Genomic DNA, 56,539 nt, shown 5'->3' with positions numbered 1-56,539 from the left:
AGGCCGGGCAGCTGGTGTTCGTCAGCCTTTCCATCGATGCCAGCGCGGCGGCCTGGCGCCGGGCCGTGGCCGCCGACCACCTCACCGACGCGCCCAACCAGGTGCAGGCCCTGGGCCAGATGGCCGACCCCGCCCTGCGCCGGCTCTGGGAAGAGCGGGGCGTGCCCCAATACTGGCTGCTGGGCCCCGATGGCCGCATCCTCGACGGCAACGCCCCGCGGCCCAGCGACCCGGCGGCGGCCACCACGCTCGAAACCGCTCTGCGGGCCGCGGCGGGGTCGCTGGGCCGTAAGCCGTAAACTTTGTTCATTTCACCCTCCGCCCATGCTGCCCTTCGACACCGCCCGCCTGCACCTGCGCCCGCTCACCGAGGCCGACACCGCCGGCATGTTTGCGCTGGATTCCGACCCGGCCGTGCACCGCTACCTCGGCGGCATCGGCGGGCGGCTGCTGACGGAGCCGGCCGAAAGCCTGGACATGATACGCTTCATTCGGGCGCAGTACGTGGCCAACGGCATCGGGCGCTGGGCCGTGCTGCTGCGCGAAACCGGCGAGTTTATGGGCTGGGCGGGGCTGAAGCGGGTGGCGGGCCCCCTCAACGGCCGGCAAGATTTCTACGACCTCGGCTACCGGTTTCGGCCGCCGTTCTGGCGGCAGGGCTACGGGTACGAAGCGGCCCAGGCCTGGCTCGACTACGGGTTTCAAACCATGAATTTGCCCCAAATCTGCGCGTACGCCGACGTGGAAAACGTGGGCTCGCGTCGGATTCTGACCAAAATCGGTTTGCGCGAAGGCAATGAATTCGTGGAAGACGGCGTGCGCTGCGTGTGGTTCGAGGCCAACAACCCCGCCTCACTCAACGGGTAGGAATTTCGCCGGGCCGCTGCGGCCGCGCCAGCGCGTACACTCCTACCACCCAGCCCACCGCGCTGGCCCAGCCCGCCAGCACATCGGACGGGTAATGCACGCCCAGGTACATGCGCGCCCAGCCCACGCCCAGCGCAAACAGCGGCGCCACCGCCCGGGCCGGCCAGGGCGCCCGCTGCCGCCACAGCAGCAGGCCCACAGCCGTGGCCAATGCCGCCGTGTCCATGGCGTGCCCGCTGGGGAAGCTGAGCGTGGTTTCGGGCCGGATGCTGGGCCACAGCTCCGGCCGGGCCCGCGCCACCAGAGCCTTGATTACTTGCGTCAGCAGCATCGAGCCGCCCACGGCCAGGGCAAATACCCCCGCGTCGAAGCGCCGGCCGCGCCACCAGAGCCCGCCGGCCAGCGCCAGCCCCGTGCCCACCATGGGCCAGGTATTGCCGATGATGGTGAGCACGATGGCCAGCTTGTCGAGCAGCGGGGTGGCCTGCTGGTGCAACAACAACAACAGCGGCTCGTCGAACCAGAGCCGGCCGGTGGTGAGCACCTTCAGGGCCAGCCCGCCAAACACCAGCCAGGGCAGCGCGCATCCCCACACAATTAAGGCCTTATGCCCTCGCACAAACTGGCCCAGTCTCATCCAGTACGAAGCAAGGGGCATGGCAAAAGCGAAACTAAAAAATGGCGCCGGGCGGCGTAGTGCCTACGTATGGCAGCGCGCGGCGTTACCGCAGGGCCCGGCGCTACGGCCGCGCCACCATGTCGAACGCCACCTGGAAGTCGTTGCGAATGGCGTAGCTGCCCAGGTTTTGGAAGAAGGACGCGGAGTTGTAGTTGATGCCGAACCGGGTGCGGTCGAGGGTGGCGGTGCCGCGCAGGCGCAGGCCGCCCGCCACCGGCTCCACGGCCACCGGCATGTCGACCGGCTTGGTTACGCCTTTGATGGTGAGCGTGCCGTAAGCCCGCCCCGCTTTGAATTCGGTGAGCTGGAACGTGGCGGTGGGATAGGTGGCGGCGTCAAAAAAGTCGGCGCCGCGCAGGTGCTCGGCCAGTTGGGCCTGCTCGTGGGCGATGGTGGCCATGTCGACAACCACGCGGGCGGCGCGCACGGTGGAGCCCTCGGCCGTAAGGCTGCCTTCGCGCAGCCGGACGGTGCCCTGCGGCGCCCAGGTGCCTGCTTCGGCGTGGCCGGTCCAGGTGAGGGTGCTGGCGGCGGGGTCGAGGCGGTAGGTAGTGGCGGCGGGCCGGGCGGCGACCAAAGTCAGGAGCGAAACGAGGAAAAGCAGGGCAGTTTTCATGGAATGAGGCAATAAAAAGTGGGAAGAAATTAGTTGCGGGTTTGCGGCTCCGCTTCGGTTTCAATCAGGCCGTAGCCTTTGTAGAGGCGGCCTTGCGCGTCGCGGGCGATGATGAACCAGAGGGCGTCGCCGCCATACAGGCTTTTGGCGCTGGCGGCGTAGCGGTAGTTTTTGGCGAACGTGTAGGTGACGCCCTGCCGGAGCTTGCCGCCGGGGCAGTTGAACAGCTCGGCGAATTCGGCGGGCGTTTCGTGCAGGTTGGCTTGCCAGCCGGCGGCGCTGTACCAGATGTAGCTGCCGCAGCTCACGATTTCGAGGTCGGCGGCTTCGGCGCGCACGCTGGTGCTGTGTTTCCAGACGTAGCCGCCGGGCACGGCTGGGTTGGGCTCGGGGTAAATGGGGTTGGGCGAGTGCCAGAGGGTGAGGCCCACGGGCAGGCGGCGCAGCTCGTCGGGCAGGGCGCGGGTGCGGTCGGTCCAGGCCGGGGCGGGGGTGGTTTGGGCCTGGCTCAGGGCCGGGCACAGGGCCAGCGCGCCGAGGGTCAGCAGCAGGAAACGGGTCATGGTTGGGGGCGTTTGAAGTACGACCCAAAGGTGGCCCCCTACCCCACCGCTCCTCGCCCCAAAACCGGATGTGGGACGTGCCACTACCGGATGTGGGGCCTCTTTGTCATTGCGAAGCCGCAGGCCGTGGCAATCATTCCTTTCAAAATCAGACACCTACTCCCACCAGCAAGCCCCATCTCTGCTCAGAGCGTGGCTTGCTGGAGAGGGCATAAAGGCATTGTCACAACTCAAGGCTTGTCACGCCGGGCAGGACGGATTGCCACGGCCTGCGGCCTCGCAATGACAGGCAGGCCGCCCTGCCCGACCTCAGCCCTGATAATCCCGCGGGGCCACGCCGGTCACTTGCTTGAAAATCCGGTTGAACGTCGTCTTCGAGTTGAAGCCGCTTTCGAAGGCGATGCCCAGCAGGGTGAGGCGCCGGGCGTCGGGCGCGGCGAGGCGGCGCTGCACTTCGGCCACGCGGTAGCCGTTCACCAGGTCGTTGAAGGAGCGGCCGAAGCCGGCGTTCACGGTGAAGGAAATGAGGCGCGGCGGCAGGCCGGTGTGGGCCGAAAGCTCGGCCAGCGTCAGGGTGGGGTTTTGGTACAGCCGGTCGTCAACCAGCGCCCGGCGGATGCGCTCCATGATGAGCGGGTCGGGAGCCGGCGGCGCAGTTTGGGCGGCTGCTTCGGGGTTCGGGGCGGGCGGGGGCGGCGGGGTTTCTTCCGTGGCGGCAACTTCTGCGGCGGCAATTTCGGCTGCTTCGGGAAGCGACCCAGGGGCTGGCGCGGCTGCCAACTCAGCGGCCGGCTCCTCGTCGGGGGCGAAACGCACGGCCCGCATGTCGGCCTGCCGCAGGCCCACGATGCCGATGACGAACACCACCACGCCCAGCAGCTCGGTGGAATAGTCGTAGCGGTAGTACAGGTCGAAAAACTCGCGCAGCACCAGCTCCACCAGCCACTGCCCGCTCACCAGGGCCAGCAGCACCAGCAGCCAGCGCAGCCACCGCAGCCGCAGGCGCGACACCTCCGAAAAATTGTCTTCCAGCCAGCGGCCGTACTGCCGCAACAGGCGCAGGCTGAGAAACAAGTACGCCATCAGCGACACCCAGGTGCCGATGAACTCCAGCCGGTAGGTGACGGGCCGGTGCACGTGCTGCCAGAAATCGTTGCGCACCGCGTAGGGCTGGAAACGCAGCCACCAGTACAGCGCCGCCTGCCCCAGCACCGGCCCGAAATGCCACCAGTACCCGGCCCGCCACCGAAACCCGTGGTTCACGAGGCTGCGCACGTAGAAATACAGCAGCGGCCCAAACCCCAGCGAGTAGTAGATGGGCGAGAAATACAGCCCGGCATTCTGCCCGTACAGCCCCGAAACGCGGAAAAACCCGTCGAGTACCCACAGCGCAATGGCCACCATCAGCAGGGCCAGAAAGCGGTTCGACACCCGGTTGAAGACCGAGGCGGCCAGCAGCCCGGCCGCAAACAAGGCTTGCGCGATGACGGCAAACAGCGCCACCGTCATAAAGGAAATCGTGACTTGCATAGGGCTCAGTGCCAACCGGCGGCCGCAAAGATGCTTCCCGCTGCCCTACTGAATACTTCCCGCTGGCCGGCCCGCACGGCCAGTTGCAAGCCCAACCGCCGCCCCCACCCCGGCCCGTTGCCCATAAGCTCGGCAACCAATCAATCAAAACCAAGTAAATACCTGTACTACTATCCGCTGCTCCCGCCCATGCCCCTGCTTGCCGAAACCATCACGCCCTTCGACTGGCAGCGGCTGCTGTGGTCGGCCGACGCGCCGCCGGCTTTTCTGTTTGAAGTCGCCTTTCGCTGCGTGGTCACCTACCTGCTCACGCTGGCCGCCCTGCGCATCACCGGGCGGCGCGGGGTGCGGCAGCTGTCGCTGTTCGAGCTGAGCATCATCCTGGCCCTGGGCTCGGCGGCAGGCGACGCCATGTTTTACCACGACGTCGCCCTCTCGCACATTGCGGTGGTGTTTGGGGTGGTGATGCTGATGTACCTCGCCTTCAACCGCCTCACCGAACACTACCCGCGCTTCAGCGACTGGCTCGAAGGCAAGCCCGTCCGGCTCATCGCCGACGGCGCCATCGTGGACCGCGCCCTGCGCAACCAGAACCTGACGCACAAGGAGTTATTCGGGGAGCTGCGGCAGCTGCAGGTGGAGCACCTGGGTCAGGTGCGGCTGGCCTACATCGAAGCCACGGGCCAGGTTAGCGCCTACTTCTACCCCGATGAGGAAGTGCGCCCCGGCCTGCCCATCACGCCCGAGCTGCTGGCCGAGCCGCTCACCGTCATTGCCGAAGCCGGCGACTACGCCTGCATTGAATGCGGCCAGGTGGCCAAGCTGACGCCCGCGCCCTGCCACGCCTGCGCGGTGTGCCGCTGCACCGAGTGGCTGCCCACCAGCACGGCCCGGCGCGTGGCCTAAGGGCGGCGCCCAATCAAATAAAACGGTCCTGAATTCGTCTGCCGGGTGCATTCCCGACCGTTTTTTATTCGATTCATGCCCATTTCTTTCGATACCGAACAAGTCAACGCGCTCATGCGCACGCGGCGCAGCACGTTCATCCCGCAGTTTGTGCCCGGCCGCGTCATCCCCGACGACCTCATCTGGCAGCTGCTCGAAAACGCCAACTGGGCCCCCAGCCACAAGCAAACCGAGCCCTGGCGCTTCACCGTGTTCACGGGCGCGGGCCTGGTTCGGCTGGCCGAGTTTCAGGCCGATTTGTACCAGCAAACCGCCGGCCCGGCCTTCAAAGCCGCCAAGCACGCCAGCCTGCGCCAGAACCCGCCGCGCTGCTCGCACGTCATCGCCATTGCCATGAAGCGCACCGAACCGCACCTGCCCGAAATTGAGGAAATCGAAGCCGTGGCCTGCGCCGTCCAAAACCTGCACCTCACGGCCCACGCCTACGGCCTGGGCGGCTACTGGAGCAGCGGCGGCATCACCTACACGCCCGAAGCCAAGGCCTTTTTCGGCCTCGGAGCCGACGACCGGCTGCTGGGCTTTTTCCAGCTGGGCTACGTGGAGGTGCCCTCCGCGCCGGGCCAGCGCGGGCCGGTGCAGGACAAAACGCGCTGGGTGCGTGAGTAGTGGCCGTGGCAGCGCCCGCGCCGCTATCTTTAGAACCCGAAATCGGGTGTGTTCGGTGGCTTGCGGCCGTGCAACTACCACCGGCTTTCCGGCATCTTGTTGCTAACTCATCTTCTGCGTCTTATGAAAAAACTTGTTTGCGGCGCGCTGGCGCTGCTGCCCGCCCTGACCCAGGCGCAGGCCCCCACTGAAAACTTTGTGGTGAAAGGCACCGTGGGCGCCAAAGCCAACGTCACCAAAGCCTACCTGCGCTACGTGCAGGCGCAAAAATGGCTGGTCGACTCGGCGGCCGTGAAGAATGGCCGTTTCGAGTTCAAAGGCGCGGTGTCTGAGCCGGGCCGTGCCACGCTGGTCCTTAGCCACAACGGTACCTCGCTGGCCAACTCGAAGGACGCGACCAAGGACTTTTTCTTCGTGGAGCAGGGCACCATTGCCATCAGCATGCCCGATTCGGCCACCAAAGCCGTGGTGCGCGGCACGCCGCTCAACGACGAGAAAACCAAACTAGGGGCCGCGCTGAAATCCTTGGACGACCGCTACGAGGCCTTCGTCAAAGAATACCGCGCCCAGCCCGAGGCCACCCGCAAAGACCCGGCATACATCAAGCAGCTCGAAGCCAAGCTCGACCCCATCGAGGCCGAGCAGAAAGCCATTCGGACCGCCTACGTGAAGGCCCACCCCGACACCCGCTATAGCTTGTTTGTGCTACAGGACGTGGGCGGGTCGGTGCCCGAAGTGACGTCGTATGCGGCACTCTACCAGGGCCTGAGCGCTAACCTGCGCAACACGCCGCGGGGCCAGCGCATCGATGAACAGATTAGGCGCCTGCAGAAGGTGGCCATCGGCTCGATGGCCCCCGATTTCACCCAGAACACCCCCGACAATGTGCCCGTGAAGCTGAGCAGCCTGCGCGGCAAATACGTGCTGATTGACTTCTGGGCGAGCTGGTGCGGCCCCTGCCGCCAGGAAAACCCCAACGTGGTGCAGGCCTTCAACACCTACAAAGACAAGGGATTCACCGTGCTGGGCGTGTCCTTGGACCGCGAAGGCGCCCACGACGCCTGGGTGAAAGCCATCCAGAAAGACAACCTGACCTGGACGCACGTCTCGGACCTGAAATATTGGAACAACGCCGCCGCGCAGGAATACGGCGTGCAGGCCATTCCGCAAAACTTTCTGCTCGACCCGCAGGGCAAAATCGTGGCCACCAACCTGCGCGGCGAGGAGCTGCAAAGCACCCTCGGCAAGCTGCTGAACAAGGTGAACTAGCGCTTTTTAGCAACGCATATTTACGCCGCAAATCAGGGCCGCTTTCTAAACAAAGCGGCCCTGATTTGCGGCTTTTTTGGCCGTCATGTCGAGCTTGTCGAGACATCTCGCGTGCCACCACTAATCAACAAGGATTACTGCCCCACGCGAGATGTGTCGACAAGCTCGACATGACGTTCTGTTTTTTTGTTTAACGCTTACCTCATTCATGGAAGCTGCTTTTTCGCAACAATACGAGTTGGTTCGCAGCGCCCGCGCGGCGTTGCTGGATTATTGCGCCACGCTCAGCCCCGCGCACTTTGTGGCGCCCGTGGCGGCCTTCAACCACAGCAGCATCCGCGACTTGCTGGTGCACATGGCGGCCTGCTACGATTTCTGGCTGGGCCAATCGGCGCTGCAGCGCCCTGCGCGGCCCCGGCCGGCCCCCGAAACCGTGCCCGACGTGGCGGCCCTGCGGCGGCTTTTTGGGGAAGCCGATGCGTTGGTGGCGGATTTCGGGCAGCACTTTGCCGGCCGGTGGCTGGAGCCCGTGCCGGTGGCGGTGCCGCGCCAGCGGGTGCCCCAGCCGTTTTCGCCGCTGCACTTGTTCACCCACGTCATTACCCACGAGTTTCACCACAAAGGCCAGGTGCTGAGCATGAGCCGGCAGCTGGGCTACACGCCGGTGGATACCGACGCCATCCGGACCTAGCCCGTACCGTGGCGTGGACTCTGCAAGTCCGCGCACTAAGGGGTATTCGTCTAAGCGCGGACTCGCAGAGTCCACGCTACGGAACGGCCGTCAGCCCAACCTTCGGCCCCTTTTTCCGGTTAGTGCAGCTCATTCCTACACTGCTTTTTTCGCTATGCAAACCCGTGAACTCGGCCGCTCCGGCCTCTCTATCTCGCCGCTCATGCTGGGCGGCAACGTCTTTGGCTGGACCATCGACGAGGCTACTTCCTTCGCCGTACTCGACGCCTTCGTGGCGGGCGGCGGCAACGCCATCGACACGGCCGACGGCTACTCGGTGTGGGTGCCCGGCCACGTGGGCGGCGAGTCCGAAACCATCATCGGCAAGTGGCTGCAGCGGCGCGGGCGCCGCGACGACGTCGTCATCGCCACCAAAGTGGGCTGGGAGGTAAACGCCGATAACAAAGGCCTGAAGAAAGACTACATCCTGCGCGCCGTGGAAGGCTCGCTCCGGCGCCTGCAAACCGACTACCTCGACCTCTACCAGTCGCATAAAGACGACCCCACCACGCCCGTGGAGGAAACCCTGGAAGCCTACGCCCAACTGGTGAAGGAAGGCAAGGTGCGCGCCATCGGCGCCTCCAACTTTACCAAAGAGCGCCTGCAAGAGTCCTTGGCTGCCAGCCAGCAGCACGGTTTCCCACGCTACGAGACGCTGCAAAACCTCTACAACCTCTACGACCGAGAGGATTTCGAGAAGAACCTGGCGGCCATTTTATTGGAAGAAAACATCAGCGCCATTCCGTACTACGGCCTCGCCGCCGGCTTCCTCACCGGCAAGTACCGCTCCGAAGCCGACTTGCAAAAGAGCCCGCGCGGCGGCGGCGTGGGCCAGAAGTATTTGAATGAAAAAGGCTTAGCCATCCTCACGGCCCTCGATGCGGTGGCTGACCGGCACTCGGCCACGCCGGCCCAGGTGGCGCTGGCCTGGCTGATGCAGGCACCCGCCGTGACGGCGCCCATTGCCAGCGCCACCAGCGTGGGCCAGGTCACGGAACTGCTCGAAGCCACCGAGCTGCGCCTGACCGCCGACGACTTGCAGACGCTGGAGCAGGCGCAGCCGGCGAAGGCCGAGTAAAAGCCATTATACAAGAACGGTCATGCTGAGCTTGTCGAAGCATCTCGCGTGTGGTAGTAATCCAATCGCAAGAAAAGAATTACTACCACACGCGAGATGCTTCGACAAGCTCAGCATGACCGTTCTTGTATCCTCTATTTCCAGCCTTACTGCTTGTATTCAACGCGAATAAAGCGGTCGGCTACCTCGCCCATATTTTCCACGGCATGCCCGCAGCGGCGGGGCCGGTTGTTGAAAGCGGAGAACCATGCGGGCACAGAAAGCTGCTGGCCACTGGCTTGCAAAAACAGATAGCCGACCCGGCCTTGATTCCCCTGCTGGCTTGCAACCCGCCGCCACGCGCAACGCCCCCGAGCCGGTGCGCAGCCGGTGCTAAGCGGATGCGCGCCGATTCGGGGGCGTAAAAAAGATTCCGGCCTGCTACCCGGCAACTACCGCAATTCCAGCAAGTAGGGGTTTTTGGCCAGCAAGGCCTCGCGCTGGGGCGCGTTGTGGCCGCGGGTGATGAGCTCAACCGTGAAGTCGTCCTCGGTCAGGCCCTCCGGATTTACGGCCATGAGCGGAAAAGCCGCCTTCACCTCCAAATGCGTTTGGCAATTAAGGCAGTAGCCCGAATCCCAGCGGCTCAGCACCGATTTATACCCCACCAACCGCTTTTTTCCGCCCACGTTGGCATACGCCACCACGATGAACGACCCCTTGATGGGCGCTTTGTTGATGCGGGAAACGTGCAGGGTTTTCAGCTTAACCGCCGCCTGCGGGGCTGCTGCCGGGGCTGCCGGCGAGGCCACCAACGGGGCTGCCTGCGTGGCCGCTACCGGCGGCAGGTCTTCCAGCGAGCCCGGGCTGTAGGTGTAGCCCAGCTGGGTTTCGATGTTGATGCAGTCGCGGGAGGTGTAGATTTGCCCGCCTTCCAGCTTCTGAAACGGGTTCAAAGGCGAGTCGAGGTTCAGCGGGGTATCGGGGGCGAAACCGGGGGTTGGGCCCTGGCTGTCGGAGGAACTCGTGCCGTGGTAGCCGTCGATGATTTCGAGTTGGTCGACGGCGTTGTGCCGCTTCTGCCACAGCCAAAACACCCGGTCCACGTTGCAGTGGTGGAAGTAGAAAATGGGGTCCAGCGCGGCGGTGTCGTTTTCACCCATGTCGCCGTTGGCATCGGGGATGGGAGAAAAATCCCCCTGCGACGGCACGTCGAACCCCCCGGTAGCCAGGTGGATATCGTTGTGGGGCTGCTCGAGGGGCATCACTTGGTTGTTCTGGTTTTCGGGCTGCGTGTTCCACTCCTGCGCCGAAGTGGTGTTGGAAAACACGGTGTAGTTGGGCGCCTGCAAGCATTGCTCAAACTCCTTGAGTATCCCGATGGGTTGAGCCGGCTGAATGGGCTCATCGGGCGTTACCTCGAAATCGTGCTGCAGCCACCGGACAATGTTGCCGTTGAGCAGCTTGACGTTCTGGTCGTAGTCGGCGTACTGGGCGTTGTGTGTCGTGGTCTGCTGCTGGTCGGCGGGCGTGCCCACGAGGCCCGACAGCGGGTAGCGCACGGTTTCGTAGCCCGCCGGCTTGCTGTATTCGGAATTATCGCCCCCCACCTGGTCGACGATGGCCACCGGGAAAGTGAAGGACAGGAGGGGGTTGGGGATTTTTTCGCCGGTCGCAAACGTGTAGGTCGCATCGGTCAGGGCCGTCGGAATTCCCTGCGCCAGCGCTTCGGCCGTGGTCTGGTCCCAGTACGGCAGCATCACGTCCTCGCAGCCGGGAATGCTCTGCAAAGCCTCTTCTACCTTGAGGCAATACACGCGGTGCCAGGTGGGAAACAGCACGTTGCCGTGGTTGCAGTAGCCGCCCCAGTACGCCCCGTTGGTTTCGCCCTCGCCCCGGAAAGGCTCGCCGTGGTAGCCGCCCAGGTTAAAAAAAGACCGGGGGTCGTCGGGGTTCAGCTCTTTGATGCCTTTCCAGGCGCGCATCAGGTCGTCCAGGGGCTTGGGGTTGCCGGCGGCGTGGTCTTGTTGTAGCTCCACGATGGAGCGCCGGGTGCGAAGGGAAGCGGTGGGGTTCATGCGGGTAAATCGGTTTTGGTTAGCGATGAGGAAGTGAGCGAGAAGTTTTGAAGGAGTGAGCCCGTTACCAGCGCGCCGATTCCGGCCAGGGCCAGCCAGGACTGCAGCGGAAACACGTTGCGGGCCAGCAGGATGCAGGCCGCCCCCACCACGCTGCACGCAAACGGCCAGTACCGCCGGGCAGCCAGCTGCCGAAACAGCAGGTACAAATGCACCAGCAGCAAGCCCATCAACGCCGGCAGCATCCAGGGCTGGTAAGCCGGCAGCCGCGCGATGCCAATGCTGCCGAGCACGCTCATGTAAGCGGCCCAGCAGAGCGGGCATTTGGGAAAAAATGCAATGCCGATGCTGACCAGCGCCGCGGGCACGGACTTGGCCAGGCGCCCTGCCCGGCCCCGGGCCCGCGAGGGCTGAAGGCGTGGTGCCGGCTGGGAGCAGCCGCACCCGCAGGCAGCCGTGTTGGCGATAGCATCCATGTCTATCAAGTAGCTGGTTAAGTGGTAGAAGCCTGGCAAAAGTAGGCCACGGCCAATGCCTTCCTCCACGTAGAAACACCCGATTTGGTCGCCCCGTATTTCTACCTGCATCCGTTGCCCGCGCCGCCTTTTCCGCTGCCCAACCAGTCACTTACTCAAACGCTTATGCGTGACCCGTCCGGCTTTTGCCGGGCAGTTTCGGGACATCAAGGCAAAAAAGCCGCCCACCGGGGACGCGAATGTTTCGGTCCCCGGTGGGCGGCTTTTGCGGTTGGTGGCTGGCCCGGCCGGCAGTTGGGTTGCGGCCACCCGATGCCCGGGCCCTACTGCGCCGCCACGTCGGCAAACTCGTAGGTGCGGGCCACTTCCAGCGGCCGGCCGTCGGCTTCGGCGTAGGGGTACACGAAGTAGTTGAGCGGCGGGCCGGCTTGCCTGGGCGCCAGCTCCACGTCGCGGCCGCGGGTGAACTCGACGCGGTTTTCGTCGTGGGCGCCGAAGAAGTAGTTGCGCCTGGCGGGGTTCTTGGCCGCTTCGGAGGCGTCGACGGGCACCCAGCCGGTTTGCGGGGTGTAGAACTCGGCCCAGCAGTGGTAGCCTTTCACTTCGCCCTTGCCGCGCTCGGGCGGCAGCGGCAGGCCAATGCTGAAGCGCGCCGGAATGCCCAGGCTGCGGCAGTAGCCGATGACGATGGCGTGGAAATCGGTGCAGTTGCCGCGGCGGGCGTCGCAGGCGTAGTAGATGTCGCCGCGGCCCCAGCCCTGGCCGCTTTTGTCGTAGGTCACGGTGCTCACCACGTGCTCGTAGATGGCGCGGGCTTTTTCGAGGTCGGTTTTGGCGCCGGCTTTGGCCACTACTTCTTCGGCTTGCTGCTTGATTTTGGCATCGAGCGGCACCAGGCGGTCGGGGCCGAGCCATCGGGCCATGTTGGGGTCGGCTTTTTCCTTGGCAGGCTTGGCCGTGGGGGCGTTGGCGCGCAGGTTGAGGTGCTCGCGGCGCGTGATGTGGGCCGTGAGCTTCACCACCAGCGGCGCGGTGGGCACGGCGGCGGGCTGCAAATGCAGCATCTGGTTGCCGTAAGCCCCCTTTTCAATTTTGTAGGGCACCGGCGACTCTATTTTGAGGTCGCGCACGTCCTGGCTGGCGTCGGCGTGCGGCACGGGCAGCCACAGGTCCAGGTTTTTGGTGCCGGCCGGCGGCACGGGCACGGTGGCGGTGCTGGTGAGCACGAACGTGCGGCTGCGCGGGGCGGCGGGCGTGGGCGCGGGTTTGGCGCCGCGGTAGCCGGGCAGCAGCACGCACGCGCCCAGCAGCCCGGCCCACACGGCCGGGCGGTTCAACAAGGAAAGGTTCACGGAAACGGGGCAACAAGTCGCTGCTGGCGGGCGTCAATCGAGCTGGATGAAAACCCAACGGCTTCCATTAGACGACCAACGCAACGTGCAATGCCCGCCCACGCGACGCCGCGCGGGCGCCCGCCAGTCAGGGCCAACCAGACCCCAGCAGTGCGCCAAAGGTACGGCCGGCGCCCCCGCCGCAAGCCGCGAACGGCCCTCCGAAGGCGTTGAAGCTCCCTCCGAAGCTTGCAAACTCACCTCCGACGCCTCTGAAACTCTCTCCGAAGTTTCGGAAAGCCCCTCCGACGCTTGTGTACCGACCTCCGGAGAGCTGCGCAAACCGGCGTGAGAGGGCAGCCACTACTTTTGGGGCATGAAACCCACTGGCCTGCCGGTACTGGCCCTCGCCTCGTTTCCCCAGGCACACCCGCCCGCGCCCTACTACGCCGAGCGGCTGGAAACGCACGTCGTCCGGTTTCCGCACGTCAACGTGGCCCACGCCCACGATTTTTACCTATTGCTCTACATCACCGCAGGCACGGGCACGCACACCGTTGATTTGGTAACGTATGACCTAAGGCCGGGCAGCGTGTTTTTTCTGGCGCCGGGGCAGGTGCACCAGTGGCGGCTGGGGCCGGAGACGCGCGGCTTCGTAGTGTTTTTCTCGGCCGATTTCTACCTGTTTCGCTACCCCGGCAACGGGCTCTACGCCTATCCCTTCTTCGGCAGCGCGCACCCGCCCGTGCTCTACCTGCCGCCCACCGAAACCGAAATCCGGCCCCTGTTCGAGTGCCTGCTGGATGAGTACACCGCGCCCTACACCAATCAGGCTGAGGTGTTTCGCAGCTACCTGCACCTGGCCCTGGAGCTCAGCGCCCGCCACTGCCCCGCCCCGCCCGCCGAGGCCGAAACCGGCCCCGCGCTCCAGCAAATCCGCCAGTTCGGCGCGCTGCTCAACGAGCACTACCGAACCAAGCGCAGCGTGCGCGACTACGCCGAGCTGCTGCACCTTTCGGCCAACCACCTCAACGCCCTGTGCCGCCGCGTGCTCAACAAAACGGCCAGCGCCCTCATCCACGAGCGGGTTATCACGGAGGCGCAGCGGCTGCTGAGCCACTCCGGGCTGGGCGTGGCCCAGGTGGCGTATGAGCTGGGCTTTGAGGACGCTTCGTACTTCGTGCGCTACTTCCGCAAGTACGCCGGCACCACGCCGGAGGCCTTCCGGCAGCAGCGTTGATTTGTCCTGTAAGAAGCCGGAAGCGGGCTGCGAGCCCGGGCCGGGCGCCCGGTAATTTTGGGACATCAATGCGGCAGCTGCCGCGCCGGCCTCTCGCGCATGGGCGCGGGCCGCATTCTCCCGTATAAATTGTACCGCCTCATGCATCCCTCTTCCGCCCCGGTTATGGCCGACCCCACCGATACGTCCGAATTCGTCGATTCCACCGCGCTGGCGCTGCTGCAGCTGCGCTGCCCGCGCTGCCACCAGGGCAAGCTCTTCAGCACCTCGGCCCTGAACGTGACTCGCTTTGCCCAGATGCCCGAGCAGTGCCCCGTGTGCGGCCAAAGCTTCGAACCCGAGCCGGGCTTCTACTTTGGCTCCATGTTCATCACCTTCGCCTTCAACGTGGCCACCTTCCTGGGGCTGGGCGTGCTGATTTACTACCTCCTGGACAACCCCGATACGTGGGTGTACGTGAGCATCATCACCGGCGTCACGGTCCTGTTCACGCCGCTCATCCTGCGCTACTCGCGCGCCCTGATGCTGTACTTGTTCGGCGGTGTGCAGTACCGGAAGGGAGTTAAGAGCTAAGGGTTAGAAGTTAAGGCTGTCATCCTGAGCGCAGCGAAGGACCTTCTCACGCTGAACGACTGGCAGTAATCAAGACGATGCAAACGTGAAAAGGTCCTTCGCTCCGCTCAGGATGACAGCCCCAACTCTTAACTTTTAACTCCTCCTTCCTACCGCAGCGTCTGCGCCCGCCACACGTTATTGTAAGGGTTGGCGTCGGGCAGCAGCTTGGTGGCGTTGAGGCGCACCAGCGTGAGCGGCGTGGTGGAATTGTAGCGGAAGGTCCAGGTGCCGCCGCGCTGCCAGATTTCGACGGGCAGCTTCACGCGCGACTTTTTGCCGTTGGTTTCCGTCACGTCGGCCGTCACGGGCATGGCAGCCTGGCCCTTGTTTTCAATGGTGATGAGGGCGCCCTGGGCGGGGTCCTGGTTCACGTAGGTGACGGTGGTCACGGCCTGGTCCAGCGTCCAGTTGTTGTACACCCACTCCTGCCAGAACCAGCTCAAATCCTCGCCGCTGGCCTCGTTCATAGTCCGGAAAAAGTCCTTCGGCTGCGGGTGCTTGAAGGCCCAGCGCCGAATGTAGGTGCGGAAAGCGTAGTCGAACCGCTCCGGCCCAAGGATTTCTGAGCGCAGCAGAAACAGGCCGTAGCCCATCTTGCTGTAGGCCGCGTAGCCGAGGTAATTGGAGGGCGTCACGTCGGGCACGGTGTAGGGCGGCACGGTGGCCGGGTCCGTCATGTAGCGAATGTTGCCCTGCACCAGCCGGGCGGTGTCGTTCAGCTGCTTGGCGTACTCGCCGTTGTTGAAATTATTAGAGGAAAGAATGTTGATGAAGGTGTTGAAGCCCTCGTCCATCCACGGGTACTTGCGCTCGTTCGAGCCCACTATCATCGGAAACCAGTTGTGGCCGAACTCGTGGTCCGTCACGCTGTACAGGCTGGCCTTGCGGGCCTTGGCGCCGCAAAACACGATGCCCGGGTACTCCATGCCGCCCACCACGCCGGCCACGTTGGTGGCCACCGGGTAGGTGTATTCGTACCACTGCTTCGAGTTGTATTCGATGCTCTTCTTCACGTACTCCGTGCTCCGGTTCCAGGCCGTGTCCTGGGCCACCTCCGTTGGGTAGAGCGACATGGCCAAGGACTTGCGCCCGCTGGGCAGGTTCATCTTGGCCGCGTCCCACACAAAAGCCGCCGAAGCGGCCCAGGCCACATCCCGCGCCCGCTGGCACTTGAAGTGCCAGGTCAGGCGGCCATTTTTGCCGCTGGGGCGCGAGCCCGCCTGCGTCACCTCGTCCGCCGAGCGCACCGTCACGGTCTGGTCGGAGCCGGCGGCCTTGGCCAGGCGGCTTTGCTGGGCGCTGGTGAGCACCTCGCCGGGGTTCACCAGCTCGCCCGAGCCGCCCACCAGGAAGTTCGCGGGCACGTTCACCGCGTAGTCGAAGTTGCCGTATTCGAGGTAAAACTCGGCCGTGAGGTAGGGCAGCGTGTTCCAGCCTTCCACGTCGTCGTACACGGCCATACGCGGGTACCACTGCGCAATTTCAAAGATTTCGCCGTTTTTGGTTTTCAGACGGCCCAGGCGGTCGGAGCCGTACTCGGGCACGTTGAAGCCGTAGTCGACGTGGATGGCCAGCTTGTCGCCTTTGGGCTTCAGCGCCTCGGGCAGTATGATTTGCATCCGGGTGTCCTGCACACGGTAGTTGGCCTTCATTTTCTTGCCGTGCAGCTCAATGGTCACGCTCTGCAATGAGTCGCCACCCTGGAAGCCGCGCGCCCCGTTGCCGAAGCGCCCGCCGCCCACCGGCGTCACGGCCGCCCCGCGCGAGGTTTCCTTGTACAGGTTCTGCTCAAGGTAGAGCCACACGAAGGGCAAGGCGTCGGGGCTGTTGTTGGTGTAGGTGATGTCGACGGAGGCCGTCACGCGGGCGGCTTGGTCGTCGAGGCGGGCGTTGATTTTGTAGTCGGCCGCGTTTTGCCAGTACTGGGCGCCGGGCTGGCCGCCGGCCGTGCGCGTGGGCGTGGCCAGTTGCTCAATAAACGAGGGGTAGAACAGCGCGCGGGCATCGTAGGCCGGGCCAGTACCGGCCGGCGGCCCCTGAAACTGGGCCACCGCCGGGCCCGCCAGCAGCAGCGCCGCGCTCAGCAAAAATGTAGATTTCATGAAGGAAAGGGGAAGAATAGTGACAAAAAAGAACGGAAATCGTCTGTTTTTTGCCAAAGGTAATGGCGCGGCCCCGCCCCTACGCCAGCTTTTGGCGCACCAGCTGCATCAGGTCGTTCAGGTCGGCGTCCGCCATTTCCTTGGCGTCAATAAATGGCGTCAGCGCGCCGGTTTCGGCCACAGCGAAAGCGGCCGGCAGCCGGTGCCCGCGCCACTGCGGATGCTCGCGCTCAAACTCGTCGCGGTGCCGAAACTCCACCGGCACGGGCAGGCTTTTGATGAAATCCCGCCACTGCGGCCGCATGCGGGTGGCGCCGTAGGTCACGGCGCACAGCGCGCACGGGTAAGTGCCTGGCGAAAGGATTTTGTGGAACGTGTCTTTCAGGCCCGCCAGCAGGCCGGTGTCGGCGTTGTACACGAAAAGCAGGCGCTGGGGCATGGCGAAACGAACAAGTGAACGGAGCGCAAGTACGCGCCAGGCCGCTCAACCGAGCCACGTGGCGCCGCCTGCAGCCCCGGGAGCCGTTGCTACGGCTCGTGCTTAGCTTTGCCCACTCCCTAATTTTTGTCATGGACGTATGAAGCTGTTTTACTGTTTTTTCCTGCTGGTATTCGGCGCCGCGCTGCGCACAAGCGGCCAAAACATCTATCCGGAGAAATTCGACGGGTGCCATCTCTCTCACTTCTGCCTCGATTGCGGCGAGCCCAAGGCGGCCTATCCAGCCGATTTGACGGCGTATTTCCGGGAAAAACTGCCCGCCGAAGCCACCAAACGCCTCAAGGGCCTGGCCCTGGTGCAGGTGCTGGTCGATTCGGCGGGGCACCCCTGCGTCCTCAGCCAGGTGAGCAACCTGGGGCCGCAAGCCCTGGCCCAGCTCAACTTGCGCGGGCTCATCAACGGGATGGGGCCCTGGGCGCCGGCCCAGGAGAAGGGCAAGCCCGTGAATGCGTCGTCCAGCCTGCGGTTTGCGTTTGAGGGCGGCCAGGCGGCCGTGACGTACCAGCGCTTTGACTTTTCGAAGCAAACCAACCTGAAGTCGGTGGGCACCGTCGAAATCCTGAACAAACGCCAGCAATACCCCGCGCATCCCAAGGGCGCGAAGCTGGAAGTGTTTACCCAGCAGAACTCCATCGTGCCGTGGGACATGATGCGCGTGGCTTGCCCCGACCAGAACAACACCGTGTGGGTGGGCACCGACAACGGCCTAGTCAAAATCGAGCACGGCCGCATGACCCTGCTGAACGCCTCCAACTCGGGCCTGCGCACGAAAGGCGACAACAAAGTAGGCCTGCTGGACGGCGCCGTGGACGCCCACAACAACAAGTGGTTTTCGGAGGGCTACGCAGCCTACCGCTACGACGGCACCACCTGGACGCGCTTCGACTCCACTTCCGCCCCGTTGCGCTGGATTACGGGCATCCACGCCGACGCCAACGGCAACGTGTATTTCAGCGGCAGCCACGGCCTGGCGCGCTACGACGGCACGAAATGGAGTGCCCTCACCGCCCAAAACAGCCAACTGCCGGCCGGCATGACCATTGGCACTTTTGTGGACCGCAAAAACCGCCTGTGGGTCAGTTCCTACAAAGGCACGGTGCGGCTGCACGAGGACGCGCGGGAGGTATTCACCAACGGCCCCACGCCGTTGGGCAGCGCCACGTTCACCTGCGCCGCCGAAGACGCCGACGGCGCCATTTGGTTTGGGTTGTACGACGCGGACAAGAGCAAGCAGCACAGCGGCCTGGCCAAATACACCCCCGACGGCAAGTGGGAAGTCTTCACGGCCGCCAACTCCGGCTACCCCGGCAACGACGTGCTGGACGTGGCCATCGACCAGCAGCGGCGCGTGGTGTGGGCCAGCGTCAACCGCGTGGGCCTGTGCCGGTTCGATGGCAAGGAGTGGACGCTTTTCACGCCCGAAAACTCGGCCGTGCCCAGCACCGTCATCACCGATATTTCGCTCGATGCCGAGGGCACGCTGTGGGGCGCCACCCACGCCGGCCTGCTGAAGCTGCAGCCGCGCTAAGGCGTTGCCGGGCGGCGGGCGAGGCGGCAGAAGCGGACGGCCACAGGACAGGGTTTGCCGGGCAACGTTGCAACGCCGCGCCCCGGCCCGAAAAGCCCCGGCCTTCGGGCCGGGGCTTTTCGGGTAACCAACGGACGATAAAGCGCGGTAACTGCTGACAGCGGCATTGCCGCGAAAAGCAGAGGAGCGACGTAAACCGAAACCTGCTGGGCTCAAATTCTGACCATGGACTTGCTTGGCACTCTGTTCTTTCTGTACATCCTGTTCGCGTTCGGGTCGGGGGCAATTGGGCTGCTGATGCTCCTGCTAAATCGCAACGGCAGCCGCTCCAGGCCCGCCGCTGTTCACCGGAGCCACTTTTTTCTACTGCCTCTCTACTTGCTTCTGCTGGCGGCGGCAGGGTCCGGGCTTTGGGGCTGGTACACCGACGCCACGTACTTCACGCCTGCCCGCGCCGACTTGGTTGGCCAGTATGTGGTTGACAAAGAGCATAGCGACGCCAACCTGGAATCAACGGTTTCGCTCACTCTCAACGCCGACTCTACTTACGTCCTTACCAGCAGCCTGATGCACCCGTCCCGCGGCACCTGGGCCATGCCAAACTGGGAATCGCCGCCCTTCGAGCCGGCCCTTGTGCTGTCCCGCCCCGACGACTTTTATCAAGTCGTGGTTATTCGGCAAGCACAGACGTTTCGACTGGGTATTCAGGGCCGCGACCCGGACGACACGTCGGTGTTGGCATTGAAAAAAAGGGAATAGGAAGGTTATAATTCTCCCCGAAGTCTCCAACTGGCAGCCGCCGCGCCCATCTTTGTGGGCATGTCCGCTCCCGCTGCCCCCCTGCCCTACCTCGTTTTCGATTTTGACAGCACCTTCACCCAGGTTGAAGGGCTCGATGAGCTGGCCGACATTGCCCTGCAAGGCCAGCCCAACCAGGCCGACGTGGTGGCCCAAATCAAGGCCCTCACCGACCAGGGCATGGCCGGCGAAATCGGCTTCCAGGAGTCGCTGAGCCGGCGGCTGGCGCTGCTGGGCGCCAACGAGAAGCACCTGGCCCCGCTCGTGGCCCGCCTCCAAACCAAGGTGAGCGAAAGCATCCGGCGCAACGGCGCCTTCTTCCGGCAGTTTGCCGACCGGATTTACGTGGTGAGCAGCGGCTTCCGCGAGTTCATCGAGCCGGTGGTGGCCGAATTCGGCATCGCGCCCGAGCACGTGCTGGCCAACACCTTCACTTTTGATGACGCCGGCAACATCACCGGCTGCGACCCGGCCAACGTGTTGAGCCGCGACGGCGGCAAGATTCGCCAGCTGGTGCTGCTCGATTTGGACGGGCCGGTGTACGTGCTGGGCGACGGGTATACCGACTACCAAATCCGCGAAGCGGGCCTGGCCCACCGCTTCTACGCTTACACTGAGAATGTTACCCGTCCCAGCGTGGTGGCCCACGCCGACGAAGTGCTGCCAACCTTCGACGAGTTTTTGTACCAACTAAAACTTCCCATGACTCTTTCGTACCCCAAGAACCGCATCAAAGTCCTGCTTCTCGAAAACCCTGATGCCCGCGCCCAGGAGCTGTTCACCCAGGAAGGCTACCAAGTGGACACCGTGCCCGGCGGCTTGGACGAGGACGAGCTAATTGCGCGCATCGAGGGCATGAGCATTCTGGGCATCCGGAGCAAGACGCAGGTGACCCCGCGCGTGCTGGAGGCGGCTAACCGGCTGATTGCCATTGGCGCGTTCTGCATCGGCACGAATCAAATTGACCTCACCGGCGCCATGAAAAAGGGCGTAGCCGTGTTCAATGCCCCTTTCTCCAACACCCGCTCGGTGGTGGAGCTGGCGCTGGGCGAAATCATCGTGCTGGCTCGCCGCATCCCGGAAAAGAACCCCAAAATGCACGCCGGCGAGTGGGATAAGTCGGCCAAGGGCTCGTTCGAGATTCGCGGCAAGACGCTGGGCATCGTGGGCTATGGCAACATCGGCTCGCAGCTGAGCGTGGTGGCCGAGGCCGTGGGCATGAAGGTGGTGTACTACGACGTGGCCGAAAAGCTGCAGCTCGGCAACGCCGTGAAGTGCCGCACCCTGGACGAGCTGCTGGCCCAGGCCGACGTGGTGACGCTGCACATCGACGGCCGGGAGGAGAACACCAACTACATCGGCGCCCGCGAGTTTGGCCTGATGAAGCCCGGCGCGCTGTTCCTCAACAACGCCCGCGGCCACGTGGTGGACGTGCCCGCCCTGGCCGACGCCCTGCGCCGCGGCCACCTCGGCGGCGCGGCCGTGGACGTATTCCCGTACGAGCCCAAAACCAACCACGAAACCTTCGAGAACGAGCTGCGCGGCCTGCCCAACGTGCTGCTAACGCCGCACATCGGCGGCAGCACGGCCGAGGCCCAACGCAACATTGCCGAGTTTGTGCCTGAGCGCATCATGCAGTACATCAACACCGGCAACACCCAGCAGTCGGTCAATTTCCCCAACATCCAGCTGCCCACGCAGCAGGCCCACCGCCTCATCCACATCCACGCCAACGTGCCCGGCGTGCTGGCCAACATCAACAACGTGCTGGCCGCCCACCACGTCAACATCCTCGGCCAGTACCTGAAAACCAACGAAAACATCGGCTACGTCATCACTGACATCAACCGCGAGTACGACCAGGAGGTGATTCAGGCCCTGCGCGCGGTGGCGCACACCATCAAGTTCCGGGTGCTGTACTAGGCGAATGTTCGGCCGGACCCTGTTTTCTGACGCGCGATGAAAGCACTGCTCATTCTGGGCCTGGCGCTGCTGCTGGCGGCCGGCGTGTGGTGGACCGGCAAGCGGAACGCCGGGCCCAACGCCGATTTTGCCGAAAAGCTCTACCGCGCCGGCGTGCTGAACGCGGCGGGGCGCGATGAGCTGCTGCGCCGAATGCAACACAATGAGCTGAAGTACGAGCGTACCGACCCGCTCACGCAGAACAGCCAGGAAGTGTTCGGCACCACCCGGGCTTCGGTCCTGAATTTCTGCGCCGAGGCCTTTCAGGCGGAGAGCGCCTACCGGATGCCGGACGTTGCCAGCAGTGACTTGTTCATTGCCGGGCAGGCCCCCGACTCGGAGGAGAGCCGGGCGGCGCGGCAGGAGTTTGCACAGGAGCTCAAGCGCTTCGGCGGCGACACCAGCGCCCTGGTGCGCTACCGCTTCGACCAGCAACCCGCCCGCTGCAAAATCGAGCAGGCCATTCCGGCCGAAGACTCGCTGCCGCCGGGCGGCTGGACCATTTACCCGCCCCTGAGCATCGCGCCGACGGGCGGGCAGCATTGGATTAGCGAGCGGCGCAGCGTGTGGGGCAAAACCCGCACCCGCACCGCCCGCGACCTGCAGGCCGTGGGCCTGCTGGACGCGGCCGCTTACCGGGAGCTGCAACAGGGCTTGCAACGCGGCACGCTCTTCAACGAGATGCAGGTGTGCCAACGGGCCGCAGACCTCATGCAGCGCCCCGAAACCTTTGCGCAAGGCTTCGCGGAGCAACAGCAATGGCTGCAGAAGCTGGAGCGAGCCGGCCTGCTCAGCGCGGCCCAGCGGCGGCGCCTCACGCGCGAAACCCGGCCCAACCAGCTAAAAAGCCCGTTCGACGTGGTGGGCTACTGCGAGCACGGCCGCATCGTGGACCTGCGCGCCGTGGAGCAGGCCCCGCAGCAGCTCTACCCCGCGCTCTTTCGGCAGGCGCAGGCGCTGCTGCCCGCCTTGCACTACACCGACCTGCACGTGACCACCGGCCTCAAAGACGAGGGGCTTGCTTTGCTGAGCCAAACCGTTACCATCAGCTTCCGGGCCGAGGGCCGGCGCTACGCCAACACCTTTGTGCACAGCTACCGCCGGCGCGACGGCTCCGACCCCAACCCCGAGGCGGACCCCGGCCCCAGCGAAGAGTTTCACCAAAGCCTCAACCGCTGGCTGGCCGACCGCAACTCGCCCCTGCGCCTGTACCAGGCCCACACGCCCGATGCCCAGTCGGTGTACGGCAGCGAGCGGCTGGGCCTGCTTGCCATGACGGCGGCCCAGCGCCGGCTGTGGGGCACCAACGGCTACTTCCTGTCGCAGGAATCGCACGACAACCGCTTTAGCTCGGCCGGCGTCGAGCAGCTGCTGGCTACTTATCAGGCGCTGGGCCTTTTCGCCCACCTTTCACCCGCCGAAATAGCCCGGGGCCGGCGCGACGCCCTGGCCGGCCAGAAGGCCAGCTTCGCCGAAATCCTGCTGTGTTTTCCGCGCATGCTGTATGTGTCCGATGGCGAAACGGCCAACCCGCCCTACCCCTACGCGGCCCTGGCCCGGGAACTCGCGGCGATGTCGCGCGGCGGCTTTGCGCCGACCCAGGTTCAGGACGGCTTTGGCCCCGACTATCCGACCACGGCCACGGTGCCCTTCGGCTTCACGCTGGGCGGCCAGCGCTACCGCGCCCAACTGGCCGTGAAGAGCGACTGGATGGACCCCAAAGCCACCGAGCTCATCAACCGCGCCCTACAAGAGCAGCACGCCGCCGGGCAGTTCTACGATTGTGCAGACGGCGAAGGGCTCATTTTCCTCACGCCCCGCCAGTACGAGGCCTTGCACCAAGCGCAGCCCGACCTCTTCGAGACGCCCCGAGATGACACGGGAGAACCTGCTTTCTGACCAGCGGGCCCTTAGTACGGCACGTAATTCTCCCACTGCCAGGGCGTGGCTTTGTCGCCGAGCAGCTTCTCCAGCAGCTCTTTGAATATTTTGTCGGCGTTGGAGCTGTTGCTCAGCAGCAGAATGGCCTTTTTGCGGTCCTGGAATACGACGCTGTGGTTTTCCCAGCCGTCGTCGTGGCCTTCTTTGAAGTAGGCGTGGCCGTGGGGCGACTCAAACGTGCCCCAGCCCAGCCCGTAAGCCAGGCCAATGGCGCGGTTGCTGTCGGGCGCGGCCACGGTGGCCATGGGCCCGAACTGGCCTTTGAAGAGAATGCGCACCTGGGCGCGGGTCATTTCGGCCATCGTGCTTTTTTTCAGCAGCTTGCCCTGCATCAAGGCGGCCAGGAAGGCGGCGTAGTCGGCGGGTGTGGTTTCGAGCGAGCCAGCCGCACCGGCTTTGGTGCGCTTGGTTTTGGGCAGCGGCTGGCCCTGCTCGTCGTAGCCCAGGGCGTAGTTGGCTTCGAAGGCCGGCTGCCACACGTAGCTGGTATGTGCCAGGCCCAGAGGCTGGAATATTCGTTCGGCGCTCAGCTTCACCAGGCCTTTTTGGGTGATGGTTTCAATGACTAATTGCAGCAGCTGCAGGCCTTCGCCGGAGTACCAGTACTGCGCGCCGGGCGCAAATTTGAAATGCAGCTTTTTGTCGGGCGAAATCCAGCGCCAGTTGGGCAGGCCGGTGGTATGTGTGAGGCACATGCGGGCCGTAAGGAGCTTCCAACGCTCGTCGCCGGTCAGGTCGCGGTAGGCGTCGTATTCGGGCAGCGGCTTGGGCAGGTAGGTGTGCAGGGGCCGGTCCAGGTCGAGGCGCTTTTCCTGCACCAGCTGCATCACGAGGCAGGCAAACACCGCTTTGCTGAGCGAGGCGCCGTACATGGCCGTGCTGGTTTCGAGCGGAGCGCGGGTCTCGAGGTTGCGAAAACCGTAGGCCCGGAGGTACTGCACCTGGTTGTTTTCGAGCAGCGCCAGGGCCAGGCCGGGAATGCGGGCCGTGTCCATGAGCTGTCGCACCAGCCGGTTGATTTCCGGCGCGGGCAACCGGCGGCCGTCCAGCGTATAAAAAACGGCTGGCGACTGCGCCCGGCTACTCAGCGGCGCAAGCAACAGCAGCAGCCCAAACACAAAAGTGCTTTTCATAATGCGAGCCGTTAACCCCTGATAATTCGCCGTAAATAAACCGCTTTCGCTCGTAACAGCCGTGAATGCCAATGGCATCAGCAAAGCAAAAGGCGCCGGCTTCCAGTGGTCTGGAAACCGGCGCTTTTTTCACGAGAGCCGAGCGAAGAAGCTGCCCGCTTACTGGCGCGTCACCTTGCGGGTGAAGGTGCCGCTGGCCGTGGTCAGGCGCAGTACGTACACGCCGGCGGCCAGCTCGGGCAGGGCGCTCAGGGCCTGCGGGGCGGTGCCTAGCTCCAGCGTAGCGGCATACACAGGGCGGCCGGTCAGGGTGCTCAGCGACACCGCCACGGCTTGGGGGGCGGCGCTGCCGGGCAGGGCCACGGCCAGAGTTTGGGCGAAGGGGTTCGGGTAGGCGTCCACCGTGGCGGGGGCGCTGGCCGTGGCGCGGTTCAGCACTACCACCGGCGAGTAAGCCGTGGTGCCGTCCGCATCTACCTGGCGCAGGCGGTAGTAGCGCACCGGGGCGGCCTGGGCCGTGGCCGACGCGTCGAGGTACTCGTAGCTGCGGGCCGTGGTGCTGCGGCCGGCGGCCGGCAACTCGGCCACAGAAGCGAAGGCTTTGCCGTCGGCGGAGGCTTCTACCACGAAGGCGGCGCTGTTCTTTTCCGTGGCCGTGGCCCAGTTGAGGCGGTTGCCAGCGGCGGTGGCGTGGCCTTCGAAGGACACGAGCTGCACGGGCAGCGGCGCCGAGAGCGAGGGCGCGAGGGCCGACTGCGTTTGCTCGTAGCGGAAGATGCTGCCGTTGCCGTTGCCCAGGAAGAGGTCGAGCAGGCCGTCGCCGTCCAGGTCCGTCACGGCCGGGGCGGCGTAGCCGCCCACGTTGCTGGCGTTGGTGCCGGAGGCGCCCAGGTTGATGAGGCCGGCCGAGGTGCCATCGGTGGTCAGGTTGCCGATGGCGTTGAAGGTGACGCCGTTCAGGCCCGACTGGGTGTAGAGCATCACGGTGCCGGCCTTGGTGCCCACCAGCATGTCGAGGTAGCCGTCGCCGTTGTAGTCGGTGAGCAGGGGCTTGTCCACGTCGCCGGCGTCGATGACGGTGCCGTTGGCCAGCTTCACCTGGCCCCAGGCCGTGAAACCGGCCGTGGTGCTGGCGTTGGGCGTGGCTTGCTCGTAGCGGCGCATGGTACCGTCGTTGCCGCCCACCAGGATGTCGAGCAGGCCGTTGTTGTCGAGGTCGGCCACGGTGGGGCGGGCGTAGGAGCCGCCGTTGGGGGCTGCGCTGGTGGCCGTGCCGAAGGGATTAGTGAAGAGCGTGGTTTTGTTGAACAGCAGGGCGTTGGCGCCGGTGGCGGCCAACTGCTCGTAGCGCAGCACGGTGCCGGTTTCTTCGCCAACCAGCAGCTCCAGCAGGCCGTTGCCGTCGAGGTCGGCCACGGTGGGCTTGGCGTAGTTGCCCACGTCGAGGGTGGTGCCGTCGGCATTTTTGAGGAGCACGCCGGCGTTGAGGGTGAGCGAGTTGGCCTGCGCCTGCTCGTAGAGTATGATGGTGCCGTCGCCCTGGCCCATGAGCAGCTCCACGAGGCCGTTGTTGTTGAGGTCGCCGGTGGTGGGCGTGGAGTAGCTGCCGGCGGCCGTGGTGCCAGTGAAGGCCGTGCTCTGCTGCCCGTAGCTCACCGCCGACGACTTGCGGGTGACGCCCAGCTTGGGCCCGGCCAGCACCGTGCCGGTGCTGGTGGTGAGGCGCACGCGGCCAGTGGCGGCAGCCGGCGGCACTATCACCGACACCGACGTGGCCGTGGGCGTGCCCACAATGCGCATCTTCTGGCCGTTGAGCTGCACCGAGGTGGTGGCGGCCAGGTTGGTGCCCGTGATGATGACGGTGGCGCCCGCGGCGGCCGTGGTGGGCGCAAAGGCGGCAATGGTTTGGGCCGACACAGCGACCGGGGCCAGCAGGCCCAGACCGGCCAGCAAGGTGCGGCGCAGGGAAAACGTAAAATCAGCGGAGGTAATGGGAGCGAACATGTTGAGAGGAGAAAAAGGCGTTTGGAAGGCCAGTCGTGGTTGTTTCGACTTGACGATGCAAATTTGTTAGGCGTGCCGACTATCTATTTTTCCTCGTCGTTTAACTCCGGCCTTTCCTCGTTCAACCCGGGTCGTTTCCTAGCGAAGGGCGGGCCTGGGCCAGCCGGGTAAGCAGGATGGGCGCACCCAAACTGCGGCAGGCGGGTTTTCCTGAAAATGCGGTCCCGCTTCCGGCGCGACAACTCCGCCTGTTTCGGCGCAGCCATAAGCCATTAGCTCGTCGAACACCAGTTGTAATCCGCGGATTATCTCCATTCTACAGTCGTCGGGGGCGGGGTGCTCTGCACACCGACTGATTCGGCCACTGCTACTCTCAGCGCTGTTTGCCACCGCCATGAGCACGGCCGGCGTCACTGGCCCCCTGGGCAACGTACAGCGGGTGCCGCACTGCGCAGCCAATGAGTACACTGCCAACCGGGCCGTTGAAACAACGACGCCTACATCTCACCGCTGGGCACGCCTTGAGCTACAGCATCCTGAATACGTGCAGCCCGAACGTCATCGTTTACGGCATGAACAGGCCGTTGTGGTGCTGTAGGTACTGCTTCGCCGGCTGGTCGGCCAGCAGCTTCGGCAGCACTTTTAGCGGCTTGCCATCGAACTGGTAGTACTCCTTGCCGTTCTGGAATTCCTCGCGGATGCGGCTGCTCACGTGCACGGTGCGGTCGTCAGCGTCGATGGTGAGGTAGTGCCGGTCGAAGAGCCTGTGCAGGTCGGAGCGCAGCAGCAGGCCATTGCCGAGCGAGTTGGGGCCGGCCTGCGAGAAGGGCTGAATGTGGGCGGCTTCCAATACGGGCAGCGTTTTCTCGCCCGAAATGGCGCATTTCTTCTCGTAAGCCTGCGTTACCATTGCTTTGAAAGCGCCCTGGCCGACGCGCACTTTCGTCAGCGCCTCGCGGTAGATGCCGGGCGACTCCAAAACCAGCGAATCAGTGGTGGCCAGTTCCTGCGTCAGCGAATCCTGCCGGTACCGGAGCATGGTGGCGCTCACGTCGGCCCACAGCTGGCCGCCCACTGCCTCGCTAGTGTTGTACACCTTGCCGGTCACGATGGAATTGCCCCAGCTCTCGGGCGCGGGTATCCAGTCGGGCTGGCGGAAGAAGAGGGGGGCCGTTAAGACCAGGCAGCTGATGACCGGATTGGCTTCGGCGGGCTTGCCGTTGGCGGCCCGGTATTTTCGAATAGCCTGCGCAAAGTCGAAATAGTCGCCGAAGCCGTTGCGGGGCCCGAACATTTCCCAGGCCGTAAAAATCGGCAAATCAATCTGGTTGGTGAAAAAGCCAGCCCCCGCGATGCAGTGAAACGGCTTCTTAAGCTTCAGCAGAAACGGGGCCCCCGACGGCACGGCGCCAAAGTTCTTGCCTCCACCCAGCGGCTTCCAGAAATTCACGTCTTCGCGCGGCTCCTGCCGCAGAAAGTCAAACCAGCACTTATCTGTGACGCCGACGTAGAAATCCATGGGCTTGGTTGCTTTCAGGGAAGATTATTGAGCTTTTTCGCTCAGCAGCGCGTCGTACTTCGCCTTGAGCTCGTCATATTGCCGCACCTTTTCCAGGTACAGGCCATACACGTGCAGCAGTTTGTCTTTGCACTCCTCCACGCTGGCAATCTGGTACACTTCCACCGGCTCGGCGGCAGCGGGGGCCAGCTCCTTGAATTCTTCAGCGAAGTTGTGGTAGATGATTTCACCCACCCGCTTAATGAAATCGAAGTCCAGGTTGGGGTCCTCAAAGCGGCGGTAGAGGGTGGCACGGCTGATGCCGAGGGCGGCGAAAAGCTTCGTCACCTTCACCCCGCTTTTCAAAACCACCTCCTGTAGAATTTCCCCGCGGTGTTGCTTGGCCATATCGGGTCGGAGTAGAAAGGGCCAAAATTGGGCCGTTCTACCACGGGCCTGGCCACCGCTTATTTCACCAATTTGACGCAAACCGAGAGGTTGTGAGACATATTTGTATCAAATATGTCTCACAACCTTTTCTATGGATGGCAATCCTGATTCTACCCAGCTCCGCCTGCCGGACAACCCAATCCTCAACAACCCTTACCTGGCGCCCGACAAGCATTACGCCACCGACCTCGAAGGCAACCTCGACTACGCCAAAGTAGAGCCCGGCCGCCGCCTGTTCGTGCCCGAGGTGCAGGTGATTCCGGGCCGGCACAAGGGTCAGAAAGAGGTGTTTGCCTTCAACGAAGCCGCCGCGGCCTATGGCACGCACCTCATCAACCTGGTGCGCAAGGAGGTGGGCCTCTGGCGCGCCGCCGGCTATCCCGACGTCACCCGCGTGACGCGTGAATTACTGGCCTTCTGGTTTCCCGACGAGGACGAATCGCCCCGCAAAAAGCTCTTTTTTGCCCAGCGCGAAGCCGTGGAGACTGCTATTTGGCTGAACGAGGTGGCCGCCCGCTCCAACGCCGGCAGCCACATCCTGGGCCAGTTGCGCGAAGGTCAACAGTCGGTATCGGCCCACGCGGCCGACCACCTGCCGCGCATCGCCTTCAAAATGGCCACCGGCAGCGGCAAAACCGTGGTCATGGCCGCCCTCATCCTCTACCACTACCTCAACCGCCAGCAGTACCGGCAGGACGTGCGCTTCGCCGACAACTTCCTGCTGGTGGCGCCCGGCATCACCATCCGCGACCGGCTGGGCGTGCTGCGCGCCGACACCACTTCCGACCGCAACTACGCCCAGGACTACTACCACGAGCGCAAGCTGGTGCCTGCCCAGTACGAGGACCTGCTCGAAGGCCTCAACGCCCGACTGGTTATCTGCAACTACCACCAGTTTGAACCGCGCACGCTGCAAGGCAACAAGCGCGGCGTATTCGACGGCAAGGTGGGCGCCGACGGCAAAAAGCAGGAAGAATACGAAGACTACGCCCAGGTTTTCCGGCGCCTGCTCAGTGGCTTCCGGCCCGGCAGCCGCCTGCTGGTGCTCAACGACGAAGCCCACCACTGCTACCTGCCCCAGGAAGCCCCTGGCAAAAAGAAGAAAGCAACCGACGCCGACGAGGCCGGCGCCGACGAAAACGCCCGCGCCGCCGTGTGGTTCAGCGGGCTGCGCGAGCTTGGACAGCGCTACCAGCTCACGGCCGTGTACGACCTCTCAGCCACGCCCTACTACCTGCAAGGCTCCGGCTACAAGCCCTACACGCTGTTCCCGTGGATTGTCACCGATTTCGGCCTGGTTGAAGCCATCGAGAGTGGGCTGGTGAAAATTCCCTACCTGCCCGAAAAGGACGACACCCAGCAGCTGGACATGCCAGTGCTACGCAACCTCTACGAGAACGTGAAGGACGCCCTGCCCAAGATGGGCAAAGCTACCGAGCGCAAGGAGAAGGACGCGGCTTATGTAGAGAAAAAGCCCGAGCTGCCGCAGCTGCTCGTCACGGCCCTCGACCAGCTGGTGGCCCATTACGAAGAATACGACCAGGGGGTGCGCGAGCGCGGCGAGCGCCGACCCGAGCTCCTGAGCACGCCCCCGGTGCTGATTGTGGTGTGCAACAACACCGGCGTGTCGAAGGAAGTGTACAAGCACATTGCCGGCTACGAGTACGACGACCCCACCCACGGCCGGCAGGTGGCGCTGGGACACCACGACATTTTCTCGAACTACCTGCCCGACAAGTCGCCGCGCCATCGCCCGCCCACGCTACTCATCGACTCCGACGCGCTGGAAAACAGCGGGCAGGTAGACGAAGCCTTCCGGCGGGTGTTCAAGGACGAAATCCGGCAGTTCCGGCAGGAGTACCGCCGCCTCTACCCCGACCGCTCGGCCGACGACCTGACCGAGGCCGACCTGCTGCGCGAGGTGGTGAACACCGTGGGCCGGCCCGGCAAGCTGGGCGCCCACGTGCGCTGCGTGGTGTCGGTGAGCATGCTCACCGAAGGCTGGGACGCCAATACCGTGACGCACATCGTGGGCTTGCGTGCCTTTGGCTCGCAGCTGCTGTGCGAACAAGTAGCCGGCCGCGCCCTGCGCCGCCGCTACTACGAACTGCAGGGCTACGACCGAAACGGCGAGGCCGTGACCGGTGCCACCAAGGCCGATAAGGCGCGCATTGTGGAGTACAAGTTTCCGCCGGAGTACGCCCGCATCATCGGCATTCCCTTCAAGGCGTTTCGGCGGGGCAAGGGCAGCAGCGGTGCCGGCCCCGAGGGCGAGGAAATCACGCCCATTCGAGCCCTGCCCGAGCGCGAGCACCTCGAAATCCGCTTTCCCAACCTGGCCGGCTACCGCGAGGAGCTGGGCACCGGTGCCCTCGTGCCCGACTTCGCGGCCGTGGGCAAGTTCGAGCTGGACTTCTCCAAAATCCCGACCCATACGGAGTTGGCGTCGGCGTTTTCGGGCAGCACTGAAAACATGCGGCTCGAAGCCCACGAGCGCATCCGCGACAACGAGGCGGTGTACTACGTGGCCAACGAGGTGATGCGCTACCACTTTTCCGATGTAGGCGGCGCGCCCCTCATGCAGTATTTCGGCCCGGTGCGCCGCATCGTGGAACAGTGGTACCACGAGTGCCTCACGCTGGTGCACCAGACCGACCCGGCCTTCAAGCGGCTGGTGAAATACTGGGACAGCAAGGCCGTGGCCAGCCACATCAACCAGGCCATCACGGTGGGCCTGCCGGCCGAAGAGCGCCGCATCCGGCCGGTGCCCATGCCTTACAACGCCCACGGCAGCACCCGCTTCGTGCACGGCCAAACCACCCGGCCGGTGTTCGAAACTACGAAAAGCCACGTCAACTACGTGGTGGCCGACACCCAGAGCTGGGAGCAGATCTGCGCCAAGGTGCTCGAAGACCTGCCCCAGGTACTGAGCTACGTCAAAAACGCCTTTCTCGACTTCAAAATCCCCTACCTAAAGGAAGGCCAGCCCGGCAACTACGTGCCCGATTTCATCGCCCGCGTGCGCACCCGCAGCGGTCAGACCGTGAACCTGATAATTGAGGTGACGGGCATGAACCGCGACAAGCAAGCCAAGAAACTCTACACCGAGCACTACTGGCTGCCCGCCGTGAACGGCGACCTGGCCGCCCTCGGCCTGCCGCCCGACGAGCCCTGGGCCTTCGTCGAAATCAGCGAGAGCGAGAAATACTTCCGCAACCAACTGGTGGAGAAAATTCAGGGATTGTAGTCAGTCCGTCATGCAGAGCGCAGCGAAGCATCTCGCGTGCTCAAGTAACCCAATCGATTGATTCACTGCTGCACGCGAGATGCTTCGCTGCGCTCTGCATGACGTTCTATTCTTTCCCAATGCCCAAGAAAGCCACCTCCGCGCCTACCCCCGCCGCCGACCCCACCGCCTACACCCACCAGGACAAGCGCACATACATCCCGTCCGAAACCGAGGCCGGCGCCGAGCAATTCAACCCCAAAGTGCAGGGCCATTCCACGCGCCTGCTCGACAAAAACCCCGTGGTGCACCGCGGGCAGGACCCCGAGCTGAAATGGCTGGGCAAGTACGAACACGAGGGCGAGGACCGCCCCGATTACCTCAAGCTCGACATCCGCTCGCTCTACCGCCACGAGCACGTGCGCCCGCAGGAGCTCATGTCGCGGCTCTACCGCGAGCGGCTGGCCCAGGCCAACGCCCAGCTCGGCCTCTTCGGCCAGGACTACCAGACCGTGGACGAGCTCGACAAGCCGCTGAGCTACTACCAGCACCACGCCGCCTGGGAAAACCGCCTCATCCTCGGCGATTCGCTCTCGGTGATGACCTCGCTGCTGGAGCGCGAAGGCCTCGACAAAAAGGTGCAGATGGTGTACCTCGACCCGCCCTACGGCATCAAATACGGCTCGAACTGGCAAATCAAACTCAACAACCGCACCGTGCAGGACGGCAAGGACGAGCACCTGTCCTCCGAGCCCGAGCAAATCAAAGCCTTCCGCGACACCTGGGAGCTGGGCATCCACAGCTACCTCAGCTACCTGCGCGACCGCCTGCTGGTGGCGCGGGAGCTACTGACGGAATCCGGCTCTTGCTTCGTACAGATTTCGGACGAGAACGTACACCTTGTTCGGAATTTGATGGATGAAGTATTGGGAAGCAGTAACTTTATTGGCTTGGTAATATTCCAGAAAAAGGGAAGCCAATCAGGAGACTTTTTACCGCCAATTAATGAGTATTTGGTCTGGTATGCGAAGAATAAAGAACAAGCAAAATACCACCAATTGTATGTTGAGCGAAATTTAATGGGTGTTGGAGGGTCTGGATTTACGAATGTTGAATTAGCAGACGGTACCGTCAGAACCCTGTCGAAAGAAGAAGCTTTTGGACTCAACGATTTACCGAAAGGCGCTAAAGTTTTTCGGTATAATCCGCTTTTTTCTGATAAACCAGGACCTAATGAACCTGTGACTATCAACGGAAAGGAATATCCTTCAGGTGGAAATTCTTGGAAAGTCAGTCCCAAGTCGATTCCAAAGCTGTTTGAATCAGGAAGAGTAATTGCCCAAAAATCCCGGCTAGTATTCAAACGTTACGCTAAGGATTTCCCTGCCGTTGAAATCAATAATATCTGGTTAGGACTAGGCGGAGCGACAGGGAAAAATTACGTAGTCCAGACAAACGAGGAAATAGTCAAGCGCTGCATGCTCATGTGCACCGACCCCGGCGACCTGGTGCTGGACCCCTCCTGCGGCAGCGGCACCACTGCTTACGTGGCCGAGCAGTGGGGCCGCCGCTGGATAACCATCGATACCTCGCGCATTGCCCTCAACATCGCCAAAACGCGGCTGATGACGGCCAGCTTCCCTTACTACCACCTATATGACGAAGCCGGGCAGGACATTCGCCAGGGTTTTCGCTACAAGGAGGTGCCGCACATCACCCTCAAGAGCCTGGCCAACGACGAGCCGCCGGCCAGCGAGAAGCTCTACGACCAGCCCGAGGAAGACAAAAAACGCCTGCGTGTGGCCGGTCCCTTCACCGTCGAAACCCTGCAAAGCCTGAACCCCGTGGCCCCCGAGGAGCTGGAAACGCCGCCCGAAGAGTTGGAAAGCCAGGCCCAGTTTGAGGGCCGGGTGTTTGCCGGCCTCACGGCCTCGGGCGTGCGCAACGGGGCCAAAAACGAGCAGGCCGTGTTCCTGCGCGTGGAGCGCCGCGCCTCCCCCGCCCTGCCCGCCGAGGGCTACTGGCGCGACGCCGAGGGCCGCGAGCGCAAGGCCTATTTCCTGCTGGGGCCGCGCTTCGGCACCGTGAGCAAAAGCCAGGTGAACGAGGCCGTGAAGGAGTGCCGTCAGCTCGGCGACGCCGACTGGCTGGTGGTGCTGGGCTTTTCCTTCGACGACGCCATCGAAAACCGCGAGCAAACCACCAGCGCCGGCACGTTTCAGGTGACGCGCGCCCGCATCGGCGAAGACCTGCTGCAGGAGGGCTTGCTGAAAAAAGATAAGAAAGCCGCCTCCTTCGTCACCATCGGCGAGCCCGAAATTGGCCTGCTGCGCGACGAAGCCGCCGGCACCGCCACCGTGGAAGTGCGCGGCCTCGACATCTGGGACCCCATCAACAACCGCCTGGCCGCCCGCTCCGTCGACGACATTGCCTACTGGATGCTCGACGACGACTACGACGGCTCCAACTTCCTGGTGCGTCAGGTTTTCTTCTGCGGCGGCGAGAAAGGCGAGTTCAAAAAGTGGCGCGCCAAGCTCGACGGCCAGGCCAGCGCCACCGCCAAGAAAAAAGCCGAGCAAACCCTGCGAATCGAACTCGACGAAGACGCCTGGGAGCGGCTCTACGGCTTCCGCTCCCACCCCATCAGCTTGCGGCCGGGCCGCCGCGTGGCCGTGCGCGTCATCAGCCAGTTCGGCGAGGAAAGCACGCGGGTGCTGGCGCTGTAGCCCTTTTCTCCTGTCATCCTGAGCTTAGCGAAGGATGACAGACGATTTATAACCCCTCGACTTCTACAGCCGCTCGCGCACCAGCCGCAGCACGCGCTCCACTTCGTTGCGCATGTCGCCGCTGTCGGTCACGTGGTTGTTGTTCATGAAGGTGAAGGCCACCAGCCGGCCGCTTTTGGTGCGCAGGTAGCCGCACACGTTCAGGTTGTTGCTGAGGGTACCGGTTTTGCCCCACACCCAGGGGCCGGCGGCGTCGTGGTAGCGCTTGCGCAGGGTGCCCTGGCCCCCGCCGGCCGCCAGCAAGCTCAGCAGGCGCGGCTCGGGCACTTCCTGGTGCAGCTTGAGCAGCAGCGCCGTGAGGGTGCGCGGCGTAACCAGGTTGAGGCGCGAGAGGCCGGAGCCGTCCACCCAATGCACGGGGTCGGGCAGGCCGGGGAGCAGGCGGCGGCGGGCGTAGCGAATCACGCGGCCGGTGCTGAGCGAGTCGTGGCTGCCGATGGTGGTGCTGCACATCAGCAGCAGCTGCTCGGCCAGGAAGTTGTCGCTCACGCGCAGCATGCGGCGGTAGAGCGAATCGACGCGCAGCCCGTGCAGCGTGCGGATGGAGTCCTGGCCCGGCCGGGGGCGCCAGGCGGCGTTGGCGGTGGCGCGGCGCAGGGTGTCGCCCAGCAGCCGCAGCATCAGCCCGCGGCTGGTGACGAAGGGCGTTTCATCGACCCACTTTTTGTTGGAAGGCAGCACGTGGAAGCGGTTTTCCTGCAAGTCGCGCAGCACGTGGGTGTCTTTGTCGAGGCCCGGCGTGAGCAATTCGGGCGTGGCCGGGCCCACCAGCGGCACAAAGTAGCGTGGCAGCACCCGCACGCGCGACACCGGCCCCGCCGGGCGGGCCGAGGCGGTGCCGCCGGCCCGCGTTTTGGCCGGCGCCGTGGGCGTGGCGTAGAAGCGCACGGTGTTGCCATAAATGGGAAAGGCGCCGCGCTCGGGCTGGAAATAGTAGCCGTAGTCGTCCCAGGTCCAGCCGGGGCCGAAGGGCGTGACGCATCTGATGTCGCCGTAGGCCAGCACTTTCTCCGGCCGGTTTAGCAGGAAGCTGTAGGCGCGGCGGCTGGGCACGTCGCCGTGCAGCAGCGTGGGGTCGCCGGTGCCCTGGAAAAACAGCGTGTCGTGGCGGCTGAAGTAGCGCAGGCTGGGCAGCGAGTCGCCCAGCAGGTGCAGGCCGGCGTAGAAGCTGAACAGCTTCATGTTGCTGGCCGGGGTGAAGTATTTGCTGTCCTGAAAGCCGTAGAACGGGCGGGCGCTGTCGGCGTAGGCCAGGCTCAGGCCCACCTGGTGCTGGCGCAGAACGGGCGAGCTGTTCAGCAAAGAATCGAGCCAGGGCAGCGGCTGGCCGGGCCGCACGGCCGCGGGCGCCGCGGCCGGCTGGTCGGTGCCGGCCTGCGCGCAGGCCGATAACTGGGTGGTCCCGACAATGAGCAGCAGCAGGAAATACAGGGAACGTCGCATCGGCCGCAACTTACGCAGCAGAGGCGTCTGGGGTGGCCGCAGGGGGCAGAAAGAAGGCGCCGGAAGCGAAGTAGCGCGGACTTTGTAGTCCGCGTCTCCGCGCCGTTAGCATCGTGCGGGTATCCGCTAGGGACGCGGACTACAAAGTCCGCGCTACGGCGAAACGCCACTGCTTTCGCCTGCCGCATCTGTGGCTTCGCGCCATGCTAAAACGCCTGCGCCTCCGCAATTTCACCGTGTTTGAAGACGCCGACTTTGAGTTTGGCGAAGGGCTGAACGTGATTGTGGTTTACTTCCTTAGGAACTGGGGCTGTGGCGTCCGTCTTCATCCCCGCCAAGGAAGTCCTGACAATGGGTTGGCTTCTCCCCCTCTACGACCGGCGCGAAATTCCCATTGACGAAACCTACCCCGACCTCCTGCGCCTGCTGATGGGGCCACCCCTGCGACAGCCCGAACCGGCCCACATCGTAGCGCAGCTCCAGCAGCTCATTGGTGGGAAGGTGGAGGAAGAAGGCGGCCATTTCTACCTCGCCGCCTCTCCGCGCCCGAGCAACCGCACATGGAGATGAACCTCGTGGCCGAGGGCTTCCGCAAGTTTGCTACGCTGTACAAGCTGCTGGCCAACCGCACGCTCACGCCCGAAACCACCCTGTTCTGGGACGAGCCGGAGGCCAACCTCAACCCCGCCTTGCTCAAAGACATGGCCGCCGTGCTCACCGAGCTGGCCAAGGCGGGCTTCCAGATTATTCTGGCCACGCACAGCCTGTTTTTGCTCAAGGAGCTGCACATCCTGGCGCAACGGGAGCGGCAGCCCGTCAAATATTTTGCGCTGTATGCGGGGGAGAACGGGGCCACGCAGGTCGAAACCAAGGACGACTTTATCCAACTGGAGCACGTGGCGGGGCTGGATGCGGAACTGACCCAAACCTATGACTTCGAGGATGCCTTAGACCAAGCCGATGCCGACGATAACGGAACCCGCTAACGAGCAGAAGCCGCGGCTCCGGTTCACGTTTCCCGATACGTGGCTGGCCTTTAAATACGACGAACAAGACCCGGTCAATCCTCACTTTTATCAGGAGCGACTGGAAAAGATTGACGGCCTGCGGGGCGTCGATATCGTGGCCGGCCCCCAACCGGCTTTCGCCGAGCTGCTGTTGCTGGAAGTAAAAAACTACCGGGGCCGGGCCCCCAAGCTGCACCAAAAAGTGAAGTCGGGCAAGCTGCATCGGCAGCTGCTGCTAAAAGCTGTTCATACCTGGGCGGGCCTCCACCTGGGGGCGCGCCAACAGGATGCCCTCTTGCCCGCCGACTTGCGAGCGGCGATGCTGCGCCCGGCCCAGCCGGTGTCGTTTGTGGTACTGCTGGCCGAAGACCCCATCTGGCCTACTGCCAAAGTCACCGATACGCGCCAAGAGGAGCACAATCGCCGCACGAAACGGCAAGGGTTCGAGAAAAAGCTGCGCGAAAAGCTGACGCCTCTCGGCATCCAGTGCCGTTTGGCCGACGTGGGCGACCTGCCCAAACGGTGCGCCTGGCAAGCCGAAGCCCTGGCACCTGCTATTGGGCCGGCCAGCGCGTGAAACATATTCGCCTCACAAATCAGAATATGTTTCATGGGTTGAAACTTATTTGCAACTTGTGGCGAAATATGTTTCAACCCTAGCCGCTACCTGTCCGTGGCCCGCCCCTCCAACTTTCCCGATTCGCGTTTGGCCGTTCTGCGGCAATACCTGGGCATCCCCCAGCAGGAGCTGGCCGATTTTCTGGGCATCAGCCGCAGCCTGCTGGCCAACATTGAAGCCAACCGGCGCCCCCTGAGCCCGGCGGTGTACGAGCGGGCCGCGCCCCTGCTGGCCCTGGTGCCCGAAGACGCGCGGCGCGCGGTGCTGGGCATTCCGCAGCCGCCCCCCGCCCTGCCCGCCGCCCCCACCGCCAAGCCCCTCGAAGCCCGCCGCGACTACTGCGTCTGGAAAGCCCGCAACCTGCGCTATGAATTGCAGGCCCTGCACCAGCGGGCCGCCGTGGGCCTGCGCTGGCAAACGGCCCTGCCCGCGCTGCTGGCCGCCCTGCCGCCCGCCGCGCCCGAGCCCGCCCCGCCCGGCGACTGGTCGCGCTTCACCTACCCGCGCGAGCTGGCCGAGCTCTGGGCCACCGCCTTCACCCCCGACGACGCGGCCCGCCACCACCTGCTCCGCCTGCAAGCCGAAGCCCTCGAAACCGAAGCCGCGGCGCTGGCCGCGCTGCTGGCAGAGGGGGAAAGTAGTCCGTCAGCACACCAGCTGTCATCCTGAGCGCAGCGAAGGACCTTCTCGCGTTTGAATTACGGCCAACTGTGCTGACGTGAGAAGGTCCTTCGCTGCGCTCAGGATGACAGACGCCCCCAACAAAATCAAAAGCCCTGCTTTCCTGTTGTCACCCTTCATTTATAGCTAACCCGCCTATTATGTCCACCAACGCCCTGTTCGCGCCCTTCGCGCTGAAATCCCTGCACCTCAACAACCGCATTGTCATGGCGCCCATGACCCGCTCCTTCTCGCCCAACGGGGTGCCGGGCGCCGACGTGGCCGCCTACTACCGCCGCCGGGCCGAAGGCCAGGTCGGCCTCATCCTCTCCGAAGGCACCGTGGTGGAGCGCCCGGCCTCGTCCAACGACCCCAACATCCCGCATTTCTACGGCGAAGCTGCGCTGGCCGGCTGGCAGCACGTCATTGATGAAGTGCACGCGGCGGGCGGCAAAATGGGCCCGCAGCTCTGGCACATGGGCGTGATGGCCGAGCACCGCTCCGGCTGGAAACCCTCAGAAGCCTTCGAGGGCCCCTCCGGCCTCATCAAGCCCGGCCAGCCCACCGGCAAGGCCATGACCGAAAACGACATCACCGACACCATCGCCGCCTTTGCCCAGGCCGCGGCCGATGCCAAGCGACTGGGTTTCGACTGCCTGGAGCTGCACGGCGCCCACGGCTACCTCATCGACCAGTTTTTCTGGGCCGGCCTGAACGAGCGCACCGATGCCTACGGCGGCGACGACCTCACCCAGCGCAGCCGCCTGGCCGTGGAGCTGGTGCGCGAGGTGCGCCGGGCCGTGGGCGAGGAGTTCGTCATCAGCCTGCGCCTTTCGCAGTGGAAGCAGCAGGACTACGCCGTGAAGCTGGCCCACACGCCCCAGGAAATGGAGGCCTGGCTGCAGCCCCTGGCCGCGGCCGGCGTCGACATTTTCCACTGCTCGCAACGCCGCTTCTGGGAGCCCGAGTTTACCCACGAAGGCTCGGACCTGAACTTCGCGGGCTGGGTGAAAAAGCTTACCGGCAAAACCACCATCACCGTGGGCTCGGTGGGCTTGTCGGGCGAATTCCTGGCCGGCTTCGCGGGCGAAGCTTCGGAACCACAGGGCATCGATGAGCTGCTGCGCCGGCTGGACCGCGACGAGTTTGACCTTGTGGCCGTGGGCCGCCAGCTGATTGTGGACCCGAACTGGGTGGAGAAAATCCAGCAGGGCCGCGCCGACGAAATGAAAGGCTTCAGCCGCGAGGCGCTGCGCACGCTGGTATAAGCGGGTGGTTGCTTTTGGCAGCGCCAAAACGCAAAGCATCCCAGCCGCCATTGACTCTAGGCGGCTGGGATGCTTTGCGTTAATGACAGCAGCGCGTTTGCGCAATGGCGCCGGTGTTCGGCCCAGCTAGCCCGCTTGAGTGGCCCCGGGCAAGGTGCCGAAGCGCGTTCTAAGGTCCTCGTAGGCAGCGGGCGAAATGGCCAGGTGCTGCACCACGGTGGCGGTCGACTGCGTGGTTTTGCCTTTGTTGTCGACTTTGGGGGTCACGTTTTCCAGCGTCAGGTACTGGCAGGCGGGGTCGCTGGCCACGCGGTGCAGCTTGAGGCGGGCGAAGGGGTCCAATGCCGACTGGGCCAGGTGGGGCGCCAGGGCGTGAAGCTGGCCGGCTTCGAGGGCCGAGCGGGTTTGGGCCACGTCCTGGGCAAAGGCAATGGGGTGGGCCAGGGTTTCTTCGTCGGCCCACTCGTTGGTGAGCTCCGAGAAGGGCTCAGTGGCCTGCGAGCGGGCCATCAGGTAGGCGCCGCCGAGGATGATGACCAGCTCGACCAGCCACACCAGCCACAGGAAAAGGCCCGTGGGCGTGGCGCCCTTCAGCGACCAGGTGCCGGTTGCGTTGATTTGGTTGATGGCGCTCCACATGGCGCCGGGGTGGGTGAGCGCATCGGCAAATATGCCCGCGCTGAACGAGGTGCTGGTGTCGGCCTCGCGCCCGGTGCCGGTGGTTTCGGCATTGAAAAGCAGCGTGAGGTAGAGGCTCCATTCCAGGTAGACGGCCGCCAGGCCCACCAGCCCGGCCAGCGCGCCCACGCCCGCGGGGCTGCGCAGCTTGCCAGCCCGCGCCAGCAGCAGCAGCGCCCCGCCCAGCACCAGCCCAAAGCCCAGGCAGAGAAAGAAGTTGATGTACACGAAAGGAATGTACCAGACGGCGTAGATGTACACAAACGCCAGCACCGCGGCGGCCAGCACGCCGCCCAGCAAAAACAGCAGCACGCCCCCAAGAGGCATTTTATTGGAAGGTTGGTAATAGAGACTCATGCGAAGGGGAAAAAGTGGAAAGCAGGAATAACCCAACCGCAATAAACGGATGAATACCCGTCATGCAGCGCGCAGCGAAGCATCTTTACCGCAGCAGTAATTCAATCGACAAGAATCAGTATTGCGGTAAAGATGCTTCGCTGCGCGCTGCATGACGGGCATATAACCCCGCCCCTACCGCTCGATGTGCTTCACCTTGGCCTCGTCCAGGTCTAGCTGGGCTTCCTGCTGGCGCAGCACCTCGTCGTCGAAGCGGTCGTGGTGGCGCAGGTGGGCCAGGGCTTCGCGCTCCACGTTCAGCACGTCGAGCAGCACGAGGTGGTACTGGCGCAGGGCGTCGCGGCCGGCCTCGTCCACTTCCAGCGAGTTGAGGGTGCGGGTGGTGAGGTTGATTTCGGTTTGCATGCGCTGCTGCAGGCGGGCAATGAGCTCGTTGGACTCGGTTTCGGCGGCGTACTGGCGCTGCAGGTGCTTCACGGCGGCCGTGCGCAGGTGCAGGCGCACGCCGGCTTCCTGCTCTTCCAGCGGCGTGCGGTCGTCGCGCTCGGCCAGCCGGGTGAAGCGGATGATGGCCGGCAGCGTGAGCCCCTGCAGCACCAGCGTGACCAGAATGACCACGAAGGTGATGAACAAAATGAGGTTGCGCTGCGGAAACTGCAGGCCGTCGGCCGTCAGCAGCGGCACCGACAGCGCCGAGGCCAGCGACACCACCCCGCGCATGCCCGCCCAGCCCAGCACCAGCGTGCCCTGCCAGCCGGGGCTGGGCTCGCTGCTGCGGACTTTCCGGCTCAGGTAGCGCGGCAGGAACGCCGCCGGGTACATCCACAGCAGCCGAATGACGATGACCAGCGCGCTCATCAGCAGCCCGTAGGTGATGGCCTGTTGCAGGGAATATTCGCCCAGCCCTTCCACCGCAATGGGCAGCTGCAAGCCAATGAGGATGAAGACCAGCCCGTTGAGGACAAAGCTCACGCTGGCCCACACGCTGTTGGCCTGCAGGCGGGTGTTGGCGTCGAACACCCGGTGCGAAAGGTGCGAAAGCAGCAGCCCGCCGCTCACCACCGCCAGCACGCCCGAAAAGTGGAACTCCTCGGCCAGCAGATACATCACGTAGGGCGCCATGAAGGTGAGCACCGTGTTGATGCTGGGCGTGGTGGGCAGGAACCGGTGCAGCAAAAAGAAGCCGCACGCCACCACAATGCCCACCACCAGCCCCATGCCGCTCACGATGACGAAGCTGGCGGCCGCCTGCTGCCACACAAACACGCCCGACGACACGGCCAGCAGCGCAAACCGAAACACAATGAGGCTGCTGGCGTCGTTTATCAGGCTTTCGCCCTCCAGAATGGCCGTCACTCGCCGCGGCACCTTCACGCCGCGCAGCACCGAGGTGGCCGCCACGGCATCGGGCGGCGAAATGATGCCGCCGAGCAGAAAGCCCAGCCCCAGCGTGAACCCCGGAATGACAGCCTGCGCCACCACCGCCACAATGCCCGACGTGAAGGCCACCAGCCCAAACGCCAGCAGCCCAATGGGCCGCCGCCAGCGCCAGAAGTCGTTCCAGGAGGTGGTCCAGGCCGCCTCATAGAGCAGCGGCGGCAGGAAAATCAGGAAAATCAAATCCGGCGCAATGGCCACGCGCGGCAAGCCCGGCACGAAGCTCAGCGCCAGCCCGCCCAGCACCAGAAAAATGGGGTAGGAAATGTGCAGCTTCTGCGCCAGCATCACCAGCAGGAACACGGCGAACAGCAGGCCGAGAATGAGCAGCAGGGTTTCGTGCAGCATGAGGTAGCGGTTGAGCTTGCAAAGTAAGAACGTCATGCTGAGCCCGTCGAAGCACTTGGCTGCTGCCGTAGTCGCTGCCAGTTGTAATGCCGCAGGCGAGGTACCGCGCTGCCTGATGGCCTTTCGCTTGGTGCGACGGGCAAGAGATGCAGGAGAGCGAAACACGGTTCTGCGCTGGTCCACCAGCATGGTGCGGCTTGATTGTTGCTTGGTCATGAGAGCCGATGCGCACCACTCAGGCAGGCATTAACTACTTCTGTTCCAACCAGCCCTGTTTCTATGCTTCACTTCTCCCCTCTCGATTTCCCGCACCGGGCCGTTGCCCGGGTGGCACTAGGACTGCTGCTGGCCAGAGGCGGCGCGGCGCAGGCCCAAACGCCGGCCACGTTTGCCCCGGTCAGCACCTACCCGACTGGCTTCCAAACCTTCCCTTTTAAGGTGGCCGTACTCGATGTGAACGGCGACGGCCGGCGCGATATCGTGACCGCAGACTCTGGCGGCGCTGTAGGAGTGCTGCTAGGACAAACCGGCGGGGGCTTTGCCGCAGCGGTCACCTATGCAGGTGGCGACGGCTTTTCCACCGGCTTAGCTGTGGCTGACACAAATGGCGATGGCCGGCTTGACCTCGTGGTGACAAATAGCATAAGCAACACGGTTGGGGTGCTGCTGGGCCAGCCCGCCGCAGGCTTTGCACCGGTTATCACTTACAGAGCCGTGGCCAGCAGCAACAGCGGCTCCCCAACCGATGTGGCCGTGGCCGATGTGAACGGCGATGGCCGGCCCGATATCCTCACCGCCAATCCCGGCGGCGACGAGGTTGGCGTGTTGCTGGGGCTGGCTGGCGGCGGCTTCGCCCCGGCCACTGTATACCCAACCGGCAGCCGCTCCGGCTTTTTAGCAGTGGCCGATGTGAACGGCGACGGCCGGCCCGATGTGGTCACGGCCAATGGCAGCACGGCCGGGGTGTTGCTGGGCCAGGCCGGTGGAAGCTTTGCCCCCGTTAGTACTTACTCGACCGGCATCGGTACAACCGGCTTGGCGGTGGCCGACGTGAACGGCGACGGCCGGCCCGATATCGTGACCACCAAAAGCGGCAGCAACCTGGTGGGAGTGCTACTGGGACAGACCGGCGGAAGCTTTGCCCCGGTCATAACTTACTCAACCGGACCCGGCAGTAACCCGCAGGGCGTGGCGGTGGCCGACGTAAACGGCGACGGCCGGCCCGATATCGTGACGGGCAACACTGGTAACAGCACGGCCGGGGTGTTGCTGGGACAGGCTGGCGGCGGCTGGGCGACTGTCAGCACCTACGCTGCCGGTGCAGTCGGCTTTACCCTTTACGGCGTGGCCGTGGCCGACGTGAACGGCGACGGCCGGCCTGATATCGTAACGGCTAACTTCGGCAGCGACAGGGTCGGCGTGCTGCTCAACACGGGCACCTTCACGCCCCTGGCCGCCGCACCCGGCGCCGAAGCAGCCGAAGTGGCCTTGTTTCCCAACCCGGCGCACGAGGGCTTCGCCGTGCAGCTGCCCGCCGCCTGGGGCGCCGTTGCCGTCCGGGCTGAGCTGCGCAACGCGCTGGGCCAGGTGGTGCGCCAGCAACCGGAGGCGCGGCCGGCCAGCGGGGCCGCACTCACCTTTGCTACCGCGGGGCTGGCCCCCGGCGTGTACGTGCTGCGCGTGCAGGCCGGCAGCCATTCCCTGACGAAACGCGTGGTGCTCGACTAGCCCGCTTCGCGCCCTTGGTTTGTCTCATTGCCTCCACTGCTGCCCGGCCGTGGAGGCTTTTTTTGGCTGGTGGTCAAGCCACCTGAACCGGCGCGGCTCAGGCAATTGGGCGCCGGCGCGGGCAGCGCGCGCCCGGCGGCGGGAGCTTTTTTCGCGGGTTCCCAACTTCCGCGCCGTACTTTTGACTCCCGTCATGCCCGAACGCTCCACTCCCCCCTCCGCGTCGGCTGCGAAATTCATTTTCGTTACCGGCGGCGTCACTTCTTCACTCGGCAAAGGAATTGTTTCCGCCTCGCTGGCCAAGCTGCTGCAGGCCCGCGGGTTCCGAGTCACCATCCAGAAGTTCGACCCCTACATCAACATCGACCCCGGGACGCTGAACCCCTACGAGCACGGCGAGTGCTACGTGACCGACGACGGCGCCGAAACCGACCTCGACCTTGGCCACTACGAGCGGTTCCTGAACACGCCCACCTCGCAGGCCAACAACGTGACGACCGGCCGCATCTACGACCACGTCATCCGGCGCGAGCGCGAAGGCGCCTTCCTCGGCAAAACCGTGCAGGTGGTGCCCCACATCACCGACGAAATCAAGCGACGGATGCTGCTGCTGGGCCAAACCGGGCAGTTCGACGTGGTGATTACCGAAATCGGCGGCTGCATCGGCGACATCGAGAGCCTGCCCTTCGTGGAGGCCGTGCGCCAGCTGCGCTGGGAGCTGCCCGAGTACGATTCTCTGGTGATTCACCTCACGCTGCTGCCGTTTTTGAAGGCCGCCGGCGAGCTCAAAACCAAGCCCACCCAGCACTCGGTGCGCGACTTGCGCGAGGCCGGCCTGCAGCCCGACATCCTGGTGTGCCGCTCCGAGCACCCCATTCCGATGGAGATGCGGCGCAAAATCGCGCTGTTCTGCAACGTCAAAATCAACTCCGTCATCGAAAGCCTCGACGCCGACAGCATCTACTCCGTGCCGCTGCTTATGCGCAAGGAGGGGCTGGACGAGCGGGTGATTAAGCGCCTGAAACTGACCGGCGGCGCCCAGCACCCCGACTTAGAAGCCTGGAAAGACTTCCTGGGCAAGCTCAAAAACCCGACCGAGGAAGTGACCATTGCCCTCGTGGGCAAGTACGTGGAGCTGCCCGACGCCTACAAATCCATCAACGAAGCCTTCGTGCACGCCGGCGCCCAGAACGAGTGCAAGGTGACGGTGCGCAGCATTCAGTCCGACAACGTGACGCCCGAAAACATCGCGGCCCTGCTGCACGGCTGCGACGGCGTGCTGGTGGCGCCCGGCTTCGGCGAGCGCGGCTTCGAGGGCAAGATTGCGGCGGTGCGCTACGTGCGCGAAAACAACATCCCCTTCTTCGGCATCTGCCTGGGCATGCAGGTGGCCGTGGTAGAATACGCCCGCCACGTGCTGGGCCTGCTCGACGCCAACTCGACGGAGATGGACGCCCTCACGCCCAACCCCGTCATTGCGATGATGGAAGAGCAGAAAAACATCACCCAGAAGGGCGGCACCATGCGCCTGGGCGCCTACGCCTGCGACCTGCGCCGCGGCTCCCGCGCCGCCAAGGCCTACGGCCGCAACCACATCAGCGAGCGGCACCGCCACCGCTACGAGTTCAACAACCAGTACCTGGCCCGGTTTGAGGAAGCCGGCCTGCAAGCCACCGGCACCAACCCCGACACCGGCCTCGTGGAAGTAATCGAGCTGCCCAGCCACCCATGGTTCGTAGCCGGCCAGTTCCACCCCGAGCTGAAAAGCACCGTGGAGAATCCGCACCCGCTGTTCACGCGGTTTGTGCGGGCGGCCATCCAGCACCGCAAGGGGTAAGAAACTTGTCATTGCGAGTGGAGCGCAGCGGAACGCGGCAATCCGTCCTCTCTCTGCGACTAGCCCTGAGTTGTGAAAAAGCCTTTTCTCTCCCATAAAATATGGTGCGCACTTACTACGTCTATTTGCTCACCAACGCCAACCATACCGTCCTGTACATCGGTGTGACTAATGACCTAATCCGACGCGTAGCCGAGCACAAAGCCAACTCTCACGAAGGTTTTACCAAGAAATACAACGTGCATAAGCTAGTGCATTTCGAAACCTACTCCGACATCAATGCGGCAATTGCCAGGGAGAAGCAGCTCAAAGCGGGCTCACGGGCCAAGAAATTGGCTTTGATTGAAGCCAACAACCCAGCTTGGGAAGAATTGGTGGGGTAGAAAGTTTTATCACGTCAGAGGGCTGGTCGCTTAGAGAGGACGGATTGCCACGGCCTGCGGCCTCGCAATGACAGACGAGGCCTTTTCCGCCCGTACCTTTGCCCCTTCGCAACCTTAAAACAATAATGGACAAAAATCAAGCAACCGGCCTGTTTCTCATCTCGGCCTTGCTCCTCGTGTACTTGTTCTTCTTCAGCCCGAAGAAGGACGAAAAAGCCGCTGGCAAAACGCCACCCGCCACCACGGCCGCCACGCAGGCCCCGGCCCCCGCAGCCCCGGCCCTGGCGCCCGAAGCCGCCCTCGACAGCACCGCCGGCCCGGCCCAGGACCTGCACCTGACCAACGCCAACCTCGACGTGACCCTGTCGACCCGCGGCGGCCGCGTGACGGCCGTGCGCCTGCTCAAGTACAAAACCTTCTTCGGCCAGTCGCTGGATTTGTTCGACGCGAAAAGCGCGCGCATGGACACCCGCTTCCGCACCGTGGACGGCAAAACGGTGAAGTTTTCGGATTTGAATTTTCAGGCCCAGCCTTCGCAGGCGGGCGGCGCTTCGGTGCTCACCCTCACGGCGCCGGTGGCCGGCGGCAGCATCGTGCAGACCTACACGCTGCCCGCCAACAGCTTCGAGGTGAAGTACGACCTGCGCCTGCTGGGCCTGGAGCGCACCGTGGCCCAGGAGCCGCTCACGTTCTCGTTTGTGGACCAGGTGCGCCAGACCGAGCAGGACCTCAAGCAGAACCGCAACCACACCACCATCAACCACTACCTGGCCGCCGGCGACCAGGGCGCCCTGGCCGAGGCCAGCGAGAAGCCCGAGGAATACAAGGCCGCCGGCCCGGTGAAATGGGCGGCCCACAAGCACGACTTCTTCGTGGCCGGCCTCATCGCCGACCAGCAGCCGTTCGCGGGCGGTGCGTTCAACTCGAACGTGAACCTGGCCGACTCCAGCACCATCAAAACCCTGAGCAGCACGCTCACCATTCCGGTGGCCGAGGTGGAGCAGGGCCGCGGCCAGTACCGCTTCTACTTCGGCCCCAACGCCTTCAACACCCTGAAAGAAGTGGCGCCCGAGTTCGACCGCAACGTGTACCTGGGCTGGGGCCTGTTCCGCTGGGTGAACCGCTTCGTGGTGCTGCCGGTGTTCCACTTTCTGGAGCAGTACATCAGCTCCTACGGCATCATCATCCTGCTGCTGGTGGTGCTCATCAAGCTGGTCACCTGGCCGCTGACTTACAAAACCTACGAGAGCCAGGCCCGCATGAAAGTGCTGAAGCCGGAAATTGACCAGCTCAAGGAAAAGTACGGCGACGACCAGACCAAGGTGCAGCAGGAAACCATGAAGCTCTACTCCACTTTCGGAGTAAGCCCGCTGAGCGGCTGCGTGCCCACGCTGCTCACGCTGCCCATCCTGTTTGCCATGTTCCAGTTCTTCCCGAACGCCATCGAGCTGCGCCAGCAAAGCTTCCTGTGGGCCAAGGACCTGAGCAGCTACGACGTGTTTGTGAAGCTGCCCTTCTACGTGAAATGGTACGGCGACCACGTGTCGATGTTCACGCTGCTGATGACGGCCTCCACCCTGCTCATGACCTGGCAGAGCAACCAGACCAACACGGCCATGCAGGGCCCCATGAAGACCTACAGCTACCTGATGCCCATCATCTTCCTGTTCGTATTGAACAGTTTCGCGGCGGGCCTCACCTGGTACTACTTCGTGTCGAACGTCATCACCTTCGCCCAGCAGGCCATCACCAAAGCCTTCGTGGACGACACCAAAATTCGGGCCCAGCTCGAAGCCAACAAAATCAAAAACAAGGACAAGAAGCCCGGCGGCCTGCAAGGCCGCATCGCCGAAGCCATGAAGGCCGCGCAGGAGCGCGAAGCCCAGGCCAAGCGCAAGTCGTAGCTTCTTCTGTCATCCTGAGCAGTCTGCTCAGGATGACGGAGAAAGCATAAAAGCCGGCAGAACACAACCGTAGGCACGGTTTTCGTTCTGCCGGCTTTTTGTTTGCCTACTTGCACCCGGCAATTCTCTCACCCGTGTTATCCCAGCTCCCCGCCATGCGCCATCTCGCCCTGTTGCTGCTGTTGTTTGCGTTCGGCCTCACGCTGCCCGCCTGCGCCCAGAAGGCCACCAAAACCCAAAAGGTGAAAACCAAAAAGGTCAGCAAAAGCCCCGCCGCCCCGGCCAAGCCCGCCAAACCCGCCGTGGCCGACGGCCCGGTCATCACCTTCGAGCGCACGGCCTGCTTTGGCACCTGTCCTTCCTACACCCTGCAGGTCTTCGCCGATGGCCGCGTGGCCTACGAGGGCCGGCGGTTTGTGCCGCAGGTGGGCAAAAAGGAGTTGCGCATGTCGGCCGCGGCCGTCGCCGACCTGCTGCAGCGAGCCCGGGAAGCGCATTTCGAGCAATTTCAGCCGCGCTATACGCAGAATACCAGCGACCTGCCGAGCGTGATACTCGCGGTGCGCCAGGCCGATGGCCAGCTCAAAGCCGTGTGGGTGGAAGAAGGCGAGCCCGAAAACGTGCGGGAGCTGGTCACCTATTTCGGGCATCAGTTCGACGCGCTGGCGCAGGTCGGAGTCCTCTCCGAAAAATAGCCTAATAGCCCTGGCGCGGGCCTGGCGCCGCCCGCTGCCTAGTTCCCGCCCGGAGCGGTGGGCGCAGGCTTGAACACCAACCGAAACGCCTTGAGCGCCGCCGGATGGTAGATGGTGGCGTGCGTTTCCTGGGGCATGGCCTCGTATTGGCAGGTGATGGTGCCCCCTGGCTTGCTGTTTAGCAGTTTGGCCAACTGGTTCATGACGTCCGGCTCTCCATCGCGGCTGGTGGCCAGAAACACGGTTTTGGGCGGGCCCGCCTTGGCCTGGAGCAAGGGGGACTTAGCGGCCTCTTTCGCTAGCTGGCCGTTGTTCCACCACAGGCTGGGGTCGAAGGCTAAGTAGGTATTGAACAGTTCGGGCTCCAAGAGCAGCGTTTCGACCACAAACAAACCCGCCAGCGACTCGCCCACGATGGCCGTTTCCGCCGTGGTGCGGTAGCGCTTTTTCACCGCGGGCATTAGCTCCTCGCGGATAAACTGCCGATACGCGGCCGAGCCGCCCACGCGGGGCGCAATTTTCTTGTCCTTCTCGTTGGTGGTGGGCCCGGTGAGGTCGCGCCGCCGCTCGGTGTTTTCGATGCCCACCAAGATGAACGGCCGCATCGTGCCGTTGCCCACCGACACCTGCACCAGGCCGGCCACGTGCAGGAAATCTTCCTTCATGCCGCCATCGGGCATGTAGAGCACGGGCAGGCGCAGGGCCGGCGTTTCGGCGTAGCCATCCGGCAAGTACACATTGATACGGCGCGTTTCGCCTAAGGCTTTCGAGGCAATGGTGAAGGTTTGGCCCATCACCAGCGGCGCCGCCTCGGACCCCGGGCCCGGGGCTTGGGCGTGCGCGGCCGAAAGCCCGGACAGGCTCAACAGCATCAGCAAAACGGCGGGGCGGAAGCAGCTCATTGGCTTGGGTAAAAAAAGTTTGGCAAGGGCAATGACGCCAACGGCGCCGAAAAGGATGCCGCTAGTCCTTGTGCACGCGCTCCAGCAGCAGGGTGTTCATGGGGTTGGGCGTGAGGCCGCGCACGTTGTTCTGCGTCAGGCGCACCACTTCATCGTAATAGAGGCTGATGACGGGCGACTCTTCCACCACAATACGGTCCATGGCCTGGTAGAGGGCCGTGCGCCGGGCCACGTCCTGGGTGCCGCGGGCTTCGTCGTAGAGCTTGTCGTACTGCGCGCTTTTGAAGTGGGTTTTGTCGGGGCCGGCGGGGCTGAAATTGGGGCTGTAGAACAGGGCCAGGTAGTTTTCGGCGTCGGGGTAGTCGCCCAGCCAGCTTTTGGCGAAGAAGGCCACCCGGCCGTTGTCCACCAGGTCCTGCTGCGCGGCCGATTGATTGATGTCAATCTGGACCTGCACGCCCACGTCGGCCCACTGCTTTTGCAGGTACTCGCCTATCTCCTTGCGTTCCAGCACGGTGCTCAGGCGCAGGCGCAGGGGACGCTGCAGCCCGTAGCCCGCGGCGCGCAGCAGCTGCCGCGCCTTTTGCGGCTGGTAGGAGTAGCCCGGCACTTCCTTTTCCGAGAACGACGGCAGGGCTTTGGGCACGAAGCCCGAGTTCCCCGGGTCGCCCACGCCGTTGAGCAGGTACTTCAGCATCTCGGGCTTGTTCAGGGCGAAATTCAGGGCCTGGCGCACGCGCCGGTCGCGCAGGGCCCGGCCTTGGGCGGCCTGCTCGCCCGTCAGGTTGGCCGAGTCGAGCTGAATGCCCAGGTATTCGGTGTTCAGGTACGGCGCTTTTTGCACCGTGAACTTGCCCTTGAAATCATCCCGAATGGTGCCGTCCGGGTGCATGATGAGGTCGCGCGAGCCGGCCCGGATGCCGGACAGAAAATCCAGCTTGCCCTGCATGAAGGTGAGAAACTCGGTTTTGCGGTCGGGCAGAAAGCTCACCGCTACGGCATCCAGGTACGGCAATTTGCGGCCCTGCCGGTCGCGCCGCCAGTAATTTGGGTTGCGCTCATACAGCAGCACGTTGCCTTCGTCCCAGAGCTTAAACCGGAACGGACCGGTGCCCACCGGATGCTCCCGAAAGTCCTTGCCGTACTTGGCCACGGCCTCGTGCGGCACCACGTAGGCATACGGCATCGTCAGAATGCCCAGAAACGGCACAAACGGCTCCTTCAAATGGATGCGTAGCGTGGAGTCGTTGGCGGCCACGAAAGCCGTGTCGCTGATGCTGCCGTCGGGCTTCTCCAGCACCTTGCCCCGGAAAATCCAACCGCCGGTGCTGGCCGTGGCCGCATCTAGGATGCGCTTGAAGGAATACACGAAGTCCTGAGCAATAACCCGACGCGTGGCAGCGGGAGAAGCTTCTGTGCCATATTTTTCTATATCGGCTCGACTTCGGCCTGGATGGTCTTTCAGTTCCTGGTCGACCAATGCTTTCGTGTCAGCCGCCGAAGGATGAAATACCTCCTCATTCTCATGAAAGAAAACCCCTTTTCGTAATACGAACGTGTACGTCTTGCCATCGGGCGAAATGCTATAACGACGGGCCAGCGCCGGCACCGGCTGCAAGGCCGAATCAAGCTCCACCAGCCCGTTGTAGAGCTGGTTCACGGCCCACCAATTGGCCTGGTTGCGGGCAAAAGCGGGGTCGAGCGACGAGAGGGCCTCGGGCTGGTTGTAGCGGAACACGCGGCGCTCGTCGGCGGCCGGGCGGGCCGCGTCGTGGCAGCCGGCCAGCGTCAGCAAGCCCAGCCAGAATCCAAACCAATTAGCCAAGAAGCTAGCCCGACGTGCCAAAAAAGGGGCCATGCGAAGAGGGAAAGAATGTATCTTTGTGCAATGCTACGGCAAAAGTTATTAGTTTTTAGTTGTCAGTTATTCGTTGTCAGTTGTTAGTCGAAAGCCCCGGAAAAGGCCGCTAACTGACAATGAAGCCCTGAACTGCTAACAACTGGCAACGAACAACTGACAACTAGAGAGACTCATGGGAAAAATCATCGCGGTAGCCAATCAGAAAGGCGGGGTGGGCAAAACCACTACCTCCATCAACCTCGCGGCGTCCCTGGCCGCCCTGGACTACCGGACCCTGCTCGTCGACGCCGACCCTCAGGCCAACGCCACTTCCGGCGTGGGCTACGACCCGAAGGACATCCAGAACAGCATTTACGAGTGCATGGTGGACGGCATCAACGCCCAGGACATCATCCTGCCCACCAACATCCTGCCCCACCTCGACCTCATGCCCTCCCACATCGACCTGGTGGGCGCCGAGGTGGAGATGATAAACCTGCCCAACCGCGAAGAAAAAATGAAGGAGGCCCTGCGCCCCCTCGCCGAGCAGTACGACTACATCATCATCGACTGCTCGCCCTCGCTGGGCCTCATCACCGTCAACGCCCTCACGGCCGCGCACTCGGTCATCATCCCGGTGCAGTGCGAGTACTTCGCCCTCGAAGGCCTGGGTAAGTTACTGAACACCATCAAAATCATTCAGAGCCGCCTCAACACCGAGCTCGAAATCGAGGGCATCCTGCTCACGATGTACGACGTGCGCCTGCGCCTGAGCAACCAGGTGGTGGAGGAAGTCCGCATGCACTTCCAGCAGCTGGCCTTCGACACCATCATCCCGCGCAACGTGAAGTTGAGCGAGTCGCCCAGCTTCGGCATCCCCGTCATCCTGCACGACGCCGAAAGCAAAGGCTCCATCAGCTACCTCAACCTGGCCCGCGAAATCGTGGAGAAAAACAGCGTGGAAGCCACCGAGGAAACGGCCGAGGACGAGCGGATTTAAGGAATCGCTTTCAAAAGGCCGTCATGCTGAGCGAAGTCGAAGCATCTCTACCGCACAACTAATCAATCGGCGCCATAGCAGCGGAATTCCCTTCTGATTCTTAAAGCTCAGCCAATTCCTAATGGCATCTTCCTCCGAACGCCTGCCGCCAGATTTTCGAGTAAGATACCGTCTCTACAGTGCTGAAGAAGGAGGACGAAAGACGCCGCACTTCCAGCACATCCGGTGGGATTTCGCTTATGAGGATGTGGAAATTTCTCCGCCAAATCAGGTATTTATGATTTGGCCGGAATTTATCACGCCATCTGGCGAAATGCTACCCGAAGGTGAGCCTATGCCCCAGTATGGCTTGGCTGATATGTATATTCTAAATTCTGCTTTTCGGGAATTTCACAGCCAGCACATTAGGGTTGGGACTAAAGGCTACTTCCGGGAAGGCGGTTTGATAATTGGTCAGTGTGAAGTCGTTGAATTAATTGCGCTGCACCAGAATCCTAAGTCATAATTTGACTTTTTGAGACTATTCAAACCATGTAGTCGTTAGCTTGCACTCCATGTACACCTCCCCTGCTCACCCCCTAATTGGCATCGACCCGGAAATCCGGTTCGGCCGGGCGTGCCTGATTGGCACCCGCATTAGCGTGGATGATGTGCTGGGCTGGCTGGGCAATGGCATGAGCAACGCCGACATCATCGAAGACTTTCCCGAACTCACGGAGGAGTTGATTCGGGCCTGCCTGCGCTTTGCGGCCGACCGCCAGCGCCACACCCGCCTGGTAGCCCGGTGAAGCTGCTAATTGACCAGAATCTGTCGCACCGCTTGGTGAAGCACTTGCAGGAGCAGTTTCCCGGCACGGAGCAGGTGCGACGGCTGGGATTAACCAACAACCGCGACACCACCATTTGGGAGTACGCTCGGCAACACGATTTTGTGATTCTGACGCAGGACGAAGACTTTTTCGACCTTAGCTCATTACGAGGCGCGCCGCCCAAAGTGCTTTTGCTCAGAACCGGAAACCTGCCTAGCGCGGAGGTAGTGGCGCTGCTGCGAAGCCAATTGCTGCTGATTTATACGCTGCTGGCGCCGGAGAGCGAAGTCAACTGCCTTGAACTGACGTAGCCACCGCCCGCCCCAAACTTCCGGCTTGCCCTTCGCTGAACTCTCCGTAAATTTGACGTTCGGTTGCCGACTGCCTTTTATGGGCCCGGCCCACGCACTATGGCTCAAGAGAGAAACGAAGAGAAATTGCAAGCTGCCCTGGCTGCCGCCGCGGCCGTGAAACGCAAAGGTGGCCTGGGCCGCGGCCTCAACGCCCTGATTGAGGGCAGCTACGACAAGAAAGGCGACCGGCCCGGCTCCGACCGGCTGGTGTCGCACCCCGTCAATTCGGTGGGCTTCATCTCGGTCGAGCACATCGAGGCCAACCCCTACCAGCCCCGCACCCACTTCGACCAGCAAGCCCTGCAGGAACTGGCCGACAGCATCAAAATCCAGGGCATCATCCAGCCGGTGACCCTGCGCCAGCTCGGCACCAATTCCTACCAGCTCATCTCGGGCGAGCGCCGCCTGCAGGCCTCCAAGCTGGCGGGTTTGGAGACCATTCCGGCGTACATCCGCAAGGCCGACGACCAGCAAATGCTGGAAATGGCCCTGATTGAGAACATTCAGCGCGAAAACCTGAATGCCATCGAAATTGCCCTCAGCTACCAGCGCCTGCTCAGCGAGTGCAACCTGCGCCAGGAAGAGCTGGGCGACCGGGTGGGCAAAAACCGCTCGACCGTCACCAACTACCTGCGCCTGCTGAAGCTGCCGCCCGACGTGCAGATTGGCCTGCGCGACGCCGAAATCAGCATGGGCCACGCCCGCGCCCTCATCGGCCTCGACGACCCCAGGGCCCAGGTGGAGCTCTACCGCAAAATCGTGGCCGAGGAGCTGTCCGTGCGCCGCGTGGAAGAACTGGTGCGCAGCGGCTACGGCCGCCCCGCGGCCCAGCCCAGCGAGAACGGTGCCGCCAGCGCCGCCCCCGCCCAACCGGCCGTGCCCGCTGCCGAGTTGCGCCGCACCGAGCGCCACCTCACCGACCGGTTTGGCTCGCGCGTGCAGGTGCGGCCCGGCCCCAAAGGCAACGGCGAAATCAAAATCGCCTTCGACTCGATTGAGGACATGCAGCGCATCCTGCACATCCTGCACCCCTCCTAAAGCCGCCGCCCCCGGTGGGCAGGCGGTTCTCGTAATTCAGAGCACTGGCCAACATGCTAAATCCCGGGCGTTTTCCGTTAGCGGAGTTGCTATGAAGAAGCTGTATCATCACATCGCGGCCTTGCTGGTTCTGGCTTGCTCATTGCTGGCGGGCCCAAGCGGCTGGGCCCAAGTATTCAACCCCGCCAATCCCAACGACCCGGCGGCGCGCACGCCGGCCCAAATTCTGGCCGACACCACCGAGCGCCGCGAAGTGGTGGTGACGCCCGAAGCCAAGCGCCGCAAAGCCGCCGCCGACTCAGCCAAGCGCACCGAGCGCATGTTTCGGGCGTTCGGCTACGAGGGCATTCGCCTCACGCGGCCGGGCAAGGCGGCCCTGCTGGCCACCGTGCTGCCCGGCGCGGGCCAGATTTACAACCGCCGCTATTGGAAGCTGCCGCTGGTGTACGGCGCCCTGGGCACGGTGGTAGGGCTCGAAGTTTTCTGGCAGCGGCGCTACACGGAGTTTTCCGACGCCTACGACCTGGTGACGGCCAACCCGAAACTGCTGCGCACCACGAGCCTGGGCCCCCAGGCCCGCCTATTCAACAGCGCCGAGGGCATCAAGTCGGCGCTGGTGTACTACCGCGGCAACCGCGACATCTACTACCTCTACATCGGCTTGGCCTACGGCCTGCAAATTGTGGACGCGCTGGTGGACGCCCACCTCAAAGACTTCGACGTGAGCGACGACCTCGCGCTGCACTGGCAGCCCACGCTGCTGCCGGTGCCCGGCCAGCCGGCCGTTATTCCCTTCACGCCCGGCCTGCAAGTGGCGCTGCGGGTGAAATAATATATTTTATCTACCTGTCATCCTGAACATTCTGCGACTCAAGCAGAGACGAAGGACCTTCTCACCCTTGCTTCACTGCAAGTCGTTCAACGGTGAGAAGGTCCTTCGCTGCACTCAGGATGACAGACGCTTCCAAAATCTCCTAAGATGAAAATTCTCCTCATCGGCTACGGCAAAATGGGCCAGACCATCGGCGCGCTGGCCCGGCAGCGCGGCCACGAAATCGCCGGCATTGTGGACCTGCACGCCGGCCCGGCCACCATTGCCGACTTCACGCCCGCCACGGCCGACGTGGCCATTGAGTTCACCCATCCCGATTCGGCGTTTGCTAACGTGGCGGCCTGCCTGCGCCAGGGCCTGCCGGTGGTGTGCGGCTCCACGGGCTGGCTGCACCATTTTGAGGAAGCCCAAGCCCTGACCGCTGAAGTAAACGGCAGCCTGTTCTACGCTTCCAACTACAGCGTGGGCGTGAACCTGTTTTTCCACTTCAACGAGTACCTCGCGGCTAAAATGAGCCAGTTTGGCGGCTACGACGTGGCGGTGCGCGAAATCCACCACACCCAGAAAATCGACCAGCCCAGCGGCACAGCCCTCACCACGGCCGAAGGCATCCTGCGCCACTTCCCCGCCAAAACCACCTGGCGCAACGCCCCCGCCGAAAGCCCCGCCGAGCTGGCCATCCTCAGCGAGCGTACCGGCGAGGTGGTGGGCACGCACATCGTCACGTACACCTCCGACGTCGACACCCTGGAGCTCAAACACGAGGCCCACAGCCGCGAAGGCTTTGCGCTGGGCGCGCTGCTGGCCGCCGAGTGGCTGCCCGGCCGCCGGGGCGTATTTGGAATGAAAGA

50 protein-coding genes (2 of these 50 running past the window's edge) are annotated in these 56,539 nt (G+C 63.7%); 32 read left to right on the top strand and 18 right to left on the bottom strand.

Annotated features, from left to right (window positions below):
• Together I2H31_RS03535 and I2H31_RS03530 are read left to right on the top strand one after the other, a co-directional pair.
• A protein-coding gene (locus tag I2H31_RS03535) for a TlpA family protein disulfide reductase (protein WP_196291606.1) crosses the window boundary here: on the top strand, window positions 1–299 show its 3' end. The gene continues 1,201 nt to the left of window position 1, outside the view; only the last 299 of its 1,500 coding nucleotides appear in the window; its start codon lies beyond the left edge, outside the window; its stop codon occupies window positions 297–299.
• A 25-nt stretch (window positions 300–324) separates the two neighbouring features.
• Window positions 325–867: a GNAT family N-acetyltransferase gene (locus tag I2H31_RS03530; protein ID WP_196291605.1), complete on the top strand. Its 543-nt coding sequence runs from the start codon at window positions 325–327 to the stop codon at window positions 865–867.
• Here the strand turns inward: I2H31_RS03530 and I2H31_RS03525 are convergent.
• The 4 genes from I2H31_RS03525 to I2H31_RS03510 all read right to left on the bottom strand — a co-directional run bounded on the left by I2H31_RS03525 (window position 857) and on the right by I2H31_RS03510 (window position 4,255).
• Window positions 857–1,525 carry a phosphatase PAP2 family protein gene (locus I2H31_RS03525; RefSeq protein ID WP_196291604.1) on the bottom strand — a complete coding sequence of 223 codons (669 nt, stop codon included), beginning with the start codon at window positions 1,523–1,525 and terminating at the stop codon, window positions 857–859. The two genes, I2H31_RS03530 and I2H31_RS03525, sit on opposite strands and share 11 nt — an antisense overlap.
• Before the next feature lie 82 nt (window positions 1,526–1,607).
• A complete protein-coding gene (locus I2H31_RS03520) occupies window positions 1,608–2,162 on the bottom strand; it encodes a YceI family protein (RefSeq protein ID WP_196291603.1) in 555 nt (184 codons plus the stop codon).
• A gap of 29 nt (window positions 2,163–2,191) precedes the next feature.
• Window positions 2,192–2,725: a hypothetical protein gene (locus I2H31_RS03515; RefSeq protein ID WP_196291602.1), complete on the bottom strand. Its 534-nt coding sequence runs from the start codon at window positions 2,723–2,725 to the stop codon at window positions 2,192–2,194.
• A 309-nt stretch (window positions 2,726–3,034) separates the two neighbouring features.
• Entirely contained in the window at window positions 3,035–4,255 is a 1,221-nt protein-coding gene (locus I2H31_RS03510) for a helix-turn-helix domain-containing protein (RefSeq protein WP_196291601.1), read from the bottom strand.
• Between the two features lie 189 nt (window positions 4,256–4,444).
• On the opposite strand from I2H31_RS03510, the gene I2H31_RS03505 reads away from it, so the two are divergent.
• From I2H31_RS03505 to I2H31_RS03485, 5 genes are all read left to right on the top strand, one after another.
• Window positions 4,445–5,161 (top strand): DUF421 domain-containing protein, encoded by a 717-nt coding sequence (locus tag I2H31_RS03505; protein ID WP_196291600.1) that lies wholly within the window; start codon window positions 4,445–4,447, stop codon window positions 5,159–5,161.
• A 75-nt stretch (window positions 5,162–5,236) separates the two neighbouring features.
• Window positions 5,237–5,827: a nitroreductase family protein gene (locus I2H31_RS03500; RefSeq protein ID WP_196291599.1), complete on the top strand. Its 591-nt coding sequence runs from the start codon at window positions 5,237–5,239 to the stop codon at window positions 5,825–5,827.
• 123 nt (window positions 5,828–5,950) lie between these two features.
• On the top strand, window positions 5,951–7,096 hold the full coding sequence (locus tag I2H31_RS03495; RefSeq protein WP_196291598.1) for a TlpA disulfide reductase family protein: 1,146 nt from the start codon (window positions 5,951–5,953) through the stop codon (window positions 7,094–7,096).
• A gap of 208 nt (window positions 7,097–7,304) precedes the next feature.
• Window positions 7,305–7,787, top strand: coding sequence for a DinB family protein (locus tag I2H31_RS03490; RefSeq protein ID WP_196291597.1), 483 nt, complete (start codon window positions 7,305–7,307; stop codon window positions 7,785–7,787).
• Between the two features lie 154 nt (window positions 7,788–7,941).
• On the top strand, window positions 7,942–8,904 hold the full coding sequence (locus I2H31_RS03485; protein ID WP_196291596.1) for an aldo/keto reductase: 963 nt from the start codon (window positions 7,942–7,944) through the stop codon (window positions 8,902–8,904).
• Between the two features lie 431 nt (window positions 8,905–9,335).
• Here the strand turns inward: I2H31_RS03485 and I2H31_RS03480 are convergent, their stop codons facing one another.
• From I2H31_RS03480 to I2H31_RS03470, 3 genes are all read right to left on the bottom strand, one after another.
• A complete protein-coding gene (locus I2H31_RS03480) occupies window positions 9,336–10,961 on the bottom strand; it encodes a tyrosinase family protein (protein WP_196291595.1) in 1,626 nt (541 codons plus the stop codon).
• Window positions 10,958–11,437, bottom strand: a complete 480-nt coding sequence (locus I2H31_RS03475) for a hypothetical protein (RefSeq protein WP_196291594.1) — start codon at window positions 11,435–11,437, stop codon at window positions 10,958–10,960. The genes I2H31_RS03480 and I2H31_RS03475 overlap by 4 nt, the downstream gene beginning before the upstream one ends.
• Window positions 11,438–11,760: 323 nt before the next feature.
• Window positions 11,761–12,789, bottom strand: a complete 1,029-nt coding sequence (locus I2H31_RS03470) for a transglutaminase-like domain-containing protein (RefSeq protein ID WP_317192171.1) — start codon at window positions 12,787–12,789, stop codon at window positions 11,761–11,763.
• Between the two features lie 355 nt (window positions 12,790–13,144).
• Here I2H31_RS03470 and I2H31_RS03465 point away from each other — a divergent pair, with 355 nt between their 5' ends.
• Together I2H31_RS03465 and I2H31_RS03460 are read left to right on the top strand one after the other, a co-directional pair.
• A complete protein-coding gene (locus I2H31_RS03465; RefSeq protein ID WP_196291593.1) occupies window positions 13,145–14,008 on the top strand; it encodes a helix-turn-helix transcriptional regulator in 864 nt (287 codons plus the stop codon).
• A 141-nt stretch (window positions 14,009–14,149) separates the two neighbouring features.
• Window positions 14,150–14,581 (top strand): DUF983 domain-containing protein, encoded by a 432-nt coding sequence (locus I2H31_RS03460; RefSeq protein ID WP_196291592.1) that lies wholly within the window; start codon window positions 14,150–14,152, stop codon window positions 14,579–14,581.
• A gap of 149 nt (window positions 14,582–14,730) precedes the next feature.
• On the opposite strand, the gene I2H31_RS03455 is transcribed toward I2H31_RS03460, so the two are convergent.
• Window positions 14,731–16,725: a M1 family metallopeptidase gene (locus I2H31_RS03455; protein WP_196291591.1), complete on the bottom strand. Its 1,995-nt coding sequence runs from the start codon at window positions 16,723–16,725 to the stop codon at window positions 14,731–14,733.
• Window positions 16,726–16,804: 79 nt separating this feature from the next.
• A complete protein-coding gene (locus I2H31_RS03450; protein WP_196291590.1) occupies window positions 16,805–17,164 on the bottom strand; it encodes a hypothetical protein in 360 nt (119 codons plus the stop codon).
• Between the two features lie 139 nt (window positions 17,165–17,303).
• On the opposite strand from I2H31_RS03450, the gene I2H31_RS03445 reads away from it, so the two are divergent.
• The 4 genes from I2H31_RS03445 (at window position 17,304) to I2H31_RS03430 (ending at window position 23,411) form a co-directional block, all read left to right on the top strand.
• Window positions 17,304–18,752: a ligand-binding sensor domain-containing protein gene (locus tag I2H31_RS03445; protein WP_196291589.1), complete on the top strand. Its 1,449-nt coding sequence runs from the start codon at window positions 17,304–17,306 to the stop codon at window positions 18,750–18,752.
• Between the two features lie 225 nt (window positions 18,753–18,977).
• Window positions 18,978–19,511 carry a hypothetical protein gene (locus I2H31_RS03440; protein WP_196291588.1) on the top strand — a complete coding sequence of 178 codons (534 nt, stop codon included), beginning with the start codon at window positions 18,978–18,980 and terminating at the stop codon, window positions 19,509–19,511.
• 60 nt (window positions 19,512–19,571) lie between these two features.
• Window positions 19,572–21,473, top strand: a complete 1,902-nt coding sequence (gene serA, locus I2H31_RS03435; RefSeq protein ID WP_196291587.1) for a phosphoglycerate dehydrogenase — start codon at window positions 19,572–19,574, stop codon at window positions 21,471–21,473.
• 36 nt (window positions 21,474–21,509) lie between these two features.
• Window positions 21,510–23,411, top strand: coding sequence for a hypothetical protein (locus I2H31_RS03430; protein ID WP_196291586.1), 1,902 nt, complete (start codon window positions 21,510–21,512; stop codon window positions 23,409–23,411).
• 11 nt (window positions 23,412–23,422) lie between these two features.
• Here the strand turns inward: I2H31_RS03430 and I2H31_RS03425 are convergent, their stop codons facing one another.
• The 4 genes from I2H31_RS03425 to I2H31_RS03410 form a co-directional block, all read right to left on the bottom strand.
• Window positions 23,423–24,586 carry a serine hydrolase domain-containing protein gene (locus I2H31_RS03425; RefSeq protein ID WP_196291585.1) on the bottom strand — a complete coding sequence of 388 codons (1,164 nt, stop codon included), beginning with the start codon at window positions 24,584–24,586 and terminating at the stop codon, window positions 23,423–23,425.
• 159 nt (window positions 24,587–24,745) lie between these two features.
• On the bottom strand, window positions 24,746–26,590 hold the full coding sequence (locus I2H31_RS03420; RefSeq protein WP_196291584.1) for a T9SS type A sorting domain-containing protein: 1,845 nt from the start codon (window positions 26,588–26,590) through the stop codon (window positions 24,746–24,748).
• A 565-nt stretch (window positions 26,591–27,155) separates the two neighbouring features.
• Complete coding sequence (locus tag I2H31_RS03415) at window positions 27,156–28,109, bottom strand: HNH endonuclease (RefSeq protein WP_196291583.1); 954 nt, start codon at window positions 28,107–28,109, stop codon at window positions 27,156–27,158.
• Between the two features lie 24 nt (window positions 28,110–28,133).
• Window positions 28,134–28,496 (bottom strand): helix-turn-helix domain-containing protein, encoded by a 363-nt coding sequence (locus I2H31_RS03410; protein WP_196291582.1) that lies wholly within the window; start codon window positions 28,494–28,496, stop codon window positions 28,134–28,136.
• 133 nt (window positions 28,497–28,629) lie between these two features.
• Here I2H31_RS03410 and I2H31_RS03405 point away from each other — a divergent pair, with 133 nt between their 5' ends.
• Window positions 28,630–31,785: a BPTD_3080 family restriction endonuclease gene (locus I2H31_RS03405; RefSeq protein ID WP_230687411.1), complete on the top strand. Its 3,156-nt coding sequence runs from the start codon at window positions 28,630–28,632 to the stop codon at window positions 31,783–31,785.
• Window positions 31,786–31,904: 119 nt separating this feature from the next.
• Window positions 31,905–34,490, top strand: coding sequence for a site-specific DNA-methyltransferase (locus tag I2H31_RS03400; protein ID WP_196291581.1), 2,586 nt, complete (start codon window positions 31,905–31,907; stop codon window positions 34,488–34,490).
• 63 nt (window positions 34,491–34,553) lie between these two features.
• On the opposite strand, the gene I2H31_RS03395 is transcribed toward I2H31_RS03400, so the two are convergent.
• Window positions 34,554–35,993, bottom strand: a complete 1,440-nt coding sequence (locus I2H31_RS03395) for a D-alanyl-D-alanine carboxypeptidase/D-alanyl-D-alanine-endopeptidase (protein ID WP_196291580.1) — start codon at window positions 35,991–35,993, stop codon at window positions 34,554–34,556.
• 351 nt (window positions 35,994–36,344) lie between these two features.
• On the opposite strand from I2H31_RS03395, the gene I2H31_RS03390 reads away from it, so the two are divergent.
• The 5 genes from I2H31_RS03390 to I2H31_RS03370 all read left to right on the top strand — a co-directional run bounded on the left by I2H31_RS03390 (window position 36,345) and on the right by I2H31_RS03370 (window position 39,547).
• Window positions 36,345–36,563, top strand: coding sequence for a hypothetical protein (locus I2H31_RS03390; protein WP_196291579.1), 219 nt, complete (start codon window positions 36,345–36,347; stop codon window positions 36,561–36,563).
• The gene (locus tag I2H31_RS03385; protein ID WP_196291578.1) at window positions 36,554–36,979 is read left to right on the top strand and encodes an AAA family ATPase; all 426 of its coding nucleotides are present in this window, start codon (window positions 36,554–36,556) and stop codon (window positions 36,977–36,979) included. Before I2H31_RS03390 ends, I2H31_RS03385 begins: the two co-directional genes overlap by 10 nt.
• Window positions 36,954–37,577, top strand: coding sequence for a hypothetical protein (locus I2H31_RS03380; RefSeq protein ID WP_196291577.1), 624 nt, complete (start codon window positions 36,954–36,956; stop codon window positions 37,575–37,577). The genes I2H31_RS03385 and I2H31_RS03380 overlap by 26 nt, the downstream gene beginning before the upstream one ends.
• A gap of 96 nt (window positions 37,578–37,673) precedes the next feature.
• A complete protein-coding gene (locus I2H31_RS03375; protein WP_196291576.1) occupies window positions 37,674–38,288 on the top strand; it encodes a helix-turn-helix domain-containing protein in 615 nt (204 codons plus the stop codon).
• Window positions 38,289–38,440: 152 nt separating this feature from the next.
• Window positions 38,441–39,547, top strand: a complete 1,107-nt coding sequence (locus I2H31_RS03370) for an NADH:flavin oxidoreductase (RefSeq protein WP_196291575.1) — start codon at window positions 38,441–38,443, stop codon at window positions 39,545–39,547.
• 126 nt (window positions 39,548–39,673) lie between these two features.
• Here I2H31_RS03370 and I2H31_RS03365 read toward each other — a convergent pair whose 3' ends face one another.
• A complete protein-coding gene (locus tag I2H31_RS03365) occupies window positions 39,674–40,582 on the bottom strand; it encodes a hypothetical protein (RefSeq protein ID WP_196291574.1) in 909 nt (302 codons plus the stop codon).
• A 174-nt stretch (window positions 40,583–40,756) separates the two neighbouring features.
• A complete protein-coding gene (locus tag I2H31_RS03360; RefSeq protein ID WP_230687410.1) occupies window positions 40,757–42,403 on the bottom strand; it encodes a Na+/H+ antiporter in 1,647 nt (548 codons plus the stop codon).
• A 243-nt stretch (window positions 42,404–42,646) separates the two neighbouring features.
• Between I2H31_RS03360 and I2H31_RS03355 the strand changes: the two genes are divergently transcribed.
• The 5 genes from I2H31_RS03355 (at window position 42,647) to I2H31_RS03335 (ending at window position 48,914) form a co-directional block, all read left to right on the top strand.
• On the top strand, window positions 42,647–44,095 hold the full coding sequence (locus I2H31_RS03355; RefSeq protein ID WP_196291573.1) for a T9SS type A sorting domain-containing protein: 1,449 nt from the start codon (window positions 42,647–42,649) through the stop codon (window positions 44,093–44,095).
• Window positions 44,096–44,288: 193 nt separating this feature from the next.
• A complete protein-coding gene (locus tag I2H31_RS03350; protein WP_196291572.1) occupies window positions 44,289–45,932 on the top strand; it encodes a CTP synthase in 1,644 nt (547 codons plus the stop codon).
• A 101-nt stretch (window positions 45,933–46,033) separates the two neighbouring features.
• The gene (locus tag I2H31_RS03345; RefSeq protein WP_196291571.1) at window positions 46,034–46,315 is read left to right on the top strand and encodes a GIY-YIG nuclease family protein; all 282 of its coding nucleotides are present in this window, start codon (window positions 46,034–46,036) and stop codon (window positions 46,313–46,315) included.
• A gap of 125 nt (window positions 46,316–46,440) precedes the next feature.
• Window positions 46,441–48,219: a membrane protein insertase YidC gene (yidC, locus tag I2H31_RS03340; protein ID WP_196291570.1), complete on the top strand. Its 1,779-nt coding sequence runs from the start codon at window positions 46,441–46,443 to the stop codon at window positions 48,217–48,219.
• A 155-nt stretch (window positions 48,220–48,374) separates the two neighbouring features.
• Window positions 48,375–48,914, top strand: a complete 540-nt coding sequence (locus tag I2H31_RS03335; RefSeq protein ID WP_196291569.1) for a DUF6438 domain-containing protein — start codon at window positions 48,375–48,377, stop codon at window positions 48,912–48,914.
• 38 nt (window positions 48,915–48,952) lie between these two features.
• Here the strand turns inward: I2H31_RS03335 and I2H31_RS03330 are convergent, their stop codons facing one another.
• Together I2H31_RS03330 and I2H31_RS03325 are read right to left on the bottom strand one after the other, a co-directional pair.
• Window positions 48,953–49,816, bottom strand: a complete 864-nt coding sequence (locus I2H31_RS03330; RefSeq protein WP_196291568.1) for an alpha/beta hydrolase — start codon at window positions 49,814–49,816, stop codon at window positions 48,953–48,955.
• A gap of 61 nt (window positions 49,817–49,877) precedes the next feature.
• Window positions 49,878–51,674, bottom strand: a complete 1,797-nt coding sequence (locus I2H31_RS03325; RefSeq protein ID WP_196291567.1) for an ABC transporter substrate-binding protein — start codon at window positions 51,672–51,674, stop codon at window positions 49,878–49,880.
• A 175-nt stretch (window positions 51,675–51,849) separates the two neighbouring features.
• On the opposite strand from I2H31_RS03325, the gene I2H31_RS03320 reads away from it, so the two are divergent.
• The 7 genes from I2H31_RS03320 to dapB all read left to right on the top strand — a co-directional run.
• Window positions 51,850–52,656 carry a ParA family protein gene (locus I2H31_RS03320; RefSeq protein ID WP_196291566.1) on the top strand — a complete coding sequence of 269 codons (807 nt, stop codon included), beginning with the start codon at window positions 51,850–51,852 and terminating at the stop codon, window positions 52,654–52,656.
• Window positions 52,657–52,777: 121 nt separating this feature from the next.
• A complete protein-coding gene (locus I2H31_RS03315; protein ID WP_196291565.1) occupies window positions 52,778–53,161 on the top strand; it encodes a hypothetical protein in 384 nt (127 codons plus the stop codon).
• 49 nt (window positions 53,162–53,210) lie between these two features.
• A complete protein-coding gene (locus I2H31_RS03310) occupies window positions 53,211–53,444 on the top strand; it encodes a DUF433 domain-containing protein (protein WP_196291564.1) in 234 nt (77 codons plus the stop codon).
• Window positions 53,441–53,776: a DUF5615 family PIN-like protein gene (locus I2H31_RS03305; RefSeq protein ID WP_196291563.1), complete on the top strand. Its 336-nt coding sequence runs from the start codon at window positions 53,441–53,443 to the stop codon at window positions 53,774–53,776. Before I2H31_RS03310 ends, I2H31_RS03305 begins: the two co-directional genes overlap by 4 nt.
• A 99-nt stretch (window positions 53,777–53,875) precedes the next feature.
• Window positions 53,876–54,856, top strand: a complete 981-nt coding sequence (locus I2H31_RS03300; RefSeq protein ID WP_196291562.1) for a ParB/RepB/Spo0J family partition protein — start codon at window positions 53,876–53,878, stop codon at window positions 54,854–54,856.
• Between the two features lie 91 nt (window positions 54,857–54,947).
• Window positions 54,948–55,688: a DUF5683 domain-containing protein gene (locus I2H31_RS03295; RefSeq protein WP_196291561.1), complete on the top strand. Its 741-nt coding sequence runs from the start codon at window positions 54,948–54,950 to the stop codon at window positions 55,686–55,688.
• A 147-nt stretch (window positions 55,689–55,835) separates the two neighbouring features.
• Window positions 55,836–56,539: the 5' portion of a 4-hydroxy-tetrahydrodipicolinate reductase gene (gene dapB, locus I2H31_RS03290; RefSeq protein ID WP_196291560.1), read on the top strand. It continues 16 nt past the right edge of the window; 704 of the gene's 720 nt are visible here — the first part of the coding sequence; its start codon is at window positions 55,836–55,838; the stop codon falls past the right edge of the window.

The organism is Hymenobacter ruricola, from assembly GCF_015694525.1.
GTDB lineage: Bacteria > Bacteroidota > Bacteroidia > Cytophagales > Hymenobacteraceae > Hymenobacter > Hymenobacter ruricola.
This window is presented reverse-complemented; position numbering and strand designations above follow the sequence as displayed.

Excerpts from the sequence above, each read along its gene's own strand:
- I2H31_RS03505 (WP_196291600.1), top strand. The coding sequence starts at position 4,445 with ATGCCCCTGCTTGCCGAAACCATCACGCCCTTCGACTGGCAGCGGCTG.
- I2H31_RS03510 (WP_196291601.1), bottom strand. The coding sequence starts at position 4,255 with ATGCAAGTCACGATTTCCTTTATGACGGTGGCGCTGTTTGCCGTCATC.
- I2H31_RS03345 (WP_196291571.1), top strand. The coding sequence starts at position 46,034 with ATGGTGCGCACTTACTACGTCTATTTGCTCACCAACGCCAACCATACC.
- I2H31_RS03450 (WP_196291590.1), bottom strand. The coding sequence starts at position 17,164 with ATGCCCCAGCGCCTGCTTTTCGTGTACAACGCCGACACCGGCCTGCTG.
- I2H31_RS03445 (WP_196291589.1), top strand. The coding sequence starts at position 17,304 with ATGAAGCTGTTTTACTGTTTTTTCCTGCTGGTATTCGGCGCCGCGCTG.
- I2H31_RS03495 (WP_196291598.1), top strand. The coding sequence starts at position 5,951 with ATGAAAAAACTTGTTTGCGGCGCGCTGGCGCTGCTGCCCGCCCTGACC.
- I2H31_RS03530 (WP_196291605.1), top strand. The coding sequence starts at position 325 with ATGCTGCCCTTCGACACCGCCCGCCTGCACCTGCGCCCGCTCACCGAG.
- I2H31_RS03320 (WP_196291566.1), top strand. The coding sequence starts at position 51,850 with ATGGGAAAAATCATCGCGGTAGCCAATCAGAAAGGCGGGGTGGGCAAA.
- I2H31_RS03460 (WP_196291592.1), top strand. The coding sequence starts at position 14,150 with ATGCATCCCTCTTCCGCCCCGGTTATGGCCGACCCCACCGATACGTCC.
- I2H31_RS03425 (WP_196291585.1), bottom strand. The coding sequence starts at position 24,586 with ATGAAAAGCACTTTTGTGTTTGGGCTGCTGCTGTTGCTTGCGCCGCTG.
- I2H31_RS03520 (WP_196291603.1), bottom strand. The coding sequence starts at position 2,162 with ATGAAAACTGCCCTGCTTTTCCTCGTTTCGCTCCTGACTTTGGTCGCC.
- I2H31_RS03335 (WP_196291569.1), top strand. The coding sequence starts at position 48,375 with ATGCGCCATCTCGCCCTGTTGCTGCTGTTGTTTGCGTTCGGCCTCACG.
- I2H31_RS03485 (WP_196291596.1), top strand. The coding sequence starts at position 7,942 with ATGCAAACCCGTGAACTCGGCCGCTCCGGCCTCTCTATCTCGCCGCTC.
- I2H31_RS03500 (WP_196291599.1), top strand. The coding sequence starts at position 5,237 with ATGCCCATTTCTTTCGATACCGAACAAGTCAACGCGCTCATGCGCACG.
- I2H31_RS03410 (WP_196291582.1), bottom strand. The coding sequence starts at position 28,496 with ATGGCCAAGCAACACCGCGGGGAAATTCTACAGGAGGTGGTTTTGAAA.
- yidC (WP_196291570.1), top strand. The coding sequence starts at position 46,441 with ATGGACAAAAATCAAGCAACCGGCCTGTTTCTCATCTCGGCCTTGCTC.
- I2H31_RS03415 (WP_196291583.1), bottom strand. The coding sequence starts at position 28,109 with ATGGATTTCTACGTCGGCGTCACAGATAAGTGCTGGTTTGACTTTCTG.
- I2H31_RS03310 (WP_196291564.1), top strand. The coding sequence starts at position 53,211 with ATGTACACCTCCCCTGCTCACCCCCTAATTGGCATCGACCCGGAAATC.
- I2H31_RS03455 (WP_196291591.1), bottom strand. The coding sequence starts at position 16,725 with ATGAAATCTACATTTTTGCTGAGCGCGGCGCTGCTGCTGGCGGGCCCG.
- I2H31_RS03350 (WP_196291572.1), top strand. The coding sequence starts at position 44,289 with ATGCCCGAACGCTCCACTCCCCCCTCCGCGTCGGCTGCGAAATTCATT.
- I2H31_RS03475 (WP_196291594.1), bottom strand. The coding sequence starts at position 11,437 with ATGGATGCTATCGCCAACACGGCTGCCTGCGGGTGCGGCTGCTCCCAG.
- I2H31_RS03370 (WP_196291575.1), top strand. The coding sequence starts at position 38,441 with ATGTCCACCAACGCCCTGTTCGCGCCCTTCGCGCTGAAATCCCTGCAC.
- I2H31_RS03525 (WP_196291604.1), bottom strand. The coding sequence starts at position 1,525 with ATGCCCCTTGCTTCGTACTGGATGAGACTGGGCCAGTTTGTGCGAGGG.
- I2H31_RS03515 (WP_196291602.1), bottom strand. The coding sequence starts at position 2,725 with ATGACCCGTTTCCTGCTGCTGACCCTCGGCGCGCTGGCCCTGTGCCCG.
- I2H31_RS03440 (WP_196291588.1), top strand. The coding sequence starts at position 18,978 with ATGGACTTGCTTGGCACTCTGTTCTTTCTGTACATCCTGTTCGCGTTC.
- I2H31_RS03315 (WP_196291565.1), top strand. The coding sequence starts at position 52,778 with ATGGCATCTTCCTCCGAACGCCTGCCGCCAGATTTTCGAGTAAGATAC.
- I2H31_RS03430 (WP_196291586.1), top strand. The coding sequence starts at position 21,510 with ATGAAAGCACTGCTCATTCTGGGCCTGGCGCTGCTGCTGGCGGCCGGC.
- I2H31_RS03465 (WP_196291593.1), top strand. The coding sequence starts at position 13,145 with ATGAAACCCACTGGCCTGCCGGTACTGGCCCTCGCCTCGTTTCCCCAG.
- I2H31_RS03400 (WP_196291581.1), top strand. The coding sequence starts at position 31,905 with ATGCCCAAGAAAGCCACCTCCGCGCCTACCCCCGCCGCCGACCCCACC.
- I2H31_RS03480 (WP_196291595.1), bottom strand. The coding sequence starts at position 10,961 with ATGAACCCCACCGCTTCCCTTCGCACCCGGCGCTCCATCGTGGAGCTA.
- I2H31_RS03390 (WP_196291579.1), top strand. The coding sequence starts at position 36,345 with ATGGGTTGGCTTCTCCCCCTCTACGACCGGCGCGAAATTCCCATTGAC.
- I2H31_RS03355 (WP_196291573.1), top strand. The coding sequence starts at position 42,647 with ATGCTTCACTTCTCCCCTCTCGATTTCCCGCACCGGGCCGTTGCCCGG.
- I2H31_RS03395 (WP_196291580.1), bottom strand. The coding sequence starts at position 35,993 with ATGCGACGTTCCCTGTATTTCCTGCTGCTGCTCATTGTCGGGACCACC.
- I2H31_RS03380 (WP_196291577.1), top strand. The coding sequence starts at position 36,954 with ATGCCGACGATAACGGAACCCGCTAACGAGCAGAAGCCGCGGCTCCGG.
- I2H31_RS03300 (WP_196291562.1), top strand. The coding sequence starts at position 53,876 with ATGGCTCAAGAGAGAAACGAAGAGAAATTGCAAGCTGCCCTGGCTGCC.
- I2H31_RS03360 (WP_230687410.1), bottom strand. The coding sequence starts at position 42,403 with ATGACGTTCTTACTTTGCAAGCTCAACCGCTACCTCATGCTGCACGAA.
- I2H31_RS03330 (WP_196291568.1), bottom strand. The coding sequence starts at position 49,816 with ATGAGCTGCTTCCGCCCCGCCGTTTTGCTGATGCTGTTGAGCCTGTCC.
- serA (WP_196291587.1), top strand. The coding sequence starts at position 19,572 with ATGTCCGCTCCCGCTGCCCCCCTGCCCTACCTCGTTTTCGATTTTGAC.
- I2H31_RS03365 (WP_196291574.1), bottom strand. The coding sequence starts at position 40,582 with ATGAGTCTCTATTACCAACCTTCCAATAAAATGCCTCTTGGGGGCGTG.
- I2H31_RS03385 (WP_196291578.1), top strand. The coding sequence starts at position 36,554 with ATGGAGATGAACCTCGTGGCCGAGGGCTTCCGCAAGTTTGCTACGCTG.
- I2H31_RS03490 (WP_196291597.1), top strand. The coding sequence starts at position 7,305 with ATGGAAGCTGCTTTTTCGCAACAATACGAGTTGGTTCGCAGCGCCCGC.
- I2H31_RS03405 (WP_230687411.1), top strand. The coding sequence starts at position 28,630 with ATGGATGGCAATCCTGATTCTACCCAGCTCCGCCTGCCGGACAACCCA.
- I2H31_RS03420 (WP_196291584.1), bottom strand. The coding sequence starts at position 26,590 with ATGTTCGCTCCCATTACCTCCGCTGATTTTACGTTTTCCCTGCGCCGC.
- I2H31_RS03325 (WP_196291567.1), bottom strand. The coding sequence starts at position 51,674 with ATGGCCCCTTTTTTGGCACGTCGGGCTAGCTTCTTGGCTAATTGGTTT.
- I2H31_RS03295 (WP_196291561.1), top strand. The coding sequence starts at position 54,948 with ATGAAGAAGCTGTATCATCACATCGCGGCCTTGCTGGTTCTGGCTTGC.